This is a genomic window from Halorubrum orientale (assembly GCF_059623105.1).
Genome location: NZ_JBSPSR010000001.1, coordinates 389,183 through 444,986, shown reverse-complemented (window position 1 = coordinate 444,986; position 55,804 = coordinate 389,183). Strand labels below are relative to the sequence as shown.

Below are 55,804 nucleotides of genomic sequence, written 5' to 3'. Positions count from 1 at the left end.
CTTCTGGCCAGTCCTCGAGGAGGTCGACACACTGGCCGATGATCTTTGCGGATTCTTCGACCTCCTGCATACGCACGAGTAGCCGGCTGTAGTTGTCACATCCGTCTTCGGTCACGACATCCCAGTCGAGTTCGTCGTAGTACCCGTACGGGTCGTCACGACGCAGGTCGTAGTCGACGCCGGAGCCTCTGGCGACCGGACCAGTCGCGCCGTAGCTCTTTGCGACCTCCGGGGGGAGGATGCCGGTGTCGACCGTCCGCATCTGGAAGATCTCATTCGAGGTAACGAGGTTGTGATACTCCTCGACGGAGCCGGGCAGCTGGTCGAGGAAGTCCCGGGTCTTCGAGAAGAACTCCTCGCGGGGCTCGGGCAGGTCCCAGACGACGCCACCGAGCCGGAAGTAATTGAACATCAGCCGCTGGCCCGTCAGGTCCTCTAAGAGGTCCTGGACGCGTTCGCGGTCGTTGATCGCGTACATGAACGTCGCGGTGAAGTCGCCGTTCACGTCGAGTGCGAACGTCGCCAGCGCGAGCATGTGTGCGGCGATACGGCACATCTCTGCGCCCATCGTGCGGATCACTTGTGCGTACTCCGGCACCTCGATGTCCGCGAGGTCCTCGGCCGCCCGCGCGTACGCCCACTCGTTGAGTAGGCCCGCCGAGATGTAGTCCCAGCGGTCGGGATACGGCATGATCTGGTGCCGGTAAGTGCCCGACTGTGCCATCTGCTCTTCACAGCGGTGGAGGTAGCCGATGTCCGGCTCGACGTCGACGACTTGTTCGCCGTCAAGCACCGTCTTCAGGTGGAGCACACCGTGCGTCGCCGGGTGGTGTGGACCGATGTTCAAGAACATCGTGTCAGACTCGGCGTCGCGGTGGTGATCTTCGAGTGGATTCGCGTGCTCCGGGAGCGTGGCGATCTGCGGGCGCTCTTGATCGTAGCTCATCGAGAGCGGGTGTCCTTGCCACGTCTCGGGAAGCAGGATTCGCCGGAGGTCGGGGTGGTCATCGTACTCGATGCCGATCAGGTCGTACGCCTCGCGCTCGTGCCAGTCGGCCGTGCGGAAGACGGCATCAGCAGATTCAGAGACCGGGTCGTCTTTGTCTGCTGGAACAACGATACTCACCTCTTGGGTCGGGTCGTCGAACTTTTTCAGGTGATAGATCGACTCGTAGCGGTTCTCGTACTCTTGGGCGCTGACGAGAGAGAGGTGGTCGTAGCCGGCCTCCGTCTTGAGCGTCGAAAGCGTCTCCTGGACTGCGTCCGGTCGAATCACGAATCCCGGCGCGTTTAGGTGGTCGTCGCGGTCGACGACGAGGTCACCGAGCAGCGCCGCCAGTTCGTCTGGCGTCGGCTCAACGGACGCGTCCGTCTCGGGGGTGTCTGGTGCTTCGAGGCTCATGGTGAATCAGCGAAGTTGTACCGCATGACGAGTTCGTCGTCGTCGATCTGGTCAGCGAGTTTCTCGACAAGTTCGTCACGGTCGAGATCGGAGAACTGTTCTAGCTCGTACGGCTTTACTGTCACCGGCGCGGCCTCGCCGTTAGCGACGCGCTCTTGCAGCTTCGCGACACCGTAGACGAGCGCCTCCGGCCGGGGCGGACAGCCCGGGACGTGGATGTCGATTGGGATGACCTCCTCGGCGCCCTTGATAACGTTGTATCCCTGCTGGAACGGGCCGCCAGAGATGGTACACGAGCCCATCCCGACGACGAACTTCGGCTCCGGCATCTGGTCGTACACCCGCTTCATCCGCGGGGCGAACTTCGAGACGATCGTTCCTGGAACGATCATCACATCGGCCTGCCGCGGGGAAGCGCGGGGAACACCGCTGCCGAAGCGGTCAAGGTCGTGTTTTACCGCGTAGGTGTGCATCATCTCGATGCTACAGCAGGCGATGCCGAACTGGAGCATGAACATTGACGAGCCGCGACACCAGTTCAGGAACTTGTCGAACTTGGTGAGGATGAACGGCGAGGAGCCGAACGCCTCCCGAAGTCGGGAATTGAATCGGTCTCCCTGACCGCTCATACGGCTGTCGCGGGTCTCCGTGACCACGCTCGATTCGTCGGTGATGAAGGGTTGATCGCTGCTCATGTGTTGATCTCACGCTCGGTCTTTCTGCGGGACGCACGGGGGCTGCGGGCCCACTCCACCGCGCCCGTCCGCCACGCCCAGACGAGTCCAATAGAGAGGATGCCGACAAACGCCAACATCGGCCACAGCAGGTCTATCATCGGAACACCCGCTGCGACGGCCGGGCGGAAGATGACAGCCCATGGGAACAGCAACACGGTCTCGATGTCGAAGACGACGAACAACAACGCGACCATGTAGTACTGGATGTTGAACCGGATCCGCGTCCCTCCGGTCGGGGTCTCGCCGGACTCGTAGGTCGTACTCTTGCCGGTCTCAGGCACACTCGGGCGGAGCAACGCCGAGACCGTCATCATCCCGATCGGGATGAGGAGGCCGACGGCCGCCAAGGCGCCGATCGCTATCCAATCGCTCATGTAGGTCTCCGTAACATGATGTGGTTCGAACTGCCCCCTGATAAGCGTTGAGTTGTGCGGAGCCTGGCCGTGTGCGGCCGTCTCTGGCCGCCAAGTGCATGCAGGAGCAAACCCAGTCGTTCACACTCACGTCGATTCGTCGCGGAAGCCGTCTAGGCCGCGGTCGTGGAGTGCCGCCGATGTCGCTGCAACGTCAGAGACGAGGTCATCGTGATAGTCTACCAGCTGGTCTTCAAGCCACCCGTGTTCGCGCGCGAGAATTTGTGCCGCCGACAGTCCGGCATTGAACGACTTCCCGGCGTCGACGGCGACAATCGGCGCACCAGTCGGCATCCCAATAACGGAGTCAACGGATTTCTCCTGGACCGGGACGCCGACAACGGGGATCGGATACGCGATCGACGCGGTCATGTTCGGGAGGTCTGCCGACTTACCACCCGCGCCTGCAATAATGACATCAAGCCCGCGGTCGGCAGCCGTCTCGCCGTACGCGACCATGAGCTCGGGCGTCCGGTGTGCAGAGACGACATAGCTCTCGTAGGTGAATCGGGCGTCAGGCGGCGTCTCGAAGTCGGTCTGCTCGGCAAAGCCGAGCGTCGAGAGCGCCTCGAAGGCACCCGCCATCGTCTCGAGGTCCGAGTCGGAGCCCATGACGATCCCGACATCGGGAGTCATCGCCGGGTCAAGGTCGGCGGCCGCCTCGGTCTCGAGTCGCTCGATGAGGTCGTGTATCGAGGTCACGGGTGCGGCAACGACACACGGGGAGTAAGTGGTTGCGGCTTCGAGCTGACATGGCCGCGTCGCTCGAAAGATGTTGTATGAGTGGTGGACAGCCGAGGTGGCCCGGCGTTCCGACCCGGGGCATCCCGGTTGCCTCCTCCACCCCGCGACCCGACGAGCGACGGGCGTCCGGTGATGGGCTGCTCGCTTCCGCGCCTGACCCGGTGTCGCCGGCGAACCGCGACGGACCGCTCCTTCGAGCGGGCGCCACGGACCGCTGTCCCCGGCGGACGAGGCTTCCATGTTGGCTCTCGGGGCCCGCGCCGGTCTGACCGGACGCGCCCGGTGTTCGGTCCCCGCTAAAGACTGCCTCACGGGTAACGAGCGGGGCCTAACCGCCCGACCTAGTCCACATACACCTAGCCTGGTAGTACATAAGGGCCTTTCGTTCGGCTGTGAGCGTCGGGCGACGGTACCCGCCGGAGGCATGTCCGTCGGCCGTTCGTCACGCGAGAGACGTTCGTGCGTAGACGCCGGCACACCCGGCGAGCAGCAGCGAGACGGCCGTCACCGCGGGCGCGTGCCACTGGAGCCAACGATGCTCACCGAAGACCGTCGTCGGCTCGACACTGAGCGTCCAGAGGACAGCGAGGAAGGTCGTCACCGCACCCAACACGACGAGGACGCCCGTGAGCACCTCGGGGTCGACGTTCCCCTGCTCGACGGAGGCGAACACCACCGCGCTCACGAGCGCGAACAACGCGACTCCGCCCGCGCCCACGGGGCCCGCGGCGTAGTAGGCGGTGAGCTGTGCGTCGAACCCCGAGACGAGCGCGTACGGCGCCGCCAGCAACAAGCCACAGAGGAGCCCGGCGGCAACGCCCGTCTGCCGAGCACGGTCGCGAACGGTCATATACGAGACTCTCCAAGCGGCGGCCTAAAAGGACCGGATCCCGGTCGTGAGTCCGCAGCGTTTTGCTCCCGGGGTACCGAAGACGGGATATGACACTCGACGTGGAGACGCCTGATCCACCCGAACTGGAGTCCGTCGACCCGAACGAGTACGAAGACGCCGAGGTGGGCGGCGACGAGTACCACCGCAGTGACCTAGAGACGTTCCTCGCCGAGGGCGCCTGGGAGGAGGCATTCGACCGATGGGCCACAGACAGCGAGATGGCGCCGTCCACGTGGCACGTCGTCGAAGAGCTCGAACTGATCGCGCAGTTCGACTTCTTCTGGGACTCATTCGCCGACCGCGTCGGCTACCACGCGCCAGGGATTCCCGAAGACTGGAAAGAACGGAACTACCACGACGGGCTCGACTCTTGGAGCGTCGTCTCCGCGATCAACGCGGGACTGACCGAACTCGGCCAGATCGTCTGTGACGTGCTCAAAGACGACTACGTCGACTGGGAGTCGGCGTACGAGGCTCCCGACGACCTCCCGGACTTCGACGACTGACCGTGCGATCTGAGTCGTTTTCTCCGCCTCGTATCCCCGCGTTTGACGACGACGCCGCGAGCGCTGCGCAGGCGCGGCAAGATGCCCTCGCGAAGCCGCCCGGGAGCCTCGGCCGCCTAGAGGACCTCGCCGTCGCGATCGCTGGGCTCACCGGGAAGCGTCGACCAACGGTGTCGTCGCCGACCGTCGTCGTCGCTACCGCGGATCACGGCGTAGTCGACCGCGGCGTGTCGGCGTACCCACCAGACGTCACCCGCGCGATGCTCAGCGCCTTCGCCCACGAGGAGGCTGCGGTGTCGGCGATTGCGGACGTGGTCGGAGCAGATGTCGTCGTCGTCGACGCCGGCGTCGACGGAGATCCGATAGCGTCTGCCGAGGGTGTCGAGCTGGTGATCGACGAGCGGATCGGCTGTGGAACCGCCGACCTCGCCGCGGGACCGGCGATGACGCGCGACGACGCGATCGCCGTGCTTGAGGCGGGGGTGCAAACCGCTCGGACGCGGCTCGCGGACGCCGAACTCGTCGCGCTCGGTGAGATGGGTATTGGTAACACGACTGCAGCCGCTGCGGTGACCGCAGCGGTAACCGGAACAGATCCGGCGCGCGTCACCGGCCAGGGGACCGGTGTTGACGACGACGGTCGAGCCCATAAGGTGGCAATCGTCGAGCGGGCCCTCGGCCGGGCCGACCTCGCGGCGCCTAGCACGGTCGATCCAGTCACGATACTTCGACAGGTCGGCGGCTACGAGGTCGGCCTGCTCGCTGGTGTCGCCCTCGGCTGTGCGGCGGATCGGACGCCTGTCGTCGTCGACGGCGTGGTCTCCGGTGCGGCCGCGCTCCTCGCCGATGCGGTCGACGGGGCGGTCCGGCCGTACCTTCTTCCTTCGCACGCGGGTGCCGAGCCGGGGCACACGATCCAGTTGGGGGCGCTCGATCTCGACCCCCTGTTCGATCACGACCTCCGGCTGGGAGAGGGGTCTGGCGCGGCGCTGGCGATCGCGACGTACCGGGCGGCGTGTGCGACACACGACCGGATGGCGACGCTCGCCGACCTCACGGCCGCCGACCGCACGACTGACTGCTGAGCGACCGTCGCCGGTGGTCGGCGCCCCGTCCGAGGTGACCCAGACCAGCCGGCCGGTCCGTCGTATTCAAATACGCGGGCGGGAACACTCAATCATATGGAGCAGATCGACGACCAGTACACGCCCGCGGACGTCGAGGCTGCGGTCGACGACTACTGGGACGAGTCGGACGCCTACGAGGCGGCGGTCGAAGCGCACGCCGACGACCCGCCGTTCTTTTTCGTCGACGGCCCGCCGTACACTTCGGGGCAGATGCACCTCGGGACGGCCTGGAACAAGACGCTCAAAGACGCCGTCATTCGACACAAGCGGATGACCGGCCACCGGGTCACCGACCGACCCGGCTACGACATGCACGGGCTCCCGATCGAGGTGAAAGTCGAAGAAGAGCTTGGCTTCGAAAACAAGCGTGACATCGAGGCGTACGGGATGGAGGCGTTCATCGAACGCTGTACGGAGTTCGCCAAGCGGAACCGAGCCGCGATGGACGAGGACTTCAAGTCGATCGGGGTCTGGATGGATTGGGACGACCCCTACGAGACGATCTCGCCGACGTACATGGAAGCCGCCTGGTGGGCGTTCTCGAACGTGGCCGAAGCGGGGCTCGTCGAACAAGGAAAACGGTCGATTGCGCAGTGTCCGCGGTGTGAGACCGGGCTCGCGAACAACGAGGTGGAGTACGAGGACGTCGAAGACCCCTCGGTCTACGTCAAATTCCCGCTCGCCGAGCGCGAAGGCAGTCTCGTGATCTGGACGACTACGCCGTGGACGATCCCGGCCAACACCTTCGTCGCCGTCGACGAGGACCTCACCTATGCCGCGGTTCGCGCCGAGCGGGATGGTGACGAGGAGCTGCTCTACGTCGCCGCGTCCTGCGTCGAAGACGTCCTCTCTGCGGGTCGGTACGACGACTACACCGTAGAGGCTGAGCGTTCCGGCCACGAACTCGTCGGGTGGGCGTATGACCACCCACTCGTCGACCACGTTGCCGAGTACCCGAACGGGGACGGAGCGGGGCAGGTGTACGCCGCTGACTACGTCGAGGCCGACCGCACCGGACTCGTCCACTCGGCGCCGGGCCACGGCGAGGAGGACTTCAAACGGGGTCGTGAGCTCGGGCTCGACATCTACTGTCCGGTGGAACCGAGCGGAGAGTTCACCGAGGCGGCCGGTGAGTACGCCGGGACGTTCGTTCGCGACGCCAACGACGCGATCGTCGAGGACCTGATCGACGACGGCTACATGCTGGCCAGCGAGACGCTGACACACAGCTACGGTCACTGTTGGCGGTGTGACACGGGGATCATCCAGCTCGTCACAGACCAGTGGTTCATCGCGATCACCGACGTCAAAGACGAGCTCATCGAGAACATGGAGACCTCAGAGTGGCACCCCTCGTGGGCCCGGGACAACCGGTTTCGTGACTTCATCGAGGACGCCCCCGACTGGAACGTCTCTCGACAGCGCTACTGGGGGATCCCCATCCCGATCTGGGTGCCCGAAGACGCGGAGCCGGGCCACCTCGACGACGACATGATCGTGATCGGGACCCGCGAGGAGCTGGCATCGCGCGTCGAAGAGTCGATCGACCCGGAGACGATCGACTTACACCGGCCGTCCGTCGACGACCTAACGATCGTCGAAGACGAGACGACCTATCGCCGGGTAGAAGACGTCTTTGACGTGTGGCTTGACTCCTCGGTCGCGAGCTGGGGCACGCTTGGGTACCCGTCTTCTGAGACGGACTTCGAGGAGCTGTGGCCTGCAGACTTGATCATCGAGGCGCACGACCAGACCCGCGGGTGGTTCTGGTCCCAGCTCGGGATGGGGACCGCAGCGGTCGGTGCGGTTCCGTACAAAGAGGTGATCATGCACGGCTTTGCCAACGACGAGGACGGTCGGAAAATGTCGAAGTCCGTCGGCAACATCGTCACGCCCGAGGAGGCGATCGAGCGCGCCGGGCGCGACCCGCTTCGGACGTATCTCCTCAGTCACGATCAACAGGGCGTCGACCTCGCGTTCGAGTGGGACGGCCTCGGTGATATCCAAGGCAAGCTCAACATCTTTTGGAACGTCTTCCGCTTCCCACAGGAGTATATGACACTCGACGGCTACGACCCCGCGACGGCGAGTCTCGATGACGGCGAACTGGCGCTCGTTGACGAGTGGGTCCTCTCACGGCTGCAGTCGGTTGAACGAGCGGTGACCGACGCGTGGAGCGAGTACCGAATCAGCGACGCGGTCACGGAGTTGCTCTCGTTTGTCACCCAGGACGTCTCACGGTTCTACATCAAGGCGGTGCGCGACCGCATGTGGGAAGAGGCCGACTCGGCCTCGAAGCGCGGCGCCTACGCGACGCTGTCGGTCGTCCTTGAGGAGGTGATACGGCTGCTCGCACCGATCGCACCGTACCTCACCGAGCGGATGTACCAGACACTTGACGGCGGGTCGACTACCGTCCACGCACTGTCGTATCCAGAGCCCGACGACGCTCTACGCGACCCCGAACTCGAACACGACATCGCCGTCCTCCGCGATGTCGAAGAGGCGGCCGCAAACGCTCGCCAGCAGGCCGGACGCAAGCTTCGGTGGCCCGTGTCGCGGGTGATAGTCGAGACCGACGACGAGGCAGTCGCCGGCGCGGTCGATCGGCTCGAAGCGCTCCTCGCTGACCGGGTGAACGCTCAGTCGGTGACCGCGATGGACCAATTCGACGAGCTCGTCGAGCGCGCACAGCCACAAATGGCTGCGATCGGACCCGCGTTCGGTGCCGATGCCCAAGCGGTAATGACGGCCGTCGAGGGTGCCACCCGTGCGGAGGTCGAGGCCGGGCTTATCGTTGACGGTGAGACCGTCGAGCTTGACGACGAGATGGTCGCCTATACCGCCGAACCCCCCGAGTCAGTCACGGGTGTCGACTTCGACGGCGGCACGGTCTACGTTGACGCGTCGCTGACGCCCGCTATCGAGTCAGAAGGGTACGCCCGAGACGTGATCCGCCGCGTACAGGAGATGCGAAAAGAGCTCGACCTTGACGTCGAGGCAGCCATTCGACTCGGGGTCGATGCCGACGAGACGGTCGCCCGCGCAGTCGACGACCACGCCGACCTCATCGCCGGCGAAGTCAGAGCAGAGACGTGGCTCGACGACACCGAGTCCGCAGATGGCCTCGTCGAAGCGTGGAGCATCGAGGGCGAAACGGTCACGATCGGAATCGAACTCGCCGAGTGAGTCACAGTCGATAGGTGTGGTCGTCCGTCCGGGATGGTCGACGTGACAGACCCGAACGCATCAACAGTCGACCGCCGGAGTCACTTCAGCCGCTCTTGGAGCACCGATGGGTGAGCTGCGGTGACGCCGTCGACGGCGAGCAGCTGATCGTTTATTACGTCTCCGAGTTCGTCGCCGTCTTCAGCACGGACCTCGGCCATCAGCATGTGGTCACCAGACGAGGTGTACAACGCCTCTACGGCGTCGAGCCCTTTCAACGCACGAGTCGCCGCGACGTACTGACCCGAGTCGACGTCCATGCCGACCATCGCGATCGACCGCGTCGCGAGCTTCTTCGGGTCGACATCGGCGGAGTACCCGACGATGACGCCTTCCTCTTCAAGTTTACTCACGTACTTGCGAACCGTCGGTTTCGAGACGTCGGCCCGATCTGCGATCTCCCCACACGACGCTTGGGCGTCCTCTTCTAACACTGAGAGGATGCGCTCTTCCGTCGATACAGTGCTCATACGTGTACGTTGTCACCAATGAAAAAATACCTTGCGAACCCGAAAAGGCACCGGGCAAACACGAAATCGCGGCTGTTATCGGCTATGATGGGCCGTACAGGGCCGATTCTTCGGTGACTGATCACCGACGGATGATCTACAGAACGAGGGCCCGTCGATGGGCGACCTCAGACTACTCGTGTTTCGCGAGGAACTGGTCGTACGAGCGCTCCCACTCGTAGTCGTCGTCCCAGTAGCGCTCGGCCAGCGGCTCTTCTGGCATCTCGCCGATCCGCCGCTTCTCCTGGCCGTAGGAGGGGCGGTCCTCATCGACGTAGTAGCGGCCGGTAAGCACCGTGCCGTCGTACAGTGCTTCCTCAGTCTCACGCATCATCGCGGCGGCCTCGACGCGGTCGGTCACATCGAAGTCGTAGTCGTCAGAGTCCTGGACGTCGACGTACGGGACGTACTGGCGTGCGTCCTTGTTCCAAGTCGGACACTGCGTCAGGAAGTCGACGTGAGCGAACCCGTCGTGTTCGATCGCTTCGATCAGGATCTCTTTCGCCTGATTCGGATTCACCGCGGCCGTCCGGGCGACATACGATGCGCCGGCGTTGAGCGCCATCGAGAGCGGTTTGAGTGGCTCTTTTGCGCTACCGTGCGGTTGCGTTTTCGACTTGTGGCCTTTCGGGCTGGTCGGGGAGGTCTGTCCCTTCGTGAGCCCGAATATCTCGTTGTTGAACACGATATACGTCATATCGTGGTTCTCCCGGGCTGTGTGGATGAAGTGGTTCCCACCGATGCCGTACCCGTCACCGTCACCGCCGGCGGCGATTACTTCGACGCCGGGGTTCGCGAGTTTTGCGGCCCGCGCCACGGGGAGCGAGCGTCCGTGGATCGTGTGGAACCCGTACGTGTCGAGGTAGCTGTTCAGTTTACCTGAGCAGCCGATCCCAGTGCACAAGAGTGTCTCGTCCGGCGTTCGTCCGACCTCGGGAAGCGCCTGTTTCAGCGCCTTCAGGACACTGAAGTCACCACAGCCGGGACACCAGGTCGCTTGCGGTTCGACGCTCGGGGTGTACTCGTCGCGGTCGATCTCGCGCTCGTCGCCGATCGCTGAAAACGTACTCATGATTAATCACCTGCTGCGGGGACGAAAGTCGTCTGGTGTTCTGGAGCATCACCATCGCCTTCGATGATAGCCGCTTCGAAGCCGTCGACGATCTCGTTTGGCTCGAAGGGATTGCCGTTGTACTTCAGCAGGCTCGAAAGCTTCTCGCCGTAACGGCCGAGGTTCTTCTGTATGAGCCCACGGAACTGTCCGGAGGCGGTCATCTCGACGACTAACGCCTCATCGACGCTCTCGATGAACCGTGACACCTCCTCGGTCGGGAACGGGTGCATATCGGAGACACCGAACGACTTCACCGAGACGCCAGCGTCGTTCAGTCGGTCGACCGCCTCCTCAACGGTACCCTGCTGGCTTCCGAAGGTGAGGATGCCGTACTCGGCGTCGGCCGGACCGACGTACGAGCTCGTGTCCTCGGTGTCGAGGTCGGCGCGGATCGCCTCGAGTTTCTCAAGCCGGCGGTCGATCTGTGCGACACGGTTGTCCGCCGACTCGCTGATGTGTCCGGTCGGGTCGTGCTCGTTCCCCGTCGCGAGGAACCGACCACCCTTCTGGCCGGGGATCGATCGCGGCGTCACGCCGTCGTCGACGTCGTGCTGGAAGCGGTGGAACTTCCCGTCAGCCGAGTGTGGCTGCTCGGCGAGTTGATCCTCCGAGAGCGTTTTGCCGAGCGTCGGGTTCGGCTCGCGGTCGAAGTGGCCCTTCGGGACGTTCGTCAACTCGCCACCGAGCTTCTGATCGTACAACAGAATCGTCGGGATCTGGTACTCGTACGCGAGCCGGAAGGCGAGTCGCGACTGCTCGTACGCCTCGGCGACGGTGCCGGGCGCGAGGACGACACGCTGTGAGTCGCCCTGTGAGGTGTACAGGACGTGCTCGAGATCGGACTGTTCAGGCTTTGTCGGCATCCCGGTCGAGGGGCCGGCGCGCATGGCTTCGATGAGGACGACGGGCGTCTCCGTCATCTCCGCTAAGCCGAGCGGCTCGGACATCAGCGCGAAACCGCCGCCGGAGGAGCCGGACATCGCCTTCGCACCCGCGTGTGCAGCACCGACAGCGAGTGCGGCCGCGGCGATCTCGTCTTCGACCTGCTCTGAGATCCCGCCGAGGTCGGGGAGGACCTGGCTCATGATGGTGAACACCTCGGTCCACGGCGTCATGGGGTAGCCGGCGATAAACCGGCAGCCCTCATCGATTGCGCCGTAGGCGATGGCGTCGGAGCCGGAGAGAAGCACCTGCGTCTCGTCGTGCTCGCCGGTCGGCACGGAGACGTCGTGGGCGTCGACATCGTACTCCTCGCGGACCTGATTGTAGGCTGTCTCGAGGATCTCGAGGTTCGGGTCGAGGATCTTCTCGGGCATCGCATCGCGCATCAGGTCTTCGACGTGTGCGAGCTCCATACCGATGAGCGCGCAGGTCGCGCCGACGCCGGCGGTGTTGCGCATCACTTCTCGACCCATGTCGCGGGCGAGCCCGCGGAGGTCAAGCGGGTAGACGTGCCAGCCGTTCTCCTCGACGCGCTCGTCGAAGTTCGGGATCTCGTCTGTGTCTAACAGCCCTTCGTCGTAGACGATGACACCGCCCTCGCGGAGTTCATCGAGGTTCTCTGAGAGCGGTTTGATCTCTTCGTTCCCGTATACGGCTCCTTCCTGCGGATTGCGGGCGAAGGAGTCGCCAAGCGCGAGCAGGAAATTGTAGCCGTCGCCACGTGACCGTACGGGATCCGCTGATGCGCGGATCTCCGTGTACGTGTGGCCACCGCGGATCCGGGACGGATAGTGCCGGTGTGTGAACACGTTCAGCCCCGACCGCATCAGGGCCTTCGCGAAGTTCTGGCTGGTCGAGGCGATTCCGTCGCCGGAGCCGCCCGAAATCCGCCAGATGAGTTCGTCGTCAGTCATATTGTGGATCCTGGCCCGGTAAGGCCCAGTGGGTCGAACTTGTTTCGGTCACCTCTTATGGCTTGCTATGGATTCACATGAAACGATCGTGAATGACCCGTCCTTGAGACGACACGAGCCGATGGCGGAAGCACCCCCAAATCGACGACGGAGGCAACCCGAATCGAGTCCGCCGAGAGCCCGAGTGCCACGAACAGGATGCAACGGCGAGACCCACGACCACAACAGTTCGAGCCGCTTTAGCCGCTCGACCGCCGAGACCTCGTATGCTCACCTTCGTCGGACTCGGCCTCTATGACGAGCGCTCGCTCACCATCGAGGCGCGGGACGCACTTCAGGCGGCAGACCGCATCTTTGCGGAGTGGTATACGAGTCGGCTCGTCGGCGCCGATATCTCGACCCTCGAGCGGGCACACGGGCTCGATATCGAGGTTCGCGACCGGACCGGGGTCGAACGGGACCCGGAACCGATCCTCGCGGCTGCCGAGACGGACACTGTTGCCTTCGTTACCGCCGGCGACACGATGATCTCGACCACACACGCCGACCTCCGGTTGCGCGCGATTGACCGAGGGATAGACACACGAGTTGTTCACGGCGTCACCGTACAGTCAGCTGCCTCGAGTCTAACGGGCCTGCAGAACTACCGGTTCGGGAAGGCCGTGACGCTCCCGTTCCCGTACGCTCACGGCGACGGCGACGTACCAAGGAGCGTGATCGAGACGATCGAGGCCAACCGCGACCGCGGCCTCCACACCCTCGTCTACCTCGACATCAAGGTCGGGACCGGTCCCCGCGGTCCCGACCCAGATCACGAGGAGTACATGCATGCGAATTACGCCGCTGAACTCCTCGCCGGGCCCCTCGAAGACCAGCTCGGTGTCGTCGTCGCCCGCGCCGGCGCACCGGACCCGGTCGTCGCCGCCGACCGACTCTCCGCGCTCGCGACGCGCGACTTCGGCGACCCACTGCACGCGCTCGTGCTTCCGGGTGACCTACACCACGTGGAAGCCGAGGCGCTCGTCGGACTGGCGGACGCACCACCTGCGCTCGTCGCGGACGCGGAGTAAGACGCTGCGGCCAGTACAACGGACACGGCGAGAGTGTACTGAGTGTGTCGGTCACCAAACCATCACGATTAATTATCATGGGGCGCGTTAGCAGAGTGCATGCACACTACCTCCACCGGCGACCCCCGTGTCGCCGACCTCATGAACCCGGACCTCGTTACGATCGACCCTGATGCGACGGCCGCGGCGGCGGCCAAGCGGATGCTCGAGACGGGCGTCGGCTCGATACTCGCCGTCGACGACGCCGGTCGGCTCGAGGGACTGCTCACGAGTCACGACTTTGTCGCGCTCGTCCGTGAGAACGACCCCGACGACCAGACTCCCGTCGAGGCCTGTCTGACGACGGACGTGCTAACGGTCTCACCGATGGACCCGATCACAGCACTCGGGGAGGCACACCTCGAGTATACCCATATTCCCGTGGTCGATGACGACGTCGTCGTCGGGATGGTGTCGACGACGGACCTCACCGAACAGTTCGTCGTGCGACAGTGATTGGAGCGACAGCGATTACAATGAGGTGACGGTATTGAGACAGCGTCACGGATTATGCACCTGCTCATCGTAGGTTTGTCCGGCCGCGATGAGAAATCCCGTGATTGCAGTGACGAGCGCGATACTACCGATGGCCACGACGGCGACAGAAAAGAGATCACCTGGGAGCACCCGTGCGGAAGTCAGAAGCGACACCGCGGTGACGAATCCGATGAGTGTGATCAGGCGACCAAATCGGGCGACGTCGAGGCCACTCTCACTCGACATAGCGTTTGAGTTCGGCGATCACGCCGTCGTACTCGTCTTCGCGGGCCGTGTTTCCGAGCGAGTGGATCGACTGACATACCCACACGCCGGCGGTGAAGTTCAATAGCGCGACAAACGAGACCAAGCCAAGCTGTGACTCGATAGTCAAGCCGATAGCGAACCCGGAGAGCAGTGTCACGGCCATCATCGCGTGGGTGAGAAGCGATCGCGTCCCGAAATCGGCGAGGCCGGCGGCGGCAGTCGACATATCACGTACCTACACCCCCAGTGGTAAAGGTGATTCGGCGACGCGGGCACGCGACCGTCGCACGTGGGTCATTGCAGAAACCAGAAAGCACAACACCCACTGATCCGACAGTACGGGTATGGACGTAAACGACCGGACCCGCGTCCGGGAAGTAATGTCGACACCGCTCGAGACGATTGGCGGCGACGAGCCGATCCGTGCGGTCGCCGAGCGAATGACTGATGCAGGTATCAGTGCGCTCGTCGTCACCGCCGGCAATGGCTGTATCGTCACCCAAAGCGACCTGATCGAGGCGATCGCCGAGGGGCGAGACACGACAGAGACACCCGTCAGCGAGGTGATGACGGAGAACGTCGAAACTGTCACGCCGGACCTCCTGATGGAAGAAGTCGCGGCAATGATGACGATGTACGGCGTCAAACATCTCCCGGTCGTCGATGACGACTACGTCGGAATGATCTCCTCGACCGACGTCGCCGAACACGTCTCATAGTCCGAGCTGGACCCACTCAAGTGCACGGCGTACGATCACGATATGCGGTGGCGCGCGCCACCGTACTCCATAAGCGTGGTATCGACATACAACAGTCACCAGCACACCACCTACGTGGCATCCTCCTACACTGAAGCGCGAGGTGTTCTCTTCGATTCTCCGTAACGTATTATCGGTTCGTCGGCTCTCGCGGGAGGTCAAGCGCCTCCGTCAGGTCGTGCTCCTCACCGGTAAGCACATAGAGCACGTCCTCAAGGATCACGACGAGCTCCGGCAGCTGCCGCGCGACGAGGTACGTGATCCCGATCAGCGCGACGAGCGCGAGCAGCTGGCTCAATATTCGGTCGGAGACGAGAAACGAGACCCGATACGGGTTCGTCGCGCCGAACATCGCCAACACGAGCTCCGGCTGCCAGTGCATGTACTGGTTGCCAGCGACGACAGTAATGAACGTGGTCCGGAGGATGTTCAGCCCGTAAATGAGCGGAATCGACACGGCAAGCGCGCGAAGCTTCCGGTCAAGCGGACCGTCCACCGCGGCCACGAGTCCGCCGAAGATCGCCATGCTCCCGAGTCCGGTACACGCGAGCACGACGTTGATCCGCATCAGGTGGCCGTCGGGAAGCGTCCACGCGAAGGCCGCTTCGTACCCCTCGTAGCTCGCCACCCGCTCAGGCGCGTATCCCAATAGATCGATGAGCGCACCGGTGTGACCCGCGACGATCTCGATGAGCACCTGGCGGGGTTCCGGCACTGCCACGCCGGCGAGGCTGAGCGCTGGGATCGTCTCGAACGGGAGGTAGATGAAGAACATGATCGACACCGCCCGGGTGAGCGTGAACAGCGAGGCGCGACCGTCGTACAACAGGTACCCCACGTACACGCAGGCGGGGACCGCAACGAGCGCGAGAATCGACTCGACGTAGCTCTGGTGTTCGAAGACGAAGTACGGCACCGTCGAGAGCCAGAACAGCCCGAAGAGCCCCCACGTGCCGGCCGCGAGCGACCGCCCGAGCCCAGAGCCACGAGCGTCGAGGCCCCAGGCGACCGCAAAAAGGATCGCCACGACCCACGCAAACGTGAACGTGTCAGGGAGGGCGCTAAGTGCCGCGGATGCGGCGGGGATCGTCATCGGATCTGTATCCACCGTGGTCGAATAAAATCCTTGTCGTTGACAGTGATCGAGGAAATAGCCAGTACGGCGCTTTGCAGCCGCCGAGGTCCAGCCGCCTCAGCGTTCGTCGCTGTCGAGCACGCGGATCTGGTCGCCACGGACGGTGACCGGAATTGGGACCGTTGCCTCGTATAGCTCGACGGTCACCTGGTCTTTCCCCTCGTCGATGCGCTGCACCCGCGCCTTCTCGCCTTTGAACGGGCCGGCGATGAGCTCAACAATGTCGCCCTCCGCGATGCCCTCGACGTCTGGCGTCGGCGAGAGGAAGTGTTCGACCTCCGAGAAGGGGCTCTCTGCCGGCCCGCCGGGTCCTTCGATGACGCCGCGGGCGTGCGGGATCTCGTCAAGTATCCGAGCGAAGACGGAGCCGTCGGAGGCTTCGACCATCACGTAGCTGGTGAGCTGGTCGGGGGCGATCACCGCCTGGATCTCCGGCATCTCCTTTTCAGCAAGCATATCGGCGACGGTCCGCTCCTGGCGAGCGGTAGTCTTGACCGAGTAGATCGGCATTACGCGCCGACCCCCGGCAGGAGGCTCATCGTGGCGAACATCAGAAAGCCCAAGAACCCGATGAGCAGGATCCCGGCGCCGGCGATCTTCGCCACCTGGAGGAACTCGTCGGTGCTCGGCGTGCTCGCCAGCTTTAACACGCGAACGTAGCTGGTGAGGTCGTACGGGACGTCCATGTTGTGCGGTGGTTCGTCGTGAGACGGTTTTTACCTTTTGATGCGGCGCGTCCAGCTGCTAGCCGCTCGCATTCGTCTGATTTCCGCGGGCTCGCTCGTCATCGGGGCCAACGATCGTCGCCTCCTGACCGGGCGTAACCGGGATCCGCTCGATTACCTCGCCGTCCGCGTTGGTGACGAGCACGTAGTATACCGCGTCGGTGGGCTCATCCGTGCCCGCTTCCTCCGTCGGCGTTAGGTCATCTTCGGTCACCGTCCCGCCAACGAACGACCGGACCGCCGCGTCGTCGCGTATCTCTACGGTCCGGTCGGTGTCTGCGTTCACGAAGACACTGCGGGTCACGTCGGTAGCGTCCGTCGGTGTAACCTTGAGATGCCACCAGAGGTCGCCGTCGATGGTGACCGGCACGGGTTCTGTGACGACGAAGTTCTCTCCCCAGTTCGTCCGCGAGTCTGCCGAGCGAGCGATTCCCATAGCGCGTTCAGGACCGGTGAGCGTGCTCTCGCCGGTGCTGAAGAACCGGTACGCACCAGTCTCCGCGTCGGCGAACCACACCTCATCGAGCCCGCGGGTGTCCGCACCGTACGGTTCGAGTGCGGTCACGTACGAGAGCCGTTCGCCCTCGAGGTCGATCACGAACGGCTGTTCGTTGTCGGCACCAGCCGGAAGGCCGGCGACCTCGACTTCGCCTTCGTGTGCGCCCACGACAGATAGCTGGTTGATGATTCCGTTACGATACCCGAGCGACTCCATCTCGGCGCGGGTGAGCGTGAGCGGGTACAGCCGCTGTCCGTCGAGTATCACGTTCTCCTGGGCGGCCGCAGGCGTGAGGTGCTCGACCGTGCCGTCTGGATGGACGAGGGCGCCGCCATCCCACGTCGGTGTCGTGTGCGGGACCGGAAGCAGGTGCCACCGATGTGTCGTCTTCGGGTAGTACATGTACGGGCGCCCGTCGTGGACGAACTCGACCGCGTCGTCGTCGTACCGCGCAAAGTAATCGGTCGACTTCAACAGCCAGTCAGCTGACCGCCACAGGATCATCCCCTCACCGCGGATGAACGGCTCCTCGGCCGTCCGAATCTGCCGGTCATCCATGCGGGTCATGTCGGTGACGAGCACGCCCTGCTGGCGCTCGATAAGCGCGTTGCGGAACCCGTCCGGCTGGATCGGGTACGACCACGCGAGCGACCCGTTTTCGGTACGGGCGATATCGCTTGTTCCCAGCCGATACTGGCGGTAGGAGACGGACCCACGCGTCGTCACATCGGCCACCCGTCGAGGGACGACCCGCGGGTTATCGGGGTTCGCCTGCGGGAACGTCTCTACCGGAGTCGCCTCGCTCGTCGTCGTCTCGGCAAGCGTCCGTTGTTCGAACGCGCCTGCCGGCGCACCGACGAGGACCGCGAGGAGTCCGAGGACGCCGAGGACGCCGGCGAAGATTCGAATCTTTCGGCCGGCCGTCCCCTCGAGTTCGAACAACAGCGCGACCGGCGAGTCGGCTGCCCGAAACGCATCGAGTTGACTTCGAGACGACGCAGACTCCGCACCGACCACGCTCGGCGGAAGCAGCCAGAGGACGAGCGCCGCGAGAATCCCGCCGCCGCCGACGATCGCCCCTGACGGCGAGTAGGCGATTCCGTACACGATCCCGTGCCAGAGCGGTCTCGTGAGATACCCGACGCCCAACAGTGGTGCGAGCAACGCCACCCGCGTCAACAGGTGGACCGCGGGCGACCGGCCGCTGCCGGATCGGCCACCGTCTGGTCGGTCCTCGGCAGGCGTGTCGTCAGTCATCGAGCGGTCGAGGCGGCAGTCGTGCTCGTTCGGCACCGGTCAAGCGACCCCTGTGGCCGGAGCCACCGCTCGCGGCCGTGAGGTCCGGTGATAGCTGTACGATCGTCAGTGGTGTCGTCATCTGGAGGTGCATCGTGGAGGGCGTTGGTGAGCAGGTCGGTGTGCGTCTGCGGTCGTGCGTCTACGTTGCGTTTCGGTCTGCGGTCGCGTGCGGTCGCATCCTCGCTGCGTCGCGTGGTCGTCTCCGGACTCGTCGCCAAGTCGGGGTGTCGAGCAGGGCGCCGGTATCGGACAGTGGGATGGTGCCGGGAGGATATGGAGCCCCGAACGGTGATCGAACCACCGCGGCCGACACCGCCGGCAACTCACTCGACGAAGTCGATGTCCTCGTCTTCGGCGCCAGCGGCCGGATCAGCTACGTCGTTAGTGCCGTAGATCTGTGGTGACTGCACGCCGGTAACGACGATCATCGTGCGCATCGTTCCCTCCAGCCCGTCGTCGACGGAGGTGCCCCAGATGATCCGGGCGTCGGGGTCGATCCGCTCGTATATCTCTTCGACGACGCCTTCAGCCTCCTCTATCGACATGTCGGCGCCGCCGGTGACGTTCACCAGCGCCGAGTTCGCACCGGAGATGTCGACGTCGAGCAACGGCGAGCGCAGCGCCGACTTGACCGAGTCCTGCGCCTTCGACTCGGAGTCGGACTCGCCGAGGCCGATCATCGCGACGCCGCCTTTCTCCATCACCGTGCGGACGTCGGCGAAGTCGAGGTTGACGAGGCCTGGCTTCGTGATCAGCTCCGTGATCCCCTTTACCGAGCGCATCAACACCTCATCGGATACCTTGAACGCCTGCCGGACGGGGAGTTTCCCGACCGCATCCAGCAGGCGGTCGTTGGGGACGACGATCACGGTGTCGCTCACGTCACGGAGGCGCTCTAAGCCGGCTTCGGCGTTCGTCCGGCGCACCTCACCCTCCGCCGTGAACGGCGTCGTGACGATGGCGATGGTGAGCGCGCCCGAGTCGCGGGCGGCCTTCGCGACGACCGGGGCCGACCCGGTGCCCGTCCCGCCACCAAGTCCGGCGGTGACGAACACCATATCAGAGCCGTCGATCGAGTCTTGGATCTCCTCTTGTGACTCGATAGCGGCCTCCTCGCCGACCTGCGGGAGCGAGCCGGCGCCGCGACCCTGGGTCTTCTGCTGGCCCATCAGGATCTTCGTGTCGGCCTCGACGTTGACGAGGTGTTGCACGTCGGTGTTGGCCGCGACGAGCTTCGCACCACGGATACCCTCCTCTGTCATCCGGTTCACTGTGTTGCCGCCGGCACCGCCACAGCCGACGACAGTGATATTGGTTTGGAGGTCTTTGAGAACGTCCTGTAGCTCCTCGTCGGTCATCGTTCCACTCTGTGGTGACGTGCCGGCGTGGCCGTCGGCGTCGCCGCCCCCGTCTGCGGCGTTCGCCGAGGCGTCCTCGGCCTCGTCGATGGCGTCCTCAACGATGGAGTCCATGATACCGTGGCTTGCGACCCCGAGGTATATATTATTGACCGATCGTCCGACCCGCGTCGGACTTGAGCCGTCATGTCGGTTCAATCTCCAATAACCCGGGGATCGCCTGCAGTCGCGGTTGTAAATGCTTGCTCATATAGATCTCTATACCACTGTTTCAGCGACTCTCAAGCCTGCATGCGGGGTCTATCCGTGAAACGAATGGCAAACGCCAATATAAGTGAACGGGAGAGAGTCAGAACGGAAACCGGTCCTCGCGCTCCGTCGAGACGGCCGTGGGGGTGATCGTCTCGCCGTCGACCTCGACCGATTCACCGGACGCAAGCCGGCCAAACGCCGGGCCCTCCGGCACACCACGGTCGGCCGCGAGCGCCGGGTCAAACGCGGTCTCACACGCAACTACCGCCTCGTCGTCCACGCGAACCGTGTCGTATCCGTGCACAAGCACGGCCGCTACTGCTTCAACGAGATCGGCGTATCCCGGTGTGGTCTCGTCCGCGTCGAACGCAGCCGATCCGGTCGCGCGCGTGCCAGCCTGCTCGGTGTCGAATGCGACCGTATGGGACTCGACGGCTGCGCGGGTCGCCTCGGCGTCGACTCCCTGTGCTCGCGCCAACAACGCGGCCGGGAACGACTGGATGGTTACCGCTGCCGCGTAGTCGGCTGGATCGGAGTCCCCCTCGACAGGAGTGACCGACCCGAACCGGAGTCCCTCGTCGATGGGCCCCACGGCCGTCTCAAGCGCCTCGACGAGCGCCAGCGAGCGGTCACCGACCGTCCGAACCCACGTCTCGCTCACGATCCGATGCCCCAGGTCTTCGACCACCGCCGCGAGCGCGGGTCGCTCGCCGTCGATCACGGCGTGGTCGGCGCGACTCCGCTCGAACGCTGCCTCGATCACGTCTCGGTTTGCGGCTGGGTCGCCGAGTTCACCCAGCGCCCAGTCAGCACCGATGTGACCGACGGCCCACGGTGTCTCGCGGACGATTCGGGTGAACCGCGGCGCATAGTGACCCCCGCCGAAGCCGACAAGGTGGCGGTGCTTCCCGTCCGATCCCCGCACGTCCGGGCCGGTATCGCGGAGATCCAGCACAGCGCGGGCGACCGCATCGGCCCCGGCTGGGTCCTGCCACTGCGGCTCGTCGGAGCCGAGTTCGGCGAACAACGAGGGAACCGCGGTGTCGGTAGGGCCGTGGTGAGTGCACTCAATGCCGACGTCGTAGCCGTCGGGGGCGTGCGTTTCCATCGCCTCGACCACCCGGGAGACCGCACCGGGCGCGGCGATGGCGAGCGTCTCGGGCGCGCCGCCGTACGGCGACGGACCGAAGTTTCCGGTGACGTGGGCGGTCAAGAGCGGGCCAGAGTCACCGGCATGTCGCGAGACGACGACGAGGAAGTCGACATCGTCGGAAGCAGCGTCACCTTCCGTACCGCTGAATGCGGCCGTCGGGTTCGACAGTTCGATGTGGAGCGCCTCAAACTCCCGAAGCTCGAAGCCGTCGGTTCGGTAGTAGGTACCGCCGCCCGCGGCGTCCGGCCGGGTCGTATCTTCGTGAGCCGTCCAGTCGCCGACCGCGAGCAGCCGTTCACCGATGTGCTCGGAGGCGCTGTCGGCCCGGCTGACGACGATCGCTATCACGGACGCGACTGCGTGAGCGACGCCCGAATAGCCATCGGTTTAACCCCGAACCGGCACATGGACGGCCGGCTCACGGCACCAGTAGGTAGACGAACGCGCCGTACGCTCCGAGGAGGACGCCGCCGTCGAACCGGGTTATCCGACCGCCGCGAATCATCATCCCGGCCGCGACGAGCGTGAACGCGAGAAGCGCTGGAAACTCGAACGCGCGGACGCCCGGACCGACGTCGATCGGCGAGAGGACCGCGAGGATGCCGACGACCGCGAGGACGTTGTAGATGTTCGACCCCAAAACGTTGCCGACGCTGAACGTTCCCTCGTCGCGGGCGGCGGCAACGACGCTCGCGGCGAACTCCGGGAGTGAGGTGCCGACGGCGAGCACCGTGAGCCCGACGAAGAGGTCGGAGAACCCGGCCGCCGCGAGCAACGACCGGCCGCCGGCGATCAACCAGTTCGACCCGGCGACGAGCGCGACGAGCCCACCGACGACGGCAGCGACCTCGCGGACCGTGGCGTCCGGCATGCCGTCGCGCTCGTTTGCCGTGATCGTCGACTGCGTCCGTCTGACTCGGCGCAACACGACGAGGGTGAATCCGACGAGCGTCACCAAGAGGACACCGCCCTCCACCGACCCGATCTGTCCGTTCCAGCCGAAGCCGACGAGGAGGGCCGCCGCGAGAAGCATGAACGGCACGTCGCGTCGAAGCGCGGCCTCAGAGACGTCGAGTGGGCGAATCAACGCGGCCGCACCGAGCACGAGCCCGATGTTGGCCACGTTCGACCCAAGGATCGCACCGAGACCGATGTCGGTCGAGACGGTGAGCCCACCCAAAACCGCGACGAACAGCTCCGGGGCGGTCGTCGCGAACGCAACGACAGTGACGCCGACGGTCGCCGCCTTCAGGCCGACCGCCAGCGCGAGGTCCCGCGCCCCCGCAACGAGGAGCTCGGCACCGGCGTACAACAACGCGACGCCGGCGAGCAGCAGCGCGAGTTCCGTCACGGGCGACCCGAGTGGCATACCCGAGGATCAGACGGTCATGACAAAAGAAGCGCGGTTCATGAGGTGTCGCCCGTGGCCGGCCGCTTAGACGTTTGTCGCGCGGAACTCGCCGTGTTTCATCCCGAGGACAAAGACGATCGCACCGAAAACGGCCATCGAGGGGACGACCATCATGAGGACCGTCTGTAGCGCCATCGGGGTTCCAAAGCTGATACCCACGGTTCCGACGGCGATGATTAGCGCTACGAGGCCGGCCGCGCGCGGAAGGTCGTACTCCATGAATCCAGTAACACGCTGACCGATATGAACGTTCGGTCGTCGACACGCGCGAGCGCTCTAGGAACCGCACGTCGCGAGATATTTGTCGGCCACCCACAGAGTGAGCACATGCGTGTACTGGGCGTCGCCGGACCCTCGGACTCCGGCAAAACGACCGCGGTGGCAGCGCTGACGACCCGACTTCGGGATCGTGGCAGCGTCGCGACCGTCAAGCACCTCACACACGAGCCGGACGTGGACACCGAGGGGAAAGACACCGATCGCCACCGCGCCGCGGGCGCAGAACACACGGTCGGCATCACGGAGGAAGAAGGGTGGTTTGCGACCGGAGACGACCGCACACTTGACGCGGTCCTCGACGACCTCACACCACACGTCGACTACGTCCTCGTCGAAGGATTCAGCGGGCGACACCTCCCGACGGTCGTGCTCGGCGGCCGCGAGACGGCCCCGCCAGTCGTCGCCGAGGCGTCGTGTGCCGACGATCTCGATTACGAGCGTGTACTCAATCGGATCGAAACGATCCCGCCGACTGAGACGCCGCGGTCGCTCGCCGCCGCAGTTCGTACTGTCGCCGACGAGCCGTCGATGCCGGTGGCGACGGGCGAGGTAGCGATTTCCGCCGACCGTGCCGCTACCGCGCCGTCTGAGCAGCTCAACGCACACGCGTCGAGCGTCGGGCAATCTCTCCGTACCGAGGACGGCGTACGGGCGGTCCGCGTTCACCACCGCCGGCCAATCGACTCGACGGCACCGACAAGCGTCTGCGTCGCAGTCGCGACCGACACGGGCCAACTCGCCGCCGAGGCGGTCGCCGACGCACTCGAGCAGTTCGACGATCGCCTCCACAACTCAGATGAGCTTGGCGACGCGTCGACTCGATAACACAACACAGAACAAGTGTAGGCCACCCGTCTGGCGCGCAACCAAAATCGGCTCCGTTCCCACATATTTGCAATGCTAGCAAGTTATAACCGATGGCAAAGTGGCCGTATACAAGATGCAGACGCGAACGCGCCGGTCCCTGCTCGCGACGGTCGCGTCAGGGTGTGGAGTCGGAGTCGCCGGCTGCCTAGACGGGGCGGATGCCGTCTCAGTGCTCGCAGCCGGTAGTCTCGCAGTCGCGTTCGAGGACCACGTCGCTCCGGCGTTCGAAGCGGAGACGGGAACCGCGGTTCGCGGCGAATATCACGGTTCGACGGCGGTGATGCGGATGATAACGGACGACCAGAAACACCCGGACGTCGCGGTGAGTGCGGACCACCGGCTGCTCCGGGACCGACTCTACGGGAGCCACACCGACTGGGACGTCGAGTTCGCGTCGAACGCAGTCGGACTCGCCTACGGGCGTAACACGTGGATCGCAGACAGACTCACGGCCGGCGATCCGTGGTATGAGGTTGTTCGCGACGTGTCGGCTGGCGACTTGGCGATCAGCGATCCCGCACTCGACCCGCTGGGGTATCGCGCCGTCTTGGCGTTCCGGCTGGCAGAGCGCGAACACGGACTTGACGACTTCGCCGAGTCGACGCTTGAGCGGGTGTACCAGGAGCCGGAGGAGCCGCAGTTGCTCGCCGGTGTCGAGACCGGAAACCGAGCCGCCGCCGTCGCCTACCGGAACATGGCGGTCGCACACGACCTCCCATTCGAGCCGTTCCCGCCCGCGTACAACTTCGCGGACCCCAATCGGGCAGAGACGTACGCCTCGGCGTCATATACCACCACAGACGGATACACCGTTACCGGCACCCCGATCGTCTACAACGCGACCGTGCTCGCGGACGCGGCGACACCGACGGCGGGCCGTCAATTTGTCCGGTTCCTCGCCGGTGCCACCGACGTGCTCCGCGAGAACGGCCTCGCTGTGGCGGCGTTCCCGAGAGCACACGGCGCGGTTCCGACCGAGGTGCTGCCGTGAGCCTCGCAACCGAGACGGGCCGACGGCGGTTCGAGTGGGTGCCGGAGCGACTGGTCGCCGGACTACTCGGGGGACTGCTCGTCGTCGGGTTCGCGCTACCGTTCGTCGCGTTCCTCTGGCGAGCCGGTTCGGTTACCGTCTGGCAGACCCTCGCTGAGCCGGCGACGCGGACCGCGATACGCAACTCCCTGCTCACCGCGCCGGTCGCGACGGCAATCGCGACCACACTCGGGGTCCCGCTCGCATACATTCTCGCGCGGGCATCGTTCGTCGGGAAGCGCGCCGTTGAGGCGCTCGTGATCCTCCCGCTCGTCGTTCCGCCAGTGGTCGGTGGAGCGTTGTTGTTGAGTGTGGTCGGGCGATTCACGCCCATTGGGGCGGCCGCCGCGAGCGCCGGCGTTCCACTCACCGACAGCCTGCTTGGCGTGATCCTCGCACAGACGTTCGTCGCTGCCCCGTTCGTCGTCATCACCGCACGTGCCGGGTTCGCCGCGGTCGACGAACGGTTAGAACAGGCGTCGCGGTCGCTCGGCCACGGACCAATCGCGACGTTCACCAACGTGTCGCTCCCGCTCGCGCGCGGTGCAATCGTGGCCGGCATCGTGCTCACATTTGCGCGGGCGACCGGCGAGTTCGGCGCGACGATGATGGTCGCGTACAACCCGCGAACGATGCCGACACAGCTGTGGGTCGCGTTCATCTCGGGCGGGATAGACGCCATCGTGCCGCTTGCACTGGCGCTGTTGGCGATCACCCTTGCCGTGTTGGCACTCGTTAGACGTGTCGCACGCGTCCCGACGGTGGTGAACGCGTGACTGACGTCAAGCGTGCACGCGACCAAGCGGCCGCCGACCGGAACGGCGATGAGACTGCAGCCCTAGAGGTCGACGGGCTCGCACACCGATACGGCCGGACCCAGGCGCTCGCTGACGTGTCGATCACCGTTGCACCCGGCGAGCTGATCGCGCTACTCGGGCCGAGCGGGTGTGGCAAGACGACCCTCGTCCAAGCAATCGCCGGTCATGTCCATCCGACTGCCGGGCGGATAACACTTCACGGGACGGCGGTCACGACGGTGCCTCCTGAGTCGCGTGACGTCGGCGTGGTGTTCCAGCGGTCGACGCTGTATCCGCACATGACCGTCGCGGAGAACGTCGCGTACGGCCTCGCCGCCCAAGGGGTCGCCGATGACCGGCGCGAGGAACGGGTCCGTCGGTACCTAGAGCTCGTCGAACTGACACACCTCCGTGCAGCCTCCCCGGACGCCCTGAGTGGTGGCCAAGCGCGCCGCGTCGAACTCGCCCGCGCGCTCGCTCCGGAGCCCGACGTGTTGGTGCTTGACGAGCCGCTGTCCGCACTCGACAGGCGGCTCCGTGTGCGGCTTCGCGACGAGATCGTACGGATTCAGCGGACGACGGGCGTAACGACGTTGTTCGTGACGCACGACCAGGCCGACGCCATGGCGGTCGCCGACCGACTCGTCGTCATGCGTGACGGGACGGTGGCCGCGACCGGCACGCCACGGGCGCTGTACGAGTCGCCACCGAACCGGTTCACCGCCCGGTTTCTCGGCCGGTCAAACGAGCTTGCCGGACGAGTTGTCGACGACGGTGTCGACCGCGCTCTCGGAGGCACCGGGAGTGGCGACGAGACCGACCTCGTTCGCGTCGCCATCGGCGAGGCGGAATTCGTCGTTCCCGACGCGTCACTGAGGACCGACCAGGCTCTCGTGCATGTGCGACCGGAGGCCGTTCGCGTCGCCGCGGCGGGTATCGGCGACGACCACGGTACGGGCGATCAAAACGGGGGCGACCACGACGCCGAGGACGATGGTCCGAATACGACTCGCGACACGACTGTCTCGCTCGGCGGGACCGTCGAACGCGTCGCAGACGCCGGAAGCCGATACGACGTGCATGTGAGCCTCGATTCGGCGACGTCTATCGACAGGGACACAGAGACGCCGCGAGCGGCCGATTCACCGCCGACGCTAACGGCCGAGTGTACCCGGTGTGGGCTGGCCGTGGACGACCGGGTTCAGGTCGCGTTCGACGGTCGCGACGTCTCCGTGTTTCCGCGGTCGACCGAGCGTGTCGAGTCGGACGGTGCGGACGGCATCGTTCGGTGATCGTCGATCGTCGCCCTCCGCTGGTGATCCTCATTCGTCGTCCGCCGCTGGTTCACGCCTCGACGATGTCGTCGTCGTCTGCCGCGGGCGGGACACGGAGCGCGGCATCGAGGGCGATCACGGCATCCCCGCCGACGCTCACGTGCACCGCGTCGTCGGCCGCAGCGTCGGTCGGCTCGGCCAGTCGAACGTAGACGCGGCCGGGCCGGTCGAGGATGTGTCCCTGTTCGAAGACGAACTCGTCCGGTGGGTCGCCGTCGAACGCGCCGACAGCTCGAAGGTACCCGGCGGCCGCGCCACTCGCCGTGCCCGTCACAGGATCCTCCGGCACCCCGACCGCCGGGGCGAAGGCCCGACCGTGGAGCGTCGCCGACGCTGACAGCGTGTCGAAGGTGAACGCGTACACCCCAGCGACGTCGAATTCGTCCGAGAGCGCCTCGATGGCGGCGTGGTCCGGGTCAGCATCGGTGAGTCGTTCGAGGAAGTTGACCGGGACGACGAGAAACGGCAGTCCGGTCGAGGCGACCGCAACTGGGAGGTCCGCGCCGACATCACGGAGGGCAGCCGCGTCGATGCCGAGCGCCGCCGCGAACCGATCGAGGTCGACGTCGACGGGGGTGACACGGGGTACATCTTGACGCATCCAGACACGCCCCGTGTCGGTCACGCGGACGGTGAATGTCCCGGCGTTCGTGTGGATCGGGTGCTCGCCGGCGTCGACCGCGCCGTCGTCGAAGCGGACGGCGAACGCCGCGACGGTGGCGTGCCCACAGAGGTCGACCTCCGCGCTCGGCGTGAAGTACCGAACGCGGTAGCCGGTCTCGATGCCGTCGGCCGCCGCTGCAGGCGTTATGAACGCCGTCTCCGACGCCCCCAACTCGGCGGCTATCCGAGCCAACTGGTCGTCTGAGAGCCCGGTTGCGTCGGGAACGACACCGGCCACGTTGCCGGCGAGCGGCTCCGTAGTGAACGCGTCGACGAGGAGCGCGCGTGTTGAGTCCATCGCTCGTTCGTCGTCGAGAGCAATAAAAAAACCTCCCGGCCGTCGACCTCAACCCTTTTTTCCTCGCTCCACCCACAAGGTTGGTATGGGCCTGTTCGACCGCTTGCGCGGGAACGACACACCACGGGTGGCGTTCGTCGGGATCGAGGGGCTTCCGTACGACCTCGTCGCCGACGAGCCGGAGACGTTCCCGACGCTCGCGGCTATCGCCGACGCAGGCGACGCTGGAGCGATAGATAGCATCGTCCCGCCGGAGTCGAGCGCCTGCTGGCCCGCGCTCACGAGCGGGGTGAACCCGGGAGAGACCGGCGTCTACGGCTTTCAAGACCGTGAAATCGGGTCGTACGACACCTACGTGCCGATGGGTCGTGACGTCCAGGCGACGCGAATCTGGGACCGCGCGACAGCCGCCGGCCTCGATGCGACGGTGTTGAACGTCCCTGTCACCTTCCCGCCCCAGCGCGACCTCCAGCGGACGGTCGCTGGCTACCTCTCGCCCGATGTCGATTCCGCTGCACACCCCGAGGAGCTGCGGTCGTACCTCGAGTCGACCGGCTACACGCTGTCGGTGAACGCGAAGCTCGGTCACCGCGATGACAAGTCAGCCTTCCTCGAGGATGCCCGCGAGACGCTCGATGGACGCGCTGCACTGTTCGAGCGGTACGTCGATCGCGACGATTGGGATCTCTTCGTCGGCGTCTTCACCGCCCCGGATCGGGTGAATCACTTCCTCTGGCGTGACTATCGCGAGGCGGGCCGCTATCACGACGCGTTCGTCGACTTCTACGCCGCGCTCGACGCACACCTCGCGGCCCTCCGTGATGCACTCGCGGACGACGTGACGCTCGTGGTCGGCTCGACGCACGGCTTCGCCAGCCTCGAGTACGATGTCTACTGTAACGAGTGGCTCGAACAGACCGGGTGGCTCTCGTACGGAGACGACGACCACACCGCACTCGTCGACATCGACGGGGACACGCGCGCGTACTCGCTTATGCCCGGGCGATTCTACCTCAACCTCGAGGGACGCGAGCCAAACGGGGTCGTCCCCGAATCGGCGTACGACACGGTCCGCGCCGAGCTCGCAGCGACCCTCGAGACGTGGGAGGGACCGAACGGCGAGCCGGTCATCGATCGCGTTGTCGAACGCGAAACGGCTTTTCGCGGCGACCACGACGAAATCGCTCCAGACCTCGTCGCACTCCCGAACCCGGGGTTCGACCTGAAGGCCGGATTCCGTCCACGCGACCGCGTGTTCGAACCCGACGGTCCCCGGACGGGAATGCACACCTTCGAGGACGCCGCGTTGTTCATCGACCACCCGGCGGCGACCGTCGGCGATGCCGACCTACTCGATGTTGCCCCCACGCTTCTCACGCTGCTCGACGTCGAGTACGGCCGGACGGACTGTGACGGCGCGAGCCTGGTGTGAGCCACGTTGTGACCAACGGAGAGATATATGGAACGAACCCCAGACGGTACGCCGGTCGGCGTCGACGACCCGTACGCGGTCGCCGGCGTGTGTGACCACCTTACCGACGACGGTCGATGTCGGTTCGCGCTGACGCGGGCCGGCGACGACCCGGAATTCGCCGACGCGCGCCGCGACGACGGCTACGCCTGTCATGTCGGACCCGAAGGGGCCTGGCGGGCGTGTCCGCACTACCGGTCGACTACTGACGGGCGTGAATGCATGCGGTGCGGCCTCAAGGAGGTCCGGCTTGCGGGCGAGGACGCACGACCGCTCGTCGAAGCACATCACCTCTCGTACGGCGACGCCGAGACCACAGACGACGCCACAACGATGAACGACGCCGCAGTGACGAACGACGCCGCAGCTGCCGGCCCGCACGAGATAGTCGTCGCGCTGTGCCGGTGGTGTCACACCAAAGTGCACCGATCGATAGCACGGATCGACGACGACGCGAGCCCGGACCCAGAAGCGATTGCCGAGCGTGAGGGACGGCGAACAAAAGAGCGTGAGGAGACGGCGTTCGAGACCGCACGCGAGCGATTCGACGAGTCGGAGTGAGAGACGGTCAGCTAGTGACCTCGCTGGGACGGTTCATTCGGGTGCGGGCCGAACGAGGTCTGCGAGCGCGACGAGCGCCCCGAGGAACCAGCCGATCGGTATCGAGATCCCGATCCACATCAGCAGGTAGCCGATACCGGGGAGTCCGACTCCCGCACCGAACGTCTCCAGGTTGAACGCACCGCGGATGACTTCGTTGAGCCCGCCGACGGCAAAGATCGTGTCAAGAATCCAGACCGCGAGCGCGTAGCTCGGGTCGAGGACGTACGGCTCGAGCGAGGGGGCGACGAGCGCGGCGACAACCGGCGGGAGAAACAACGCGGTCATCGCCAGCGGGTACGCGAGCAGGACACTGGTGAGTCGACCGCCCGCCTTCGAGGTGACCGCGGCAAGCCCGGCGGCGACGACGGCGACGATGCTTGCGACCCCCACCGCAAGAACGTCAGCGAGCGCGAGCTGGAAGTAGGTCAAGACCGTGAGCGCGCCCCACCCGAGCGCGGCTGCGAGGATCACGCCGACGACCCCGAGTCGGGTCACCGCACTGTCGAACTTACGGGCGTAAAACCGGGTTGTAAAGCCGAGGAGAAGAAATGGGTACACGGCAGCGACGAGCGGCGCGCCGAGCGCGCCCCACAGGTAGTACGCGACCCGCTGCGGGAGCGTCTCCGGCTTCCACTTGCCGAGTACCGTGCTCGGGTCGAGCTGTCTGGGAAAGACCGTCTCCATCCAGGTCTCGTGGAGGCGAACGACGTCCAATACGAGCGCCTCCAGCAGACCGGGCTGCCCTCGTCGTTCCATTTGACTCTTCTCTCGGGGGAGTCGACGTGAAGGTTGTGGGTTTGTCGGCCCGTGGTCTGGGGATGCAGACCGGACACATGACACGGCGTCGGGATCGGATGGGCTTTGTCCATTAGTCGCCGAGCGTGACCGACACATGTCTCTGGCCGCGTTCACGCACGGACTGGTGCTCTCGTTCGGGCTCATCGTCGCGTTCGGGCCACAGAACGTGTTCATCTTTCAGCAGGGGGCCACACAGCCACGCTTCAGACAGGCCGTACCCACGGTGGTCACCGCCGGCGTCGCCGACACGCTGTTAGTCCTCCTCGCGGTGCTCGGAGTGTCAGTCGTCGTACTCGAGTTCGCGTGGCTACAGACGGTGCTGTTTGCCGCCGGGTTCGTCTTCCTTTGTTACGTTGGCTGGGTGCTCTACATGGCACCGGATTTCGAGCCCGATGCGACCGGAACAGACCGACTTGGAACGCGCGAGCAGGTCGGCTTCACCGCCTCCGTCTCGATACTGAATCCACACGCCATCCTGGACACAGTCGGTGTGATCGGGACGAACGCCCTAGCGTACGCCGGGGCGAACCGGTGGTCGTTCACCGTCGGCTGTCTGATCGTGTCGTGGGGGTGGTTCACCGGACTGGCTATTGTGGGGCGGCGGCTCGGTGGGGCGGCCCCCGGGTGGTTACGCCACCTCAACACGGTCTCTGCGGCGCTCGTCTGGCTCGCCGCACTCTACATGGGTATACAGCTCGTCGACCTCGTGGTGTGAGGACGCCCATGGATTCTCGATACACGGCTCCGACGCGTGGACCCGTCCTCACTCTGGGCACAATCTGTGCACACCGGGTGCGATGAAAGGCGGTGAGCGTGGACAAAATAAACGAAGTACCGATCACTGCCAGCTACTGAGGCCTGTGACGCTCGCAAAGAAATTCGATATCGCAGTATACGATTTATTGGGTGTCGATCGCCCGCACCGAATCGAAGGTTCCATTGGCGATCGCGTCGGCGACCGCACGGACGTCCGCCAGCTCAACCGCGTTAGGGTACTTCCGAGTGAAATACCGCGAGAGATTGTGAACGTCGCGTTCGAGGAACTCCCGAGCGTTCTGGTGGTCAACAGGAACAGCCTGTGGCCAGTCGAAGACGGTGACACCGCTCTCTGCGACCGCAACGTTGTGCTCAGAGGCGTCGGCGTGGACCCACCCCAGATCGTGAGCGGTCGTGAGTTCGCGGTAGATCAAATCCAGGACGCCCGGGGCCTGTGCGGGCTCCAGTGTGGCCCGAGCGAGTTCCACGCCGTCGAAGGTGTCCATGACGATGGCGTGGCGGTTGTGATCGACCGGTCGCGGGACGGAGACGTCCGGATACAGTGCTTCCATCACCTCGTACTCTCGTTCGGCCGCCTTGCGTGCGGTGTAGAGCCAGGACACGTGGTCGCGGTCAGCGGTATACTCGCGCTCGCGATTCACCTCACGGAAGTTAGTGTATCCCTCGCGGTGGTACTTCAGCGCGTGCGGCCGGAACGACCGCACCTCGTAGACGTCACCTTCCTTGCCTAATCCAAGTGGTGAGCCAACGCCATCGATGGTCCCGCGCTCGGAGAACGTTCGCAGCGCCAGCGCGTCGTACCCCTCAAATGTGAGTTGGTACCCCTCGTACTGGATCGTCTTGCGCTGGATCAGCTCACGATCGAGACAACGATCGAGCCGGTAGTCGACCTCCTCGCGCGTGAGCGTGGCGTACTCTGGGAGTTTGTCACGCCGGACCCACTCGGAAAAGCGCATCCCCTGCTCGACACCCGAGAGGAGATAGAAGTCCTCGGGCTCGAGTTCCGCCATCTCGCCGGCGATGTTCCGAACCATACTGGCTCTACTCCCGCAGTTCCTAAAAGCACCGCGCGTCCAATTCACGCGTAGCTATAAACCAAATATTGCAATAACAAATCTGTATCTCGTGGTGAGGCTACAGCGGAAACCCTGGGACGTGTGAGACTGCGATCGCGTAGGTCTATCTCCACTCGACAGGTACGCAACCAACGAACCTGGTCGATCGCTCTGACCGCAGAGTGAGAGTGGCTGTGTACATCGGTATCAAACGGTCTACACGCAAAGATGAGACCAGTAGGATACATACCCTATCGGGGCCGGCTGGGCGAACAACGACCTCACCGGGGCTGTGAACAGTTACCTGTTGTTCAACAAAGACGAACCGGGTACCGGATCTGCAGTCGTCCGTGTCTCATTCGACTGAATCAGCGCGTTTACTGCGTCGAGGTCGGCGGAATCGCACAATCGTTCAATGGTCGTCAGCTCACGACTGACAGCGATGGTGATAGTCTCGATGACCGGTGTGAAAAGAGCTCAATGACTCCGTCAGTCTCCCCTCGGACGAGCGCTCAGACTCGTCGGTCATATACCCTCTCTATTGAACGCTGGTACTGCTTCATGACTTTGATTCGGTCTCGGCGTCCTCAACGTTCTGCAACCGCCACGTGAAAATCGCTCGTAGCACAACAACGAGGCTGTTGGTCTCGCCTGCGCCCCATATTGCCGTCTCCGCCCGTGGATCCGAGAGAGCAGCGTCTGTGCCGTTCACGAGGACGCTCACGAGTGTTCGTGTTCGGTCAACCATCATGAGCCGACCGGCAGGCGTGTCCGACCAGACCCACAGCGAGTCAAAGAGGCCCGCTCCAGGAATCTCGTCTTGAATCCGCTCTTGGACCTCTGGGGAGACGCCGCCGAGGCTAATCGTCACACCCCGGTCAGCGGCATCGTGGAGCGCGTCGATGATGTCCTCGGTGAGTAGCTCCTCGACGGTCATGTAGATGATCTCCTCGTCCGCGTCGTTCACGAACTCCAGTACCCGGTCAGTGACCGGGGCTTGCCCGTCGACCGTCCAGACCCCCCGTTGTTCTTCGCTGCGCTTTATCGGTTCGAGTTCGCTTAGCGCGGTCTGGAGAACCGACGTCCGGTAGTCCATCTCGCGTTCGAACGTTTGGCTGGTCGTGCCGGCCGAGATCGCCCAGAACTCCTTGGGTGAGGACTGCTGCACGTCGACCAGCCCTCGCTCACGTAACTCTTCGACGGCGTCGTACACGCGAGTGCGCGGGACCTCTGAGACCTGACTTACGTCCTTCGCAGTGCCCGTACCAAGGCTCACGAGCGCCACGAACGTTCGAGTGGCGTAGGTACTCAGCCCGAACTCATCCAGTTGTTCGATTGCCGCCGCACGGGGGTCATCGACGGGGTCCGAGTCGGTATCCATAATCCGGGTGCCTCTGTGCTGTGAAATCCCAGCCACGGAAATGGCCAGGACCGGCACGCATCGGGGTGTGGTTAGGACACCAGTTCCGGGTCGCGTGCCGGACTAGTGGGTATCGCCCCGGTGTTAATAATACTTTTGTGATTAACAGGGTGAAAGTCTAAACCTTCGAAATGGATGTTTCAGTGTCAGCTATCAGCATTAGCGGTATCTGTGATGTAGCGTATCACAACACATCTCGGAAGATTACGGTAACGCTCTGGCCGTACGCATATCGGTTAGCTCAAGACGTGAGCGCCGTTCAGTTTTCTATCCTGTAGTGACAACACCTATTTCCCCAGCGAAAAAAGATTCGGGGAGTCCCCGGGTTCGTCCGGGTTATGAGTTGGGACACATGAGTACAGATGAAATAACAGATGAAGCGATCGAGGTACTCCAGCAGCTCGGCCTCAAAGAGTACGAATCCAAGTGTTTTGTCGGGCTCTCACGGCTCTCGACAGGCACGGCGAAACAACTCAGCGAAATCACCGACGTCCCCCGGACGCGCGTATACGACGCGATTCGCGTACTAGAAGCCCAAGGGCTCGTCGAAATCCAGCATTCAAGCCCTCAGCAGTTTCGGGCAGTGCCGCTGGGGGAAGCAGCGGAGACGCTTCGGGACCAGTACGAAGCGCGCGTCGAACGGCTTGAAGCGGCACTTGAAGAAGCTGAAGAGCTCAATCCCGAAGAAGAGGATTTAGTTCAAGAAGTCTGGAGCATGTCGGGGACAGATGCGATTGCAAACCGCTCGAACACGCTCATCAGAGATGCGACCGAGGAGGTGGTGTTGGTTGTCGGCGATGGCTCGTTGTTGACCGAGGAGCTAGTCGAGAGTCTCAACGGGCTTAACGAGAGCGTCGATCTGCTCATCGGTGCGGTCACGGAGGATCTCGAGGCGCAGATTCACGACACCGTTCCACAAGCGACAACGTTCCTGTCGGGGTTGGGTTGGCTCCGCACCGCGGGTGTCGCCGATGACGACCTCGCTATCGGGCGACTCCTCCTCGTCGATCGGTCAGCAGTCCTCGTCAGCACACTCGTTCCTGACACGCACAAAGAACAGGCCATCTTCGGCGGGGGATTCCGCAATGGCCTCATCGTGATTGCACGGCGGTTGCTCTCACAGGGACTCATTCCGCAACACGACCCACAGGCAGATTAGTACCCACTACGGCTCAAGACGGGGGATGTGTCTCGGCGTACGGTCAATTTTTGATCACGACCAGTGGACGAGTCGCCCGTTTACAGAAAATACAGGAACAACGCAGCCAAGATTCACTCACAACCAGTCAGCGGGTAGTTCGTCTTCGTGGGTAGCTAGCAGTTCAAGCAGTGGCCTGATCTCGTCGAATTTTGGCCCTTTCGTTACCTCATGGGTGTCCTCGTTCCACTCGGTGAACCCATAGTCGGCTAACTTCGGGAGAGAGGTGCTGCACGGTCACAAGCCGCTCAACGGCATCAGCGTCACGTTCAGAGTCAGCGATAACAACTGGCATATCGTCCTGTGGATTGTGATCTAGCAACGCGATCAGCAGTTTGCGTCGCTGAACAGCAGCCAATGCATCCACCATACGATCAAAAGACGGGGTTGCACTGATTTCCTCAATGATTCTACGTAGGAATCCACACCGGTGACACCCCACAATTTTGCAACGACGAGAGTTTTGATTAACCGAGTAACGAATTTTGAGGCAGGTAATCATACTAGGGCTCACTCGATGCGTATGAAAATTGCACCAGTGAGTTGGAGTGCTGCGCGTTGGGAGGGTTGTGTGATAGTCCACTCATCCATTGCGCGTGTCAGTCTCAACGTCTGTGTATCTAGAGCACAACCGCTTTGATCTCGCAGCGTCCAGTCGAGATATGACTGCACCGTCCGGCGAGTGGCGGCTGATTCGCGAGGAGTGCCGACCGGGGCCGATGCAGATGGCACTCGACGAAGTGGCCGCAGAGACCGTGAGCGCGGGGGGACCGGCAACAATTCGAACGTATCGATGGGATCCGAGTTGTCTCACCCTCGGGTACAGTCAAGCCCCCGACACGGTCGACTGGGAGGCCTGTGGGCGGGCCGGCGTCGACGTCACACGACGACGGACCGGCGGCGGTGGGATCTACCACGACCACGTCGGCGACATTGCGTACTCGATCGCTGTCGACGCAGACGACGTGCCCGGTGAGCTCCTCGAGGCGTACCACCTGCTCTGTGCGCCAGTGTTGGACGCGTTTGCGAGGCTCGGCGTCGACGCCGACTACGTCAACGAGACGGTCCCAGCGCTGTACCACCCAGCATGTTACCTCCGCGAGCTGCACCCGGCGCACGATATCGTCGCCGACGGTCGAAAGATCGCGGGGAACGCCCAGTATCGAACCCGTGAAGCGGTCGTCCAACACGGCTCGCTCACGTACACGGTCGAGGCAGCAGCACATCTCGACAGCTTCACTGACCCACCGGTGTCAGCCGCGACCGTCCGCGACCGAGTGGTTGGGATCGACGAGCTCGCCGACGTTGACGGGGCGACCGCTGTCGACCGAGCGACGGCCGTCAACCGGTTGGAGTCTGCACTCGCCGACTGGGTGACCGGCGGCGGCGGGACGCTAGACCGAGGCGGCGCGTGGACGGACGACGAGCTCGCGCGTGCACGAGAGCTCGTCGAGACACGCTACCGCGACGACGAGTGGATCCGACGCACGCCGGGTATGTGAGTCAGCCTGACACCTCGAACGGGCGGGAGCCGGTTCCGAAGCGGCTTTGAGACTCCCGACCCTGGCTCAAGTATGAGTCTTCAAGTCGGTGCACACGTCTCTATCTCGGCGTCGCGTGCGTCGAACGACCCCGAGACGCCGCCGCACGGCAACATCGCGAACGCGGTGTTCAGACAGACCGCGTTCGGCGGGAACTGCGGGCAGATATTCACGCACTCTCCACAGGTGTGGGAGGACCCAACTCTCGATTCGACCGAGGCCGAACAGTTCCGGTCGGCAACCAAGCGCGACCTCAAGGGGCCGTGGGTGATCCACACCTCGTACCTCGTCAATCTCTGTACGCCGAAAGATGACCTCCGTGAGAAGTCGCTCCAGTCGATGCAGCGGGAGGTCGACGCCGCAGACCAGCTGGGTATTCCGTACGTGAACGTCCACCTCGGAGCACACACCGGGGCGGGCGTCGAGGGCGGGCTCGACAACGCGGCGGGGGTCGTCGACGACGTCGACGTGCCGTCAGACGTCACGATCTTGATCGAGAGCGACGCGGGCGCGGGGACCAAGCTCGGCGGCGAGTTCGAACACCTCGCGGGGATCATCGACCGAACCGACACCGACATCGACGTGTGTCTCGACACCGCGCACGTCTTCGCGGCGGGCTACGACCTCTCGTCGGCCGCCGCCGTCGACGAGACCGTCGAGGCGTTCGACGACGTGGTCGGCTTAGAGCACCTCCAGTGTATCCACCTCAACGACTCGAAACACGACTGTGGAACGAACAAAGACGAGCACGCACACATCGGTGAGGGACTGATTGGCAAGGCTGGAATGGAGCGGATCGTGAACCACCCCGACCTGCGGTCGGTGCCACTCGTCTTAGAGACGCCGACGGAGGACGGCAAGAGCTTCACGTGGAACATCGAGCGGGTCCGGTCGCTTCGAAACGAGTGAGCCGGTGGACGGACCCGTGAGGCGATTTTCGGCGTCGTACCTCGCACATACCCGTGAGGGGATGTGGAGCGACAGCCGCGAGGCGCTTGCTGACTGTTCGCTTAGGGACCGCGACCGCGCCCTCGACGTCGGCTGTGGGACGGGCGCGTTCACCCGGGTGCTCGCCGAGGAGACACCGCAGGACGCGACCGTGATCGGCGTCGACGCCGACCCAGGGTTGTTGGACGTCGCGAGCGAGCGATACGGCCCGGAAGACGGCAGGGGCCCGTGCCGCCCGCAGTACATTACAGGCGACGCCACACGGCTGCCAGTAGGTGACGACGCCGTCGACCTCGCGGCGTGTCAGGCGCTTTTGATCAATCTCCCCTCGCCGGCGGCCGCGGTCCGCGAACTCGTCCGGTCCTCATCGGATCTGGTCGCTGCGATCGAACCGAACAACGCAGCAGTCGCGGTCGCCTCGACGGTCGACCGCGAGACGGCCCTCGAACGGGAGGCGCGGGCGGCGTACCTCGAGGGTGTCGGCACCGACGTCGCGCTCGGGGACCGCGTCGAGATGCTGTTCGAAGCGGCCGGGCTCGTCGACGTGCAGTCGCGTCGGTACCTCCACGAAAAGCGGACGGCACCGCCGTACGACGATCGGTCACTTGAGTCGGCCGCACGAAAGGCCTCGGGATCCGGGCTCGACGCACATCGTGAGGAGCTTTGCGGCGCGCTTTCGGCGGCCGCATACGACGACCTCCGGCGGCGGTGGCGAGCGATGGGCCGCGAGGTCGTCGCCGGGATGCGCGACCGTGACTACGAACGCGTCGAGCTCGTCCCGTTCGAGGTGACGGTCGGGCGTGTGCGGTGAGGCCGGAACTTGCGGCCGGACGACCCGCCTCGGTCGCCGGGTTCGGTACACGGAAGTCATCCGAGACACAGACGACAGACATGCCAGCCACGATCGTGACGGGCTCATCGAGGGGTATCGGCCGCGGGATCGCGCTCCGGTTCGCCGACGACGGGTACGACGTCGCCATCAACTACCACACGAACGAGGAGGCCGCCGAGGCTGTCGCTGAGAGCGTCCGCAACCGCGGACAGTCGGCCGTCGTCGTCGGCGCGGACGTATCAGATCCCGACGCCGCAACGCGGTTGGTCGAGTCCGCAGTAGACGCGTTCGGCGGGCTCGCCCACGTCGTGAACAACGCTGGGATCGACCAACACGTCTACACTGAGTCGCTCGACCCCGCTGACTTCGACCGGGTGATGGACGTTAACGTCAACTCGGCGTTCACCGTCACAAAGGCGGCACTTCCCCATCTACACGCCGCCGACGAGCCCGCGTCGGTCACAAACGTCTCTTCGATCCTTGCGCACACGGGCGCGCCGATCGAGTGCCACTACGCCGCCTCGAAGGGCGCACTCGTCTCGCTCACGCGGAGTCACGCCGCCGACTTCGCGCCCGACGTTCGGGTGAACGCCATCGCGCCCGGGCACATCGAGACCGATATGACGACCGATCGAGATCCGGAACAAAAACGCGAGGAGCTCGCGGCGATCCCCGCCGACCGATACGGGCAGCCGGAAGACATCGCCGATGCCGCGGCGTATCTCCGTGACGCGACGTTCGTCACGGGCGAGACGCTGAACGTGAACGGCGGCGAGCGAATGGGGTGAGCCGCTCAGTACGCCTCGAGTCCGGCTTCGATCCGGTCGAAGCCCTCGCGTAGCTCCGCCGGCGAGCTCGCGAACGAGAGCCGGAGACGACCCGGTGTCGTTTCCCCGAAGCCGTCGCCGGGTGCAAGCACCACGCCGTGTTCCTGGAGGAGGTACATCGCAACGTCGAGGGCGGGCTCGTCGAGTCCGGGGTCCAGGTAGGCGTAAAACGCCCCCTCCGGCCGGGGACACGAGAGTCCATCGATAGATGCGACACGGTCGACGACGAGGTCACGACGGGCCTCGAAAGCGTCGTACATCTCCTCGAATGGCTCCTGTGGGCCGGTGAGTGCGGCGATCGCAGCGTGTTGGGCAACGCTCGATGCACAGGCGGTCGTTGACTCGTGGATCGTCACCACCTCGTCGGTAAGGTGACGGTCGCCGGCGAGCCAACCGAGCCGCCACCCGGTCATTGCGTACGTCTTCGAGCAGGAGCCAACGGTGAGCACGTGTTCTGGGTGGTCTGTGTACGCGGCGATCCCCTGACCCGGCCCGTCGTAGGTGAGCCCGAGGTACACCTCGTCTGCGATCACGTACGCGTTGTGGTCGGCCGCGGCCTCAACGACCGCTTGGCAGGCCGCCTGGTCGTAGACCCGCCCGGTCGGGTTCGACGGGGTCGTGAGCACGATAGCGGCCGTCTCGTCGCTCATCTCGTCGATTACGCGGTCGGCATCGAGCGCGAAGCCCGTTTCGGCCGGCATCGGCACCTCGCGGAACGTCCCGTCCGCCAGTCGCGCCTGCGTCTCGTAATTCGGCCAGACCGGACCGGGCGCGAGTAGTTCCTCACCCGGCCCGACAGTCGCGAGGACAGCGAGGTGGAGTGCCTCCATGCCCCCGACGGTGACGACGACCTCTTCCGGATCGTGGGTTACGCCGTACCGATCGGCGAGGGTGTCCACGATGGCTCGACGGCACGCCGGCATTCCGGCGTTCGAGGTGTAGTGGGTGGCGCCCCCACGAGCCGCCTCCGCCGCCGCGTCGATAACGTGGTCTGGCGTGTCGAAGTCTGGCTCGCCGACCTCAAGACGGATCAGGTCGCTGTTGTGCTGTTCGGCCAAGTCGTACATGACCCGGATGCTCGAACGGCCAGCCTCACGGACGCGGTCGGTGGGTGTGGGCATACAGTCACCACGGCGATGAACGGCAAAAGCCGTCGGGTGGCGGAAATCGCCGTCTGCTCCCGCAGCGGAGTGCGAGGCGATGGCACACAGCGGCGGTTCACACCATGTCGCCGCGAACCGAGGTCGTCGCTTGCTCGGCGCGGGCCGTGGTGATGGCGTCGGCGATTCGCTCAGCAGTCGCTTCCTCGTCGACGCCGAGCATCTCGAGTGCGGCCGGAAGCGTCGGCATCGCGAACGTGCCGGCGCGGAGCCGCTCCATCGCTGCTGTGTCGCGCTCGCCGTCGACCCACAGACACACCCCGCGGGGATCTATCACTTCCGCGTACGCGTCGCGGGCAAGCGCGCCGCGCAGCCGCTGGGTGACGTTATCCTCGAAGCTCGCGTTACACACTTCGAGGTGAATCGGGTCGTCCGTGGGAGCGGGCGCGAGGAGCTCAGCACCGAGACACTTCTCGGGGGCGGCGTACCCGTTGTCGCTCGTGCGGACGCGGTCGGGGTGCGCCTCGGCCCACGAGGCACGGACGGTGCTTCCGACGCCCTGGACCCCGTACCGGTCCGCAAACGACGCCGCAGCCTCGTCGTCGCTCTCCAAGAGCACGTCCTTCGTGAGGTAGACGTCGAGTCGGTCAATCGGATCGAGCCCGAGTGCGACGTCGCCGTATGCCCACACTTCGCGGACCGGCGCCGGTAGCGGCTCCCGGTCGACGCGGTCAAGGATCGATTCCAGCCGGTCGACGGCCCGTTCGCGTTCCATCGGCTTCCGATACACCCCGGCGAGTGATACCGGTTGCGCCGCCGGTCGGACCGAGTCACAAGGGTACGTCCTCACCACCGGTCAATCCCACCTCGGTGAGCCGCTCGGCGACCGACGCCCAGTGACTGCCCTTCCAGAACCACTGGCCACAGTCGCGACACCGCCAGTGCCGATCCGGGCCGTCCGCCGGGACGTACGAGGGGCGAGGCGCGTCAAGAGTAACGCGCTTTAGGAGACCGTTGCAGGCCCCACAGCGAGTCGGTTCGTCGGCGAGTTCGATTGGATACCCGGCCGCGTCGAGTTCACGGAGCTGGTCGAGCACGTCGCGCTCTGTGAGGCGGACAGCATCCTCGATGCGGGTGGCAAGCGCACGGTCGCGGGTCAGGAGCGTTCGGTCCGTCTCGGCGGCCAGCGCCGCGAGCTCGTCGTCGGCTTCGATTCCCCGGTCGAGCGCGTACAGCGCGTCGTACCCACACATCCGGAGATACGTCACAAGCGTCCCACACATGACGTCAACGAGGACGCGGGGTGGCTCTGTCGCCGCGGGTTCAGCGGCGTGGTCCGCGTCGCGGCCGTCAGTCGTCACGAGAGGAACGACCGAAGCGCGGAGCGGCTGTAGGTGTTGAGTACGTCCGCGGTCTCGGCCCAGCCCCGGCGGGCAGTGTGAACCCCGTATCGAGCATTGTCGAGCTCGCCAGGCGCGTGGGCGTCAGTGTTCACGACGATTGTTGCGCCGGCGTCGACAGCGGCGCGGACCGCGGTGCCGTCCGCATCGAGCCGCGCCGGATTGGCGTTCACTTCGATCGCCACCCCTTCGCGCGCCGCCGCCTCGGCGACGACCTCCATGTTCGGCGCCAGCCCCGGGCGACTGTTGATGAGCCGGCCGGTCGGGTGCCCGAGGATGTCGACCAGGGGGTGTTCGACGGCGCTGACGAGCCGTTCCGTAGCGGCCTCCGGATCGGCATCGAGTGCCGCGTGCGGCGAGGCGACAACGATGTCAAGATCCGCGAGAACGGCGTCGTCGGGCACGATCGATCCATCGGCTGCGATGTTCGCTTCGACGCCATGGAGCACCTCGACCGAGGCGTCTTCGGCGACGTCGGCGATCACCTCGGCCTGGGCCGTGAGTGCCTCGTCGTCGAGAGCGATGTCGCCGAACACACCCGGTCCCTCGCCGTGGTCGGTGACCGCGTAGTACTCGTACCCGCGCGCTTCGGCGGCCGTCACCATCGCGTCGATGGAGAAGCCGCCGTCCGACCAGTCGGTGTGTGTGTGGAGGTCACCGCGAAGTGCCTCCGTCTCGACGAGGTCGGGGAGGTCGCCCGCGGCAGCAGCCGCGATCTCACCGGTGTCCTCACGGATCTCCGGCGGGACGAACGACAGCCCGAGCGCCTCATAGACGCCCGTTTCGGTCTCACCAGCAACTCGGTCGCCGGTCTCTCTGTCGACTGCGCCGGCGTCGGCGTCACCGCCCTCGTCTGTGGCTGTCGTCTCGTCGTCGGTCTCGCCGGCCGATTCCTCGAGCTCAAACAGTCCGTACTCGTTGAGCGTGAGCCCTTGATCGAGTGCGCGGTTGCGGAGCGCGACGTTGTGTGCCAGTGACCCAGTGAAGTACTGGAGTGCGGCGCCGAACTGGTCCTCGTCGACGACACGGAGGTCGACGCGGGTGCCGGTCGCGCGGACGCTGGCCTTGCTCGTGCCCGCCTCGATAGTCTCGTCGACCGCCGGCCACGCGAGAAACGCCTCGAACACCGGGTCGCGGTCGGTGCTGGCAACGAGCAGGTCGATGTCACCGATGGTGTCACGCCAGCGGCGGATCGACCCGCACACTTCGGCCCGCGAGACCGCGTCGATGTCCGCTAGATACGCGAGTGCGTCGTCCGCGAGGGGTCTAGCGTCGCCGAGACGCGTTCGCTCTCGAGATTCCCTCGCGAAGGGGATATGCTCGAGAATCGACGTCTCCGTCTTCGCGCCGAACCCGCTCACCTCCCGTATCTCTCTCGCCTCGGCGGCGGCTTCCATCTCATCGAGAGTGGTGATACCGAGCGCCTCATACAGGGTGCCGACGGTCTTTGGGCCGACGCCCTCGATGGCAGTCAACGCCCCGATGTTCGCCGGCAGCTCCTCGCGAAGCGCCTCGAGCTCGTCTATCGATCCGGTGTCGATGTACTCGACGATCTTCGCTGCAATGGCGTCGCCGACGCGATCGATCGCCGCGACAGCATCTTCGCCGTCGGCCGCGAGCGACTCGATCGGTGTGGCGTGTTCGCGGACGTTCTCGGCCGCACGGCGGTACGCCGACGGCTTGTACTCGACGCCCGTCGCCTCGAGTCGGTCTGCGAACTCCTCGAGGAGGGTGGCGACCTCGTCGTTCCGACTCATTCGTGATCGGCTTCGGCGCCACGGGATATATATTGTCGGCCGCGACGTCCGACGGCGGCCGCGGGACCTAACTTCGTCGCGACAGTACAATACCACGTGTCATCCGGAGAGCGTGCCGAACAGGAACGAAACGTGTTCGGCGATCCCCTCGAGCCGTGTAGCATCGATCCGACAACTGGCTACCTACGCGACGGCCGGTGTCGCGACGTCGACGGCGACGTCGGTGAACACACGCTGTGTGCCGTCGTAACCGCCGAGTTCCTGACGGACAGTCGGGACCGTGGCAACGACCTGATCACGCCCCAGCCGGCGTTCGACTTCCCGGGACTGACGCCAGGTGATCGATGGTGTCTGTGCGTCGGGCGTTGGCTCGAGGCCGTTGATGCCGGTGTCGCGCCACCGGTCGTGCTTGAGTCCACGAACGAGTCGGTGCTCGACGCCGTCGACGCCGACCGCCTCAACCGACACGCCTTCGATCCGGAGACGTTCGAGCCAGAGACGCTCGACACGTAGCGGCCGCAGCCATTGGCATCGAGACGCGGGCCCTATCCGATCCCGTCGTCGACCGACTCACCGTGTCAGCCACAGACTGGTCGCGACGAGCGCAGCGAGCGCGATCGAACCGGCAAGCGCTGCGAACGCTGGGCGGAAGCCCACGCGGTCTGCTATCGCGCCGACGACGGCGGGCGCGAACGCACCCGCACCCATGAGTAGTGTTCTGACGACGCCGAGCCCGCCGCCGGCGAGGCGGTCCGGTAGCGTCTCGACGAGGAAGGCGCCGCGGACGGGACGGAATCCATGCGACCCGACGCCGAACGCAACGACGAGCGCACCGAGAACGACCGGAGCGTATCTGCCGGTGGGTGCGGGTCCGTCCCCGCCGAGCACGACGACTATCACGAGAGCGACCGACGCAAGCGCTAACGTCACGGCCATCACCGGAAGCCGACCCAGCCGATCCGAGAGGTCACCGGAGACGAGCTGGACGAACGTCGCAGCGAACAACGCGGCGTAGATCAGACTCGCGGTCGACGTCTGGAGCCCCGCTACCTCCGAGAGGTACAGCGGGAAGAACGCGACTGCACCATTGTACGCGAACGAGAAGGCGACCGTCACGAAGACGAATGCGACGAGCCGCGGGTTGCGGAACGCCTCAAGATACGCGTCGACGCCGGGGTCGGCGTCGCTGTCGTCGGTGGCTCCCGACCTCGCCGAGAGCCGAGCTGGCACCCGAGTGGCGAACACGGCGGCGGCCGCGAGGGCAGTGATTCCGGTGGCGGCGAACAGGCCGCGCCAGTCGGCGCCAGGAAGCGGCCTAAGGAAGGTCACAATCGCCGGCGGCGGCGTGAGGACGAGGACAACAGCGGCGGGTGCGGCGACCCCACCGAGTGCGCCGAGGGTGTCGTGTGCGCCGAGGACACGCCCCGTCTGGGAGGGATACGTCCGTGCGAGCAGCCGCACCGCCACCGTCTTGTGTGCGCCCGTGCCGGCCCCGATGACGAGCATGATCCCCGCGAGCACGACGAACGGGGTGTCGACCACGAGCGCCAGTGACCCGACGCCGGCGACGCCCGCCCCGGCCGCGATGACGCGGACTGGCCCGACCCGATCGGCGATCGCCCCGCTAGGGAACTGCATCAACGCGTACACGAGCATAAAGCCGGTGAAGGCTGTGCCGACGGCGGTGTTGCTCACGTCGTACCCCGTCTGAAGCGGCCCGAAGAGCGGCGGGAACGCGTACCGGACGAACTTCCCGAGAAACCAGAGGAGTGCGGTGAGTACGACGGCATCGTACACGAGGAGCCGCCGGAAAGTCATCGGCGATTATACTCTCGTCGGTGAGTTAAACCAGCCGAAGTCGGCAGCGAACAGCGCTGCGGGTGCGTTTGACCCCAAGTACGGCGGCTAGCCGAACGGGCCCTTGCCGCCGCCCATCATGCCGCCGAGGCCGCCACCGCCGCCGCCCATCTTCTTCATCATCCGCTGCATGTCTCCGTCGCCCATCCCCTGGAACTGCTCTATCGTCCGCTCCATCATCGAGTGCTGTTCGAGCAGCTGTCTCACGGTCTCCTCGTCGGTACCGGAGCCGATCGCGATCCGCTCGGTCCGCGACTGACCGACGACACGGGGGTTCTCAAGCTCTTCGTCGGTCATCGAATCCATGATCCGTTCGAACTTGCGCATCCGGTCTTGGGTGACGTCCATCGCGTCGTCCGGCAGCTGGTCCATCAGGCCGCCGCCCATCCCGGGGATCATGTCCATTACCTGATCGAGTGGACCCATCCGGTTCATCGCCTCCATCTGTTTTTGCATGTCTTTCAGCGTGAAGCTCCCTTCGAGCAGCTGTTCGGGGTCCCAGTCGTCGTCTTCCGCCTGGGCCTCCTGCATCGCGCGTTCGACCCGCTCCGAGAGCTGCTTGAGGTCGCCCATCCCGAGCAGCCGCGAGATGAACCCCGACGGCTCGAATCGCTCGACGTCTTGGACCGTCTCACCGGACCCGAGGAACGCGATCGACGATCCGGTCTCGTTGACGGCCGTCAGCGCCCCGCCCCCCTTCGCGGTCCCGTCGAGTTTGGTGATCACGACGCCGTCGATGCCGATCGACGACTCGAACTGCCGAGCCTGGTCTTTCGCGCCCTGGCCGATCGCCGCGTCGAGCACGAGCAGCGACCGGTCGGGGTCGACCGCCTCGTCGATCGCTTCGATCTCGGCGATGAGGTCGTCTTCGAGCGCGTGTCGCCCCGCAGTGTCGACGATCTGGACGTCTGCGTCTGCGGTTGCCGCCATCCCCTCGCGCGCGATCTCGACCGGGTCGTCGCCATCGGGGTCACCGTAGAAGTCGACCTCGGCGCGCTCGGCCATCTGTTTCGCCTGGTCGTACGCGCCCGGTCGGAAGGTGTCCGTCTGGATCACCGCCGGCTGGAGCCCTTTCGTCGAGAACCACCACGCCATCTTTGCCGCAGAGGTAGTCTTTCCGGATCCCTGTAACCCGGCGAGGAGGATGGTCTGTGGTTCTAGTGGTAGCGCGGTGGAGTCGCCGACGAGACCGACAAGCTCCTCGTAGACAATCTTGAGGACGTGGTCGCGGGCGGTCGTCCCGCCCGGCGGCTCCTCTTCGGTGGCGCGCGTCTCGATCGCGTCCGACAGTTCCATGACGAGCGAGACGTCGACGTCAGCCGCCAGAAGCGACCGCTGTATTTCTTTGACGATCGCCTCGACGTCGTCCTCGTCGAGCCGCGATTTGCCCTGGAGCCGGTCGAGACTGCTCCGAAGGGATGTGCCGAGGTCGTCGAGTACCATTTGCCGGTACTAGGCGGCTCGCGGGCTAAAGCTTTGTTCGTCCGGCGACCGAGCCCGACGCTGGTCGCACGCCGGTCGTACCCCGCCCGAAGGGCAATCGAGGCGGTCAGCTCGGGTGGTTGTTCCATCTGCCGGTGATGCACGATCAATGCACAGCCGCGACACGTTTTATGTTTCCAGACAGCGATTGTGATACATGCCGACGTGTCCAGACTGCGAGACAGAAACGAGAAAGCGACTCGCGATCGTTGACCCGTCAGAGCTGAAAGAAGAGCGCGACTACTGTCTGACCTGTGGAACCTTCGTTGACGACGACGCTCACCCGCGACGGAACCGATCGGGTGAGTGAGCCGGCGCGACCGACCATCCGCCCCAGAGACTTTTACGAGTGCCCCGAGACCGTGAGATATGCACACGGACCCCGCGGCGATTCGCGACGACTTCCCGATACTGGATCGGACGGTGGACGATGCACCACTCATCTACCTCGATAACGCCGCCACGACCCAGACGCCGACACCGGTGTACGACGTCTTCCGCGAGTACTACGAGCGCACCAACGCGAACGTCCACCGGGGAATCCACAAGCTGAGCCACGAGGCGTCCGTCGCGTACGAGGCGGCTCACGAGCGGATCGCCGACTTCATCGGTGCGAGTGGCGGGCTCGGTGAGATCGTCCTCACGAAGAACGCCACCGAGGCGGTGAACCTCGTCGCGTACGGGTACGGGATGGCGACGTTCGAACCGGGCGACAACGTGGTCGTGACAGAGATGGAACACCACGCCTCGCTCGTCACCTGGCAACAGGTGGCAAAACGAACGGGCGCGGAGATCCGGTACGTCCGAGTGGACGACGACGGCCATCTCGACATGGACCACGCCGCCGAACTGACCGACGATGACACCGCGATGGTCTCCGTCGTTCACGTCTCAAACGTCCTCGGGACGATCAATCCCGTGCACGAGATTGCCGACATCGCACACGATCACGGCTCGCTTGTCTTCGTCGACGGAGCACAGTCGGTCCCAAATCGGCCGGTCGACGTCGAAGCGCTCGGTGCCGACTTTTTGGGGTTTTCCGGACACAAGATGGCTGGGCCGACGGGCATCGGGGTGCTCTACGGGAGGCGACACCTGCTCGAGACGCTGGAGCCGTTCCACTACGGCGGCGAGATGATCCGTCACGTCACCTTCGAGACGTCGACGTGGAACGAGCCACCGTGGAAGTTCGAGGCGGGTACTCCGCCCATCGCCGAGGGGATCGCACTCGGCGCGGCAGCCGACTACCTCGATGCGATCGGCATGGAGGCGATCGCGGCCCACGAGAACGAACTCGCCCAGTACGCACTCGACCGGCTTGGGGCGCGCGACGACGTCGCAGTGTACGGCGTGCCGGCCGGTGAAGAACGGACGGGACTCGTCTCGTTCAACGTTGACGGGGTCCACGGTCACGACCTCTCCTCGCTATTGAACGACCGTGGCATCGCAGTCCGCGCAGGCGACCACTGTACACAGCCGCTGCACGATAGTCTCGAGATCCCCGGCTCGGTCCGAGCGTCGTTTTATTTGTACACCACGAGAGCTGAGGTTGACGCACTCGTCGACGCCCTCGAGAACCCCCGTGAGCGACGCGACGCGTTCGTCGCCTCAGACCGGTTTCACAACCGGTTCGCCGACCACTATCAGGACCCGCGAAACGCCGGGACCCTCGCCGACCCGACCTTCACGAAACACTCCGCAGAGACGTCGTGTGGCGACGACGGTGAGTTCTTCGTGCGGGTCGAAGACGGCGTCATCGAAGCGATCGGCTTCGAAAGTGAGAGCTGTGCGGTGAGCACTGCGGTCGCGAGCATGGTTGCGGAGGCGCTGCGTGGCGAACCGATCACGGCGGCACTCGAGGCCGAAACGATCGTTGAGGAACTGGTCGGCGACGCGTACCCAGACCTCCGGCGCGACTGTGTGCGTGGACCTGCATCGGTCATTCAATCGGCGGCTCGCGACCACCTCGACGGCGGTGACCCATCGGCAGTTCAGCTTGCAGACACACCGAACGTCGGCCAGACAGATTGAGCTGCGAAGCGCAGCGGCGACTGGACGGCTACGCCCGTGCTCCTGTCGGGCAACCGGCCGGTCACCGAACGGGGATCGACTCGTCGGTGAGCGGGTCGTCCGGAAGGAGTCGGGCTCCAGAGGGGTGTGCTCGACAGACGTGCGGGTCGTAGCCAGCGTCTGAGAGGCCCGTTCCGAGGGCAAACACCGTCTGGCCGAGCATCGCCATCGCCGCGGATCCGCCGGCGGCCGAGACGGCGTCGATCGCCGCCTCGACTGGGGGGGCTAGCAGATTCGCACGCTCGGCGAACGCCCGCGACGCGGTCATAAACGTCTCGAGACGCGGATCGTCGATGACACGGTCGAGCGCGTGAGCACCGGCCACAGAGAGCCGGTCGGTGTCGCCGGCGAGGACATCGGCGGTCGACAGCGGACCGAACGAGACGTACTCGACGCGGGGACTAGCGGGGATACCGTCGAGCGAGCCGTATCCCGGTGCGCCTGGTTCGAGTCGGATCGGCACGCCGCCGCGTGCCTGTGCAACCACGTCGCCGAGGCCGGTCTCACGCTCGACGTCCGCCTCGTGGGCGATTCGAACGAGTTCGTTTTCTGACCGACCGCAGTCGGCCGCAGCGTTGGCCGCCATCGCGGTCCCGAGCGCCGCAGCACCCGAGACACCGAAACCGGCACCGACCGGAAGATCGGTCGTCATCTCGACCCGCGCTCGGACCCCGAGCGCGTCGAGGACGTCCGTGACCGCGCCGACCGATGCCGACTCACCGTCGAGCGTGAGCGAGGTCGTCGCGTCGGTGGGGGTGACGGTAACGGTGACGCCCGTCGAGAGGGTAACGCCAGCACCGCGCGACCCGGCCGCCGCCGCCCGAGCAGCCGGGTGTGCGCTGAAGAACCCGGTGACGTGACCGGGGACGACGGCGGTTTCGCGCGGGCGATTCATATCCGGTTAGAGGGGATCCCGCTGATTAACCGTTGTCATCTGGTCTCCGAACTGGAGCCGAAGTGGTGGTCTGCGGCCCAACCCGCCGGGACCGGTGTGCTCATGTGCCGGGAGTCGCAAGCCGTGCCGACTGATGCAGTTCGTCCCCTTGGTGCTTCTCGTTGCCGGAGGAGCGCTCGTGAGCTTCGCCGTCCTCGTGCCGTACTGTGTCGGCCGAGACCGAATCGGTGCGGTGCTCGGAAGCCGTGATCGACGTCGACGCCGGCTGCGAGCCGTCGCGCCGTACCTCGGCGGGCTGGCGCTCGTTCTGCTCGTGAACAAGGGACTACTCAGGCGACTCGAGACGCTCTCGCGTGCATACGGGGTTCGGGCGACGCTGTGGTTCTACGAGCTGGAGGGCGATGCGGTCGCGACCGTGCAGTCCGCCATCCCCGAGTGGGGCGTGTACGTCTTCGGGCCGGTGTACGTGCTCGGCTACGTGGTCGTCCTCACTCTCCCGCTCGTCGCGTACGTCTTCGCCACGAACGCGCGAGCCGTGAAGACACTCGTCACGGCGTACGCGGTGGAGTACCTCGCCGCGATCGCGTGTTACACAGCCGTGTTCGCGTACGGGCCTCGAAACTACCACCGGCTCCCCGGGGCCGACCCAACTGCCGCACAGGTCGAGGCACCGCTGCTCGAGGCGTTCCGGAGCGTGACACGACTCACCGCGCGGGTGAACGTCGAGACGAACGTCTTCCCGTCGATGCATGCCGCGTTGTCTGTCACCGTGTTCCTCGTTGCAGTGTCGACACACGACGAGTTCCCTCGGTGGACAGGCGTCGCCGGCGTCCTCGTGGCGAGTATCCTGCTCTCGACGCTGTACCTCGGTGTCCACTGGGTCACCGATCTCGTCGCTGGCGGCGTGCTCGCAGTCGGTGGCGTCGTCGTCGCCGACCGAATCGTCTCGCGCGGTGACCGCGCGAGGTGGTGACGCCCACAACAGGGGTCGGTTCCCGCTCTCGTCGTTAGTAGTACCCGAGGGCGGCGAGCTGTGCCTCGACGTCCGCGTCGGGTTGTCGCCCCGCGAGCGGTTCGCGGACGGGGTCGCGGTCGGGATCGCGATCGTTGGCGGTGTCACGGAAGGCTCGGTCGACCGTCTCCGGCTCGATCGGATCGCGGTGTTCGACGACGCCCGGAGCGTGGACGAGCGTCGTCACTCCCCTGTCGCCCCAGTACGAGCGCTTTCGGACGGCACCAGGGGTGTCAGGCGCGTTCTCGTAGACGGCACGGCTCGGTTCGAGGTACGGCTCGACCGGATCACAGCGTCGTTCGAACCGCTCGCGAAGGTCGGCGGTGACGGGTTGTTTGAGCGCGAGTGCACGGTCGACGGTGAAGCCACGAGATGGCGGATCGTCGCGGGTATGCGCGTGAACCACAGCTGGGAAGCGAGTGAGCGCGGCAAGCTCGTCGACCCGTTCACCGGTCGCCCCACCGGGCGGCCGGACGACGAGGGGGACGTGCAACAACTCCTCGTGCATCGGAAGGATGTGAGAGACGGCAGGGGGCTCGCCAGGGACGCGACCGGGTTGGCCGAAGCCGTCGCCGTGGTCGCCACAGACGACCACGAGCGTCTCATCGAGCGCGCCTCGAGACCGGAGCGACTCAAGTACGTGTTCGAGGACCGCGTCGGACTGTCGAATACCGCCGTCGTACAGCGGTTCGAGCGCGCCGAGCTGCCAGTATGGACGATCGCCGCCGTAGAACGCCCACTCCCAGCGGATCGGGAGATCGGACTGGAGCGTCCGTGCGCGGTCGTCACCCCAGTGATCGTACGCCTCACGCGGCTCGAACGGCCGGTGGGCGTCCATCAGGTTCAGACACGCGGCCCAGGGGCCGTCGACCTCGGCACTCCACGCCAGCGCCCGGTCGGCGTAGTAGAAGCCGTCGGGACCGGGGTCGAGCACGGTCGTGTCGTATCGGTCGTCCTAGTCGTCTGGCACGCCGACCGTCGTCTCGAAGGGGGCGTCGAGGCCCGCGTCGCGGCCGGTCAGAAAGCCGTTCTCGGTGAAGAGTCCGGTCGTGTAGCCGTCGACAGAGAGCGCCTCGAAGACGGTGTATCCGGCCCGGAGTCGGTCGTGGACGGTCACTTGATGGACGTGTGCGTCGAGCCCGGTGAAGAGGCTCACGTGACTTGGGAGCGACCAGTTCGAGGGCGCCCGAGCCTGGGTGTAGACGATGGACTCGTCGGCGAGTCGTGAGAGATACGGCGTCGTCTCGCGAGCCGCACCGTACAGCGAACAGTTTGCGGCCCGCACGGAGTCGAGCACGACGAGCAGCACGTTCGGAGAGGCGTGGATGCCCATGGGGCACACGCTGGGTGCGGGAGGGTAGTCTTTGATATGTGTCCTCCGTATCGAAGTAGAGACGCACAGACGGCTCACAACCGGTACGGGTGACCCTCGAGCGTCACCGAGCAACATCGTTAATAGCACCCCATGCGGGAAGTGGGTGTGCAACTGGCAGTGGTCTGGGGAGGTATCAGGTAGTGTATGAGTAGCTGGCAGTATCCGCCCGTGCTCTGGCTGTTCGTGGTCGCCAGCCTGAGCTCGTTTCTCATCGGTCTGTACGCCGTCTGGTACACACTGTATCGAGAGCGGCGCCGGCGGGTCGTCATGGTCGCCGCAATCACCATCCCGATCGCAGTCTGGGTCGGGACGGCGGCGATTAAAGTAGCGAGCACTGACCCGGCGATGAAGACGCTCTGGTATCGTCTCGAGTTCGTCGGACACGCCTGGCTGCCGTCGTTGTTCGTCGTGCTCGTGTTAGATTACGTCGCGCCCGAGCGAATCACGCGTCGGCTGTGGAGCATGTTGCTCGCAATTCCGGTGGTGACGATCGCGCTGGCGGTGGGAACGCCGGACGGGGTGTTTATCCACACCCTCCTCGTCGACGCGGGCGGCGGCTACGTCGCGATCGAACAACAAGTCACCCCGTTGTTCGGCGTGCACATCCTGTGGTCTGTCGGCGTGACGCTCGTGATGACGGCCGTGATCCTATGGGCAGTCGTTCGCCGACGGGTGCCGCGATTCATCGGGATCATCTTCGGGATCGCCCCGATCATCCCCGTCGTCGTGTTCACGCTCCGCGCACTCGAGATCTATCCGCCGGGCGGGTCGGGGTTCGACATCACCCCAGCGGCTATCGGCGCGACGATGGCCATCGACATGGTGATGATCTACAGACACCGGGTGTTCGACCGGGTCCACACGGGGCGGAGCCAGGCGCTCGAGGCACACGCCGCCGGCTACCTGCTCGTCCACGACAGCGGCCACATCGTCGACGCCAACGCGGCCGCGGCCGACCTCGTCGGGGCGAGCGACCGCGAGGCGTTGGTCGCGAGTGACGTCGGTGCGCATCTCCCCGAAGCGGTGCTCTCGTCTGCCGACCGCCGGGTGGTGGTAGGCGACCAGACGGTGTTCGTCGAGCGAACCGCGATCGGCGGTGTCGGGGGGACGGGGGGCTACGCGCTGTTGTTGACCGATATCACGGAGCTCGCCGAGCGCGAGCGCGAACTCACCCAGTATGCCGCGCTCATCGAGCGACTGCCAGTCGGCGTGTACCGCGTCGATGAGAGCGCCGACCCGAGCCTCCGCTACGCGAATCCGGCGTTAGTCGAGATGCTCGGCGCGGCGTCGCTTGCGGAGCTCCAGGCGGCGTCGGTTCCATGGATCGACGAGTCGACTGCAGAAACACCACCGGCGGACACACCGGGACGGTCCGATGCGGAGTCCTCGAAACGGAGAGATGAGACGCAACGATGGGCCCGGCTAGACGGGACCGAGTTTTGGGGGCACGCAACCGACGTGGTCGTTGACGTCGACGACGGCAGGTTCATCGAAGGGTCGATGCTCGACGTGACAGAGCTGAAGGAGGCCGAACTAGCCGCCGTCAAGGCACGCGACGAGCTACGCCGGGAGCGCGACAGCACGGAGACGCTTCAGCAGCTCCTCATGGAGACAGCTGCGGTCCCGGCGATCGCAGCGACGATCGCAGAGCAGGCGCGCGACCGGATCGGCGCGGCGGCCGTCTGGGTGGTCGAGGCCGACGGCGAGACGGTGCTTGCGACCGCGGACGAGGCAGTCGGTGGGTCGGGGGATGCGACCACAGACGAGAGTGTCGCACGCCGACGAACGATCGCCGGGGTGGCGCAGTCGGCGATCAGTGCCCGAACCCCTCGTGTGGAAACGGATGGCGGCGACGAGTCGACGCCAGTGACCCTGCTCGCGGTCCCGGCGACGTACGAGGGCGTGTGCTATGGGGCCATCGTCGCCAGCGAGTCGGATGGCGACCCGCGAGAGCCGCTGGCGGAATTCGCGGAGACTGTTGGATTCGTCCAGCACCGCAAGCAGGTTCGGTCGGTGTTGACCGCGCCGACGGTGCTCCAGCTCGCGATCGAGGTAACCGACTCGAGTCACCCGCTGCTCGCGATGTGTGTTGACCTGCGCGGAACGCCGTTCGATCCACTCGCCGTAACGACCACGCGACCGGCGAGAGGCGAGGGTGGCGTCGCATCGCTGCTCGTCGAAGCATCGGACGCCGCGACAGCGATGTCGTTCGCCGCCGCCGGGGACGCGGTCGACACGGTCGTCTCCGCGGAGATGAGAGAAGGAGTCGATGGGCGGTCGCTGGTGCAGGTACGGACGACAGCGTCGACGATCGGCGAGACGATTCGGACGCACGCGGGGTTCATCACGGGGTACACGGTGTACGGATCACGACTCGTGGTCAAGGCGGAATTCCCACGGCGAACGCTGGCGGCGACCGTCCTCGCGGACCTTCGGGAGGCGTGGCCAGGGGCGACACTGCGGACCAAACGCTCCCGGTCGCGCGACACTGAGGAGCAGATGTCGGTAGAAGGACTCACCGATCGGCAAGCCGAGGTGCTCGCGGTGGCGACGAAGATGGGCTTCTTCGAGCGACCACAACGGGCGACGGGCACAGACGTCGCCGAGGTGGTCGGCGTCTCGCGAACCACCGTGATGAAGCACCTGCGAGCCGCCGAACACGAGCTGTTCACGGCACTGTTTGGAAACGACGAGAGCCGTGAAAACACGGGTTTCAATCGCTGAAATGGGATTCTCGAGCTTTTTAGTGCATCGGTGAGCGTCGGGGGGTGACATATGTAACCCCTCAAGGTATGTCGCCATGCGCTCACGCACATCCATGCACGAACGTGGTGCAGTCGACAGCAGTTGGTATGAACAACGAACGATGGAGCGCGCACCGTGAGTGTGCGTCGTCGGGCCGGTTTGGTGGTCGTGGTGGCGGTGATCGGCGGACTGCTCGCAGTCGGAGGAGGATTCGTTGGGAGTGCGGCTGCCACCGACACCGCACCGGCGTGTTCGACGATCGGCTACGCACAGAACAGTTCCGGCTGGAACGAGGTGGGGAATGTGAGCCAGCTCCAGTGTATTGGCTCGAATGGGCTCAGCGAAGACTACGTTTTGATCGACGGTATCGACGCCAGCGGGACGAACCAGTGGAACGATGGG

Annotated in this window: 56 protein-coding genes and 1 other RNA gene (2 of these 57 cut by a window edge); 24 read left to right on the top strand and 33 right to left on the bottom strand. The window is 65.1% G+C overall.

The window, feature by feature from the left end:
• The 6 genes from ACWUI7_RS02315 to ACWUI7_RS02290 form a co-directional block, all read right to left on the bottom strand.
• A protein-coding gene (locus ACWUI7_RS02315; protein WP_496640551.1) for an NADH-quinone oxidoreductase subunit D crosses the window boundary here: on the bottom strand, positions 1-1,402 show its 5' portion. It extends 266 nt beyond the left edge of the window; only the first 1,402 of its 1,668 coding nucleotides appear in the window; the start codon lies at positions 1,400-1,402; its stop codon lies off the left edge, out of view.
• Positions 1,399-2,097: an NADH-quinone oxidoreductase subunit B gene (locus tag ACWUI7_RS02310; RefSeq protein ID WP_435162072.1), complete on the bottom strand. Its 699-nt coding sequence runs from the start codon at positions 2,095-2,097 to the stop codon at positions 1,399-1,401. The genes ACWUI7_RS02315 and ACWUI7_RS02310 overlap by 4 nt, the downstream gene beginning before the upstream one ends.
• Positions 2,094-2,513 (bottom strand): NADH-quinone oxidoreductase subunit A, encoded by a 420-nt coding sequence (locus tag ACWUI7_RS02305; RefSeq protein WP_496640550.1) that lies wholly within the window; start codon positions 2,511-2,513, stop codon positions 2,094-2,096. The genes ACWUI7_RS02310 and ACWUI7_RS02305 overlap by 4 nt, the downstream gene beginning before the upstream one ends.
• Positions 2,514-2,639: 126 nt before the next feature.
• On the bottom strand, positions 2,640-3,254 hold the full coding sequence (gene purE / locus ACWUI7_RS02300; RefSeq protein ID WP_496640549.1) for a 5-(carboxyamino)imidazole ribonucleotide mutase: 615 nt from the start codon (positions 3,252-3,254) through the stop codon (positions 2,640-2,642).
• A gap of 82 nt (positions 3,255-3,336) precedes the next feature.
• Positions 3,337-3,648: signal recognition particle sRNA (gene ffs, locus ACWUI7_RS02295), an RNA gene on the bottom strand.
• Between the two features lie 90 nt (positions 3,649-3,738).
• Positions 3,739-4,146: a DUF7548 family protein gene (locus ACWUI7_RS02290; protein ID WP_496640548.1), complete on the bottom strand. Its 408-nt coding sequence runs from the start codon at positions 4,144-4,146 to the stop codon at positions 3,739-3,741.
• Positions 4,147-4,235: 89 nt separating this feature from the next.
• Here ACWUI7_RS02290 and ACWUI7_RS02285 point away from each other — a divergent pair, with 89 nt between their 5' ends.
• The 3 genes from ACWUI7_RS02285 to ileS all read left to right on the top strand — a co-directional run bounded on the left by ACWUI7_RS02285 (position 4,236) and on the right by ileS (position 9,010).
• On the top strand, positions 4,236-4,694 hold the full coding sequence (locus ACWUI7_RS02285; RefSeq protein ID WP_496640546.1) for a DUF7992 family protein: 459 nt from the start codon (positions 4,236-4,238) through the stop codon (positions 4,692-4,694).
• Positions 4,695-4,696: 2 nt separating this feature from the next.
• Positions 4,697-5,779, top strand: coding sequence for a nicotinate-nucleotide--dimethylbenzimidazole phosphoribosyltransferase (gene cobT / locus ACWUI7_RS02280; RefSeq protein WP_496640545.1), 1,083 nt, complete (start codon positions 4,697-4,699; stop codon positions 5,777-5,779).
• Positions 5,780-5,875: 96 nt separating this feature from the next.
• On the top strand, positions 5,876-9,010 hold the full coding sequence (gene ileS, locus ACWUI7_RS02275; RefSeq protein WP_496640544.1) for an isoleucine--tRNA ligase: 3,135 nt from the start codon (positions 5,876-5,878) through the stop codon (positions 9,008-9,010).
• Between the two features lie 80 nt (positions 9,011-9,090).
• Here the strand turns inward: ileS and lrpA1 are convergent, their stop codons facing one another.
• From lrpA1 to ACWUI7_RS02260, 3 genes are all read right to left on the bottom strand, one after another.
• Complete coding sequence (gene lrpA1, locus ACWUI7_RS02270) at positions 9,091-9,519, bottom strand: HTH-type transcriptional regulator LrpA1 (RefSeq protein ID WP_496640543.1); 429 nt, start codon at positions 9,517-9,519, stop codon at positions 9,091-9,093.
• Between the two features lie 172 nt (positions 9,520-9,691).
• Positions 9,692-10,630, bottom strand: a complete 939-nt coding sequence (locus tag ACWUI7_RS02265) for a thiamine pyrophosphate-dependent enzyme (protein WP_496640542.1) — start codon at positions 10,628-10,630, stop codon at positions 9,692-9,694.
• A gap of 2 nt (positions 10,631-10,632) precedes the next feature.
• Complete coding sequence (locus tag ACWUI7_RS02260; protein ID WP_496640541.1) at positions 10,633-12,528, bottom strand: 2-oxoacid:acceptor oxidoreductase subunit alpha; 1,896 nt, start codon at positions 12,526-12,528, stop codon at positions 10,633-10,635.
• 266 nt (positions 12,529-12,794) lie between these two features.
• Between ACWUI7_RS02260 and dph5 the strand changes: the two genes are divergently transcribed.
• Complete coding sequence (gene dph5 / locus ACWUI7_RS02255; protein ID WP_496640540.1) at positions 12,795-13,598, top strand: diphthine synthase; 804 nt, start codon at positions 12,795-12,797, stop codon at positions 13,596-13,598.
• A 99-nt stretch (positions 13,599-13,697) separates the two neighbouring features.
• Positions 13,698-14,093, top strand: coding sequence for a CBS domain-containing protein (locus ACWUI7_RS02250; RefSeq protein WP_496640539.1), 396 nt, complete (start codon positions 13,698-13,700; stop codon positions 14,091-14,093).
• A gap of 45 nt (positions 14,094-14,138) precedes the next feature.
• Here the strand turns inward: ACWUI7_RS02250 and ACWUI7_RS02245 are convergent, their stop codons facing one another.
• Both ACWUI7_RS02245 and ACWUI7_RS02240 read right to left on the bottom strand, forming a co-directional pair.
• On the bottom strand, positions 14,139-14,360 hold the full coding sequence (locus ACWUI7_RS02245) for a hypothetical protein (protein WP_496640538.1): 222 nt from the start codon (positions 14,358-14,360) through the stop codon (positions 14,139-14,141).
• Positions 14,350-14,607 carry a hypothetical protein gene (locus ACWUI7_RS02240; RefSeq protein WP_496640537.1) on the bottom strand — a complete coding sequence of 86 codons (258 nt, stop codon included), beginning with the start codon at positions 14,605-14,607 and terminating at the stop codon, positions 14,350-14,352. The genes ACWUI7_RS02245 and ACWUI7_RS02240 overlap by 11 nt, the downstream gene beginning before the upstream one ends.
• A 118-nt stretch (positions 14,608-14,725) precedes the next feature.
• Between ACWUI7_RS02240 and ACWUI7_RS02235 the strand changes: the two genes are divergently transcribed.
• Entirely contained in the window at positions 14,726-15,100 is a 375-nt protein-coding gene (locus tag ACWUI7_RS02235; RefSeq protein ID WP_496640536.1) for a CBS domain-containing protein, read from the top strand.
• Between the two features lie 169 nt (positions 15,101-15,269).
• On the opposite strand, the gene artA is transcribed toward ACWUI7_RS02235, so the two are convergent.
• From artA to ACWUI7_RS02190, 9 genes are all read right to left on the bottom strand, one after another.
• Positions 15,270-16,232, bottom strand: coding sequence for an archaeosortase A (gene artA, locus ACWUI7_RS02230; RefSeq protein ID WP_496640535.1), 963 nt, complete (start codon positions 16,230-16,232; stop codon positions 15,270-15,272).
• A 99-nt stretch (positions 16,233-16,331) separates the two neighbouring features.
• A complete protein-coding gene (locus tag ACWUI7_RS02225) occupies positions 16,332-16,784 on the bottom strand; it encodes a transcription elongation factor Spt5 (protein WP_496640534.1) in 453 nt (150 codons plus the stop codon).
• Complete coding sequence (locus ACWUI7_RS02220; RefSeq protein ID WP_435162089.1) at positions 16,784-16,960, bottom strand: protein translocase SEC61 complex subunit gamma; 177 nt, start codon at positions 16,958-16,960, stop codon at positions 16,784-16,786. The genes ACWUI7_RS02225 and ACWUI7_RS02220 overlap by 1 nt, the downstream gene beginning before the upstream one ends.
• A 58-nt stretch (positions 16,961-17,018) precedes the next feature.
• Positions 17,019-18,755 carry a hypothetical protein gene (locus tag ACWUI7_RS02215; protein ID WP_496640533.1) on the bottom strand — a complete coding sequence of 579 codons (1,737 nt, stop codon included), beginning with the start codon at positions 18,753-18,755 and terminating at the stop codon, positions 17,019-17,021.
• Positions 18,752-19,015, bottom strand: coding sequence for a hypothetical protein (locus ACWUI7_RS02210; RefSeq protein ID WP_496640532.1), 264 nt, complete (start codon positions 19,013-19,015; stop codon positions 18,752-18,754). Before ACWUI7_RS02210 ends, ACWUI7_RS02215 begins: the two co-directional genes overlap by 4 nt.
• Before the next feature lie 105 nt (positions 19,016-19,120).
• On the bottom strand, positions 19,121-20,269 hold the full coding sequence (ftsZ, locus tag ACWUI7_RS02205) for a cell division protein FtsZ (RefSeq protein ID WP_496640531.1): 1,149 nt from the start codon (positions 20,267-20,269) through the stop codon (positions 19,121-19,123).
• A 235-nt stretch (positions 20,270-20,504) separates the two neighbouring features.
• A complete protein-coding gene (locus tag ACWUI7_RS02200) occupies positions 20,505-21,908 on the bottom strand; it encodes a D-aminoacyl-tRNA deacylase (RefSeq protein WP_496640530.1) in 1,404 nt (467 codons plus the stop codon).
• Positions 21,909-21,978: 70 nt separating this feature from the next.
• The gene (locus ACWUI7_RS02195) at positions 21,979-22,929 is read right to left on the bottom strand and encodes a calcium/sodium antiporter (RefSeq protein ID WP_496640529.1); all 951 of its coding nucleotides are present in this window, start codon (positions 22,927-22,929) and stop codon (positions 21,979-21,981) included.
• 66 nt (positions 22,930-22,995) lie between these two features.
• Positions 22,996-23,190 carry a DUF7333 family protein gene (locus ACWUI7_RS02190; protein WP_496640528.1) on the bottom strand — a complete coding sequence of 65 codons (195 nt, stop codon included), beginning with the start codon at positions 23,188-23,190 and terminating at the stop codon, positions 22,996-22,998.
• Positions 23,191-23,298: 108 nt separating this feature from the next.
• Between ACWUI7_RS02190 and mobB the strand changes: the two genes are divergently transcribed.
• The 4 genes from mobB (at position 23,299) to ACWUI7_RS02170 (ending at position 27,236) form a co-directional block, all read left to right on the top strand.
• On the top strand, positions 23,299-24,075 hold the full coding sequence (mobB, locus tag ACWUI7_RS02185; protein ID WP_496640527.1) for a molybdopterin-guanine dinucleotide biosynthesis protein B: 777 nt from the start codon (positions 23,299-23,301) through the stop codon (positions 24,073-24,075).
• Positions 24,076-24,190: 115 nt separating this feature from the next.
• On the top strand, positions 24,191-25,108 hold the full coding sequence (locus tag ACWUI7_RS02180; protein WP_496640526.1) for an extracellular solute-binding protein: 918 nt from the start codon (positions 24,191-24,193) through the stop codon (positions 25,106-25,108).
• Positions 25,105-25,923, top strand: a complete 819-nt coding sequence (locus ACWUI7_RS02175) for an ABC transporter permease (protein ID WP_496640525.1) — start codon at positions 25,105-25,107, stop codon at positions 25,921-25,923. The genes ACWUI7_RS02180 and ACWUI7_RS02175 overlap by 4 nt, the downstream gene beginning before the upstream one ends.
• Positions 25,920-27,236 (top strand): ABC transporter ATP-binding protein, encoded by a 1,317-nt coding sequence (locus ACWUI7_RS02170; RefSeq protein WP_496640524.1) that lies wholly within the window; start codon positions 25,920-25,922, stop codon positions 27,234-27,236. Before ACWUI7_RS02175 ends, ACWUI7_RS02170 begins: the two co-directional genes overlap by 4 nt.
• A 52-nt stretch (positions 27,237-27,288) precedes the next feature.
• Here ACWUI7_RS02170 and ACWUI7_RS02165 read toward each other — a convergent pair whose 3' ends face one another.
• Positions 27,289-28,239: a PhzF family phenazine biosynthesis protein gene (locus tag ACWUI7_RS02165; RefSeq protein WP_496640523.1), complete on the bottom strand. Its 951-nt coding sequence runs from the start codon at positions 28,237-28,239 to the stop codon at positions 27,289-27,291.
• A gap of 85 nt (positions 28,240-28,324) precedes the next feature.
• Between ACWUI7_RS02165 and ACWUI7_RS02160 the strand changes: the two genes are divergently transcribed.
• Together ACWUI7_RS02160 and ACWUI7_RS02155 are read left to right on the top strand one after the other, a co-directional pair.
• Complete coding sequence (locus ACWUI7_RS02160; protein ID WP_496640522.1) at positions 28,325-29,671, top strand: alkaline phosphatase family protein; 1,347 nt, start codon at positions 28,325-28,327, stop codon at positions 29,669-29,671.
• Between the two features lie 27 nt (positions 29,672-29,698).
• On the top strand, positions 29,699-30,271 hold the full coding sequence (locus ACWUI7_RS02155; RefSeq protein WP_496640521.1) for a DUF7097 family protein: 573 nt from the start codon (positions 29,699-29,701) through the stop codon (positions 30,269-30,271).
• Between the two features lie 33 nt (positions 30,272-30,304).
• Here ACWUI7_RS02155 and ACWUI7_RS02150 read toward each other — a convergent pair whose 3' ends face one another.
• Positions 30,305-31,042 carry a hypothetical protein gene (locus ACWUI7_RS02150; RefSeq protein ID WP_496640591.1) on the bottom strand — a complete coding sequence of 246 codons (738 nt, stop codon included), beginning with the start codon at positions 31,040-31,042 and terminating at the stop codon, positions 30,305-30,307.
• A 163-nt stretch (positions 31,043-31,205) separates the two neighbouring features.
• Between ACWUI7_RS02150 and ACWUI7_RS02145 the strand changes: the two genes are divergently transcribed.
• Entirely contained in the window at positions 31,206-31,826 is a 621-nt protein-coding gene (locus tag ACWUI7_RS02145; protein WP_496640520.1) for a LysE/ArgO family amino acid transporter, read from the top strand.
• A gap of 184 nt (positions 31,827-32,010) precedes the next feature.
• Here the strand turns inward: ACWUI7_RS02145 and ACWUI7_RS02140 are convergent, their stop codons facing one another.
• Positions 32,011-32,922: a serine/threonine-protein kinase RIO2 gene (locus ACWUI7_RS02140; RefSeq protein WP_496640519.1), complete on the bottom strand. Its 912-nt coding sequence runs from the start codon at positions 32,920-32,922 to the stop codon at positions 32,011-32,013.
• Between the two features lie 580 nt (positions 32,923-33,502).
• Positions 33,503-34,324 (bottom strand): TrmB family transcriptional regulator, encoded by an 822-nt coding sequence (locus tag ACWUI7_RS02135; RefSeq protein WP_496640518.1) that lies wholly within the window; start codon positions 34,322-34,324, stop codon positions 33,503-33,505.
• A gap of 391 nt (positions 34,325-34,715) precedes the next feature.
• Between ACWUI7_RS02135 and ACWUI7_RS02130 the strand changes: the two genes are divergently transcribed.
• The 5 genes from ACWUI7_RS02130 (at position 34,716) to ACWUI7_RS02110 (ending at position 39,670) form a co-directional block, all read left to right on the top strand.
• Positions 34,716-35,522, top strand: coding sequence for a TrmB family transcriptional regulator (locus ACWUI7_RS02130; protein ID WP_496640516.1), 807 nt, complete (start codon positions 34,716-34,718; stop codon positions 35,520-35,522).
• A 701-nt stretch (positions 35,523-36,223) separates the two neighbouring features.
• Positions 36,224-37,063 (top strand): lipoate--protein ligase family protein, encoded by an 840-nt coding sequence (locus tag ACWUI7_RS02125; RefSeq protein WP_496640515.1) that lies wholly within the window; start codon positions 36,224-36,226, stop codon positions 37,061-37,063.
• A gap of 72 nt (positions 37,064-37,135) precedes the next feature.
• A complete protein-coding gene (locus ACWUI7_RS02120) occupies positions 37,136-38,011 on the top strand; it encodes a deoxyribonuclease IV (protein ID WP_496640514.1) in 876 nt (291 codons plus the stop codon).
• A 16-nt stretch (positions 38,012-38,027) separates the two neighbouring features.
• The gene (locus tag ACWUI7_RS02115) at positions 38,028-38,861 is read left to right on the top strand and encodes a class I SAM-dependent methyltransferase (protein ID WP_496640590.1); all 834 of its coding nucleotides are present in this window, start codon (positions 38,028-38,030) and stop codon (positions 38,859-38,861) included.
• 80 nt (positions 38,862-38,941) lie between these two features.
• Entirely contained in the window at positions 38,942-39,670 is a 729-nt protein-coding gene (locus ACWUI7_RS02110) for a glucose 1-dehydrogenase (protein ID WP_496640513.1), read from the top strand.
• Positions 39,671-39,675: 5 nt separating this feature from the next.
• Here the strand turns inward: ACWUI7_RS02110 and ACWUI7_RS02105 are convergent, their stop codons facing one another.
• The 4 genes from ACWUI7_RS02105 to ACWUI7_RS02090 form a co-directional block, all read right to left on the bottom strand.
• Positions 39,676-40,830, bottom strand: a complete 1,155-nt coding sequence (locus ACWUI7_RS02105; RefSeq protein ID WP_496640512.1) for a pyridoxal phosphate-dependent aminotransferase — start codon at positions 40,828-40,830, stop codon at positions 39,676-39,678.
• 97 nt (positions 40,831-40,927) lie between these two features.
• Positions 40,928-41,584, bottom strand: coding sequence for a DUF7095 family protein (locus ACWUI7_RS02100; RefSeq protein WP_496640511.1), 657 nt, complete (start codon positions 41,582-41,584; stop codon positions 40,928-40,930).
• Between the two features lie 55 nt (positions 41,585-41,639).
• Entirely contained in the window at positions 41,640-42,170 is a 531-nt protein-coding gene (locus tag ACWUI7_RS02095) for a Mut7-C RNAse domain-containing protein (protein ID WP_496640510.1), read from the bottom strand.
• On the bottom strand, positions 42,167-43,966 hold the full coding sequence (locus tag ACWUI7_RS02090; RefSeq protein ID WP_496640509.1) for a DNA polymerase/3'-5' exonuclease PolX: 1,800 nt from the start codon (positions 43,964-43,966) through the stop codon (positions 42,167-42,169). The genes ACWUI7_RS02095 and ACWUI7_RS02090 overlap by 4 nt, the downstream gene beginning before the upstream one ends.
• A gap of 96 nt (positions 43,967-44,062) precedes the next feature.
• Between ACWUI7_RS02090 and ACWUI7_RS02085 the strand changes: the two genes are divergently transcribed.
• Positions 44,063-44,479, top strand: a complete 417-nt coding sequence (locus ACWUI7_RS02085; protein ID WP_496640508.1) for a DUF2237 family protein — start codon at positions 44,063-44,065, stop codon at positions 44,477-44,479.
• Between the two features lie 57 nt (positions 44,480-44,536).
• Here ACWUI7_RS02085 and ACWUI7_RS02080 read toward each other — a convergent pair whose 3' ends face one another.
• Positions 44,537-45,784 (bottom strand): MFS transporter, encoded by a 1,248-nt coding sequence (locus tag ACWUI7_RS02080; RefSeq protein ID WP_496640507.1) that lies wholly within the window; start codon positions 45,782-45,784, stop codon positions 44,537-44,539.
• Positions 45,785-45,871: 87 nt separating this feature from the next.
• Positions 45,872-47,266, bottom strand: coding sequence for a signal recognition particle protein Srp54 (locus tag ACWUI7_RS02075; protein WP_496640506.1), 1,395 nt, complete (start codon positions 47,264-47,266; stop codon positions 45,872-45,874).
• Between the two features lie 196 nt (positions 47,267-47,462).
• Here ACWUI7_RS02075 and ACWUI7_RS02070 point away from each other — a divergent pair, with 196 nt between their 5' ends.
• On the top strand, positions 47,463-47,615 hold the full coding sequence (locus ACWUI7_RS02070) for a hypothetical protein (RefSeq protein WP_496640505.1): 153 nt from the start codon (positions 47,463-47,465) through the stop codon (positions 47,613-47,615).
• Between the two features lie 59 nt (positions 47,616-47,674).
• Entirely contained in the window at positions 47,675-49,336 is a 1,662-nt protein-coding gene (locus tag ACWUI7_RS02065; RefSeq protein ID WP_496640504.1) for a SufS family cysteine desulfurase, read from the top strand.
• 61 nt (positions 49,337-49,397) lie between these two features.
• Here the strand turns inward: ACWUI7_RS02065 and ACWUI7_RS02060 are convergent, their stop codons facing one another.
• The gene (locus ACWUI7_RS02060) at positions 49,398-50,270 is read right to left on the bottom strand and encodes a pantoate kinase (protein ID WP_496640503.1); all 873 of its coding nucleotides are present in this window, start codon (positions 50,268-50,270) and stop codon (positions 49,398-49,400) included.
• Between the two features lie 133 nt (positions 50,271-50,403).
• Here ACWUI7_RS02060 and ACWUI7_RS02055 point away from each other — a divergent pair, with 133 nt between their 5' ends.
• Positions 50,404-51,243 (top strand): phosphatase PAP2 family protein, encoded by an 840-nt coding sequence (locus ACWUI7_RS02055; protein WP_496640502.1) that lies wholly within the window; start codon positions 50,404-50,406, stop codon positions 51,241-51,243.
• 34 nt (positions 51,244-51,277) lie between these two features.
• Here the strand turns inward: ACWUI7_RS02055 and ACWUI7_RS02050 are convergent, their stop codons facing one another.
• Together ACWUI7_RS02050 and ACWUI7_RS02045 are read right to left on the bottom strand one after the other, a co-directional pair.
• Positions 51,278-52,216 (bottom strand): sulfatase-like hydrolase/transferase, encoded by a 939-nt coding sequence (locus ACWUI7_RS02050; RefSeq protein ID WP_496640501.1) that lies wholly within the window; start codon positions 52,214-52,216, stop codon positions 51,278-51,280.
• Between the two features lie 21 nt (positions 52,217-52,237).
• Positions 52,238-52,615 (bottom strand): sulfatase-like hydrolase/transferase, encoded by a 378-nt coding sequence (locus ACWUI7_RS02045; RefSeq protein ID WP_496640500.1) that lies wholly within the window; start codon positions 52,613-52,615, stop codon positions 52,238-52,240.
• A 186-nt stretch (positions 52,616-52,801) separates the two neighbouring features.
• On the opposite strand from ACWUI7_RS02045, the gene ACWUI7_RS02040 reads away from it, so the two are divergent.
• Both ACWUI7_RS02040 and ACWUI7_RS02035 read left to right on the top strand, forming a co-directional pair.
• The gene (locus tag ACWUI7_RS02040) at positions 52,802-55,381 is read left to right on the top strand and encodes a histidine kinase N-terminal 7TM domain-containing protein (protein ID WP_496640499.1); all 2,580 of its coding nucleotides are present in this window, start codon (positions 52,802-52,804) and stop codon (positions 55,379-55,381) included.
• Between the two features lie 183 nt (positions 55,382-55,564).
• Positions 55,565-55,804: the beginning of a GLUG motif-containing protein gene (locus tag ACWUI7_RS02035; protein WP_496640498.1), read on the top strand. It continues 576 nt past the right edge of the window; the window shows 240 of its 816 coding nt (coding positions 1-240); its start codon is at positions 55,565-55,567; its stop codon lies beyond the right edge, outside the window.

Coding starts and splice junctions, on each gene's coding strand:
- ACWUI7_RS02310 (WP_435162072.1), bottom strand. CDS start 2,097: ATGAGCAGCGATCAACCCTTCATCACCGACGAATCGAGCGTGGTCACG.
- ACWUI7_RS02305 (WP_496640550.1), bottom strand. CDS start 2,513: ATGAGCGATTGGATAGCGATCGGCGCCTTGGCGGCCGTCGGCCTCCTC.
- ACWUI7_RS02290 (WP_496640548.1), bottom strand. CDS start 4,146: ATGACCGTTCGCGACCGTGCTCGGCAGACGGGCGTTGCCGCCGGGCTC.
- ACWUI7_RS02285 (WP_496640546.1), top strand. CDS start 4,236: ATGACACTCGACGTGGAGACGCCTGATCCACCCGAACTGGAGTCCGTC.
- ileS (WP_496640544.1), top strand. CDS start 5,876: ATGGAGCAGATCGACGACCAGTACACGCCCGCGGACGTCGAGGCTGCG.
- lrpA1 (WP_496640543.1), bottom strand. CDS start 9,519: ATGAGCACTGTATCGACGGAAGAGCGCATCCTCTCAGTGTTAGAAGAG.
- ACWUI7_RS02265 (WP_496640542.1), bottom strand. CDS start 10,630: ATGAGTACGTTTTCAGCGATCGGCGACGAGCGCGAGATCGACCGCGAC.
- ACWUI7_RS02260 (WP_496640541.1), bottom strand. CDS start 12,528: ATGACTGACGACGAACTCATCTGGCGGATTTCGGGCGGCTCCGGCGAC.
- dph5 (WP_496640540.1), top strand. CDS start 12,795: ATGCTCACCTTCGTCGGACTCGGCCTCTATGACGAGCGCTCGCTCACC.
- ACWUI7_RS02250 (WP_496640539.1), top strand. CDS start 13,698: ATGCACACTACCTCCACCGGCGACCCCCGTGTCGCCGACCTCATGAAC.
- ACWUI7_RS02245 (WP_496640538.1), bottom strand. CDS start 14,360: ATGTCGAGTGAGAGTGGCCTCGACGTCGCCCGATTTGGTCGCCTGATC.
- ACWUI7_RS02240 (WP_496640537.1), bottom strand. CDS start 14,607: ATGTCGACTGCCGCCGCCGGCCTCGCCGATTTCGGGACGCGATCGCTT.
- ACWUI7_RS02235 (WP_496640536.1), top strand. CDS start 14,726: ATGGACGTAAACGACCGGACCCGCGTCCGGGAAGTAATGTCGACACCG.
- artA (WP_496640535.1), bottom strand. CDS start 16,232: ATGACGATCCCCGCCGCATCCGCGGCACTTAGCGCCCTCCCTGACACG.
- ACWUI7_RS02225 (WP_496640534.1), bottom strand. CDS start 16,784: ATGCCGATCTACTCGGTCAAGACTACCGCTCGCCAGGAGCGGACCGTC.
- ACWUI7_RS02220 (WP_435162089.1), bottom strand. CDS start 16,960: ATGGACGTCCCGTACGACCTCACCAGCTACGTTCGCGTGTTAAAGCTG.
- ACWUI7_RS02215 (WP_496640533.1), bottom strand. CDS start 18,755: ATGACTGACGACACGCCTGCCGAGGACCGACCAGACGGTGGCCGATCC.
- ftsZ (WP_496640531.1), bottom strand. CDS start 20,269: ATGGACTCCATCGTTGAGGACGCCATCGACGAGGCCGAGGACGCCTCG.
- ACWUI7_RS02195 (WP_496640529.1), bottom strand. CDS start 22,929: ATGCCACTCGGGTCGCCCGTGACGGAACTCGCGCTGCTGCTCGCCGGC.
- ACWUI7_RS02190 (WP_496640528.1), bottom strand. CDS start 23,190: ATGGAGTACGACCTTCCGCGCGCGGCCGGCCTCGTAGCGCTAATCATC.
- mobB (WP_496640527.1), top strand. CDS start 23,299: ATGCGTGTACTGGGCGTCGCCGGACCCTCGGACTCCGGCAAAACGACC.
- ACWUI7_RS02180 (WP_496640526.1), top strand. CDS start 24,191: ATGCAGACGCGAACGCGCCGGTCCCTGCTCGCGACGGTCGCGTCAGGG.
- ACWUI7_RS02165 (WP_496640523.1), bottom strand. CDS start 28,239: ATGGACTCAACACGCGCGCTCCTCGTCGACGCGTTCACTACGGAGCCG.
- ACWUI7_RS02160 (WP_496640522.1), top strand. CDS start 28,325: ATGGGCCTGTTCGACCGCTTGCGCGGGAACGACACACCACGGGTGGCG.
- ACWUI7_RS02155 (WP_496640521.1), top strand. CDS start 29,699: ATGGAACGAACCCCAGACGGTACGCCGGTCGGCGTCGACGACCCGTAC.
- ACWUI7_RS02145 (WP_496640520.1), top strand. CDS start 31,206: ATGTCTCTGGCCGCGTTCACGCACGGACTGGTGCTCTCGTTCGGGCTC.
- ACWUI7_RS02140 (WP_496640519.1), bottom strand. CDS start 32,922: ATGGTTCGGAACATCGCCGGCGAGATGGCGGAACTCGAGCCCGAGGAC.
- ACWUI7_RS02135 (WP_496640518.1), bottom strand. CDS start 34,324: ATGGATACCGACTCGGACCCCGTCGATGACCCCCGTGCGGCGGCAATC.
- ACWUI7_RS02130 (WP_496640516.1), top strand. CDS start 34,716: ATGAGTACAGATGAAATAACAGATGAAGCGATCGAGGTACTCCAGCAG.
- ACWUI7_RS02125 (WP_496640515.1), top strand. CDS start 36,224: ATGACTGCACCGTCCGGCGAGTGGCGGCTGATTCGCGAGGAGTGCCGA.
- ACWUI7_RS02120 (WP_496640514.1), top strand. CDS start 37,136: ATGAGTCTTCAAGTCGGTGCACACGTCTCTATCTCGGCGTCGCGTGCG.
- ACWUI7_RS02110 (WP_496640513.1), top strand. CDS start 38,942: ATGCCAGCCACGATCGTGACGGGCTCATCGAGGGGTATCGGCCGCGGG.
- ACWUI7_RS02105 (WP_496640512.1), bottom strand. CDS start 40,830: ATGCCCACACCCACCGACCGCGTCCGTGAGGCTGGCCGTTCGAGCATC.
- ACWUI7_RS02100 (WP_496640511.1), bottom strand. CDS start 41,584: ATGGAACGCGAACGGGCCGTCGACCGGCTGGAATCGATCCTTGACCGC.
- ACWUI7_RS02090 (WP_496640509.1), bottom strand. CDS start 43,966: ATGAGTCGGAACGACGAGGTCGCCACCCTCCTCGAGGAGTTCGCAGAC.
- ACWUI7_RS02080 (WP_496640507.1), bottom strand. CDS start 45,784: ATGACTTTCCGGCGGCTCCTCGTGTACGATGCCGTCGTACTCACCGCA.
- ACWUI7_RS02075 (WP_496640506.1), bottom strand. CDS start 47,266: ATGGTACTCGACGACCTCGGCACATCCCTTCGGAGCAGTCTCGACCGG.
- ACWUI7_RS02070 (WP_496640505.1), top strand. CDS start 47,463: ATGCCGACGTGTCCAGACTGCGAGACAGAAACGAGAAAGCGACTCGCG.
- ACWUI7_RS02065 (WP_496640504.1), top strand. CDS start 47,675: ATGCACACGGACCCCGCGGCGATTCGCGACGACTTCCCGATACTGGAT.
- ACWUI7_RS02060 (WP_496640503.1), bottom strand. CDS start 50,270: ATGAATCGCCCGCGCGAAACCGCCGTCGTCCCCGGTCACGTCACCGGG.
- ACWUI7_RS02055 (WP_496640502.1), top strand. CDS start 50,404: ATGCAGTTCGTCCCCTTGGTGCTTCTCGTTGCCGGAGGAGCGCTCGTG.
- ACWUI7_RS02045 (WP_496640500.1), bottom strand. CDS start 52,615: ATGGGCATCCACGCCTCTCCGAACGTGCTGCTCGTCGTGCTCGACTCC.
- ACWUI7_RS02040 (WP_496640499.1), top strand. CDS start 52,802: ATGAGTAGCTGGCAGTATCCGCCCGTGCTCTGGCTGTTCGTGGTCGCC.